This window comes from Comamonas nitrativorans (assembly GCF_042654765.1).
Lineage (GTDB): Bacteria > Pseudomonadota > Gammaproteobacteria > Burkholderiales > Burkholderiaceae_C > Comamonas > Comamonas nitrativorans.
Genome location: NZ_JBHSEW010000004.1, coordinates 170,543 through 227,118, shown reverse-complemented (window position 1 = coordinate 227,118; position 56,576 = coordinate 170,543). Strand labels below are relative to the sequence as shown.

Here is a 56,576-nt window from a genome sequence, read left to right as displayed (position 1 = left end):
CGTCACGCTGGATGGTCAAGGGGCCGACGAAATGCTCGCGGGTTACAACGGTTATCCGGGGCAACGGCTGCGTAGTTTGCTCGAGACGGGGCAATGGAGGAAAGCGTGGCAATTCTTAAATCAATGGGCCCAGTGGCCGGGCCGCAGTCTTGCCTACGGTGCGAAAGCAGGAATTGCAGCCTTCACGTCTGGCAAGCTGTACCAAGTACTCCGAAAAATCAATGGCAACAAAAATATCCCTGACTGGATGCGGGAACAGCCGCTGCGCGAAGCGGGTGTCAATTTACAAGTGCCACTGCAACGTCCCGTCAGCCAGAGCCGTGGGCGCAGAGTGACAGCAGAACTGGCGTTGTCGTTATCCCGCAGAGGGCTGCCAAGTTTGCTGCGCCATGGCGATCGCAATTCCATGCGTTTTTCAGTGGAAAGCCGTGTGCCTTTTTTAACACTGGACATGGTGGAATTACTACTCTCCATGCCAGAGGAGTTTTTGATTTCATCCCAGGGTGAGACAAAAAGTATTTTCCGTGCTGCCATGCGCGGCATCGTGCCTGATGATGTATTGGACAGACGCGACAAAATTGGATTCGCCACTCCCGAGCAAGACTGGCTATTGGGTATGGCACCAACCATTCGGGAATGGCTACAGGAAGATTTTCAACTCCCATTTTTTGATCAATCTAAAGTACTACAAGAGTTTGATCTTATTATCTCAGATAAAAAACCATTTTCATGGCAAGTATGGCGCTGGGTGAATTTTTGTCGATGGTACAGTTTATTTATGCTACCCCCTAAAAATTAAGATAAATTACTTATTATGAAGCGCATTCTTATTATTTCTTTCTCAAACATCTCACGAGACCCGCGTGTTATGCGCCAAATTTGGGTGCTAACAAAAGAATATAAAATTACCGTAGCCGGTTTTGGAAGCAAACCGGATGCAAATGTAGACTTCTTCGAACTCCACCCTCCAAAACTTGGCCTTTGGAAAAAAATACTTTGGGCAGGACAACTGATAACTAGACAGTTTGAATGGCATTATTGGAGCAAACCACATATTCAGGAAAGTTTACAATTATTTTCTAATCAGCAATTTGACGTTGTTTTGGCCAATGATGTCTCTGCGCTGCCTGTGGCTCTAAAAATTGCAAAAGGCTATCCCGTACTAGTCGATGCTCACGAATACACCCCCAAAGAATTCGAAGATAGTTGGCGTTGGCGTTTATTTTTTGAACGATATAGTCATTATTTATGTCAGCGTTACTTACCCCTGGCAACCAGCATGACAACGGTATGCCAAGGTATTGCAGACGAATACCATCAAGAGTATGGGGTACAACCCAGTGTTATACATAACGCACCTTTATATCAGAACCTAAGTCCAAGCACACTCAGAAAAAATCATATTCGTCTAATTCATCATGGTGCGGCAATTCGCTCACGCCATATCGAAGTCATCATTGAGATGATGCATTATTTGGATGAGCGTTTTACGCTCGATTTTATGCTAGTAGCAACAGATCCTATTTATCTCAGCAAACTTCAAGATAAGTCAAAAGGCGATCCAAGAATTCGATTTATTGATCCTGTTCCTATGCCTGATATTTGTACGCGAATCAATGAATTTGATATTGGAGTCTATATACTCCCTCCAATAAATTTTAACCACGAACATGCGTTACCCAATAAATTTTTTGAATTTATCCAGGCCAGATTAGCCATCGCGATTGGCCCGTCACCAGAGATGGCTGCTTTGGTGAAAAAATACGATTGTGGTCTGATTGCACCTTCTTTTGACCCGGCTGCATTGGCAAAGATGCTAAGTGGACTAAATATTGAAAAAATTAATAATTATAAAAATGCATCCAACCATGCAGCGCAATGCTTAAACTTCGATGCAGAAGCAAATATATTAAATAGAGAAATATCTAAATTGCTATGAAAATAATAACCATATTGGGCGCTCGTCCCCAATTCATTAAAGCCAGCGTAGTCTCACACGCTATAACGCAAACCACTAGCTTGCAAGAAATCGTGGTGCATACTGGTCAGCACTTTGACGATAACATGTCCGACGTGTTTTTTACCGAATTGGGAATGACCAAGCCAGATTACTTCTTGGGCATCCACGGCGGCAACCACGGTGCCATGACCGGGCGGATGCTCGAAGCCGTAGAGCAAGTGCTGCTATATGAAAAACCTGATGTCGTACTGGTCTATGGTGACACCAATTCCACTCTAGCAGGTGCTCTGGCCGCCGCCAAGCTGCACATCCCTGTGGCACACGTTGAGGCGGGGTTGCGCAGCTTCAACATGGCTATGCCCGAGGAGATCAACCGCATCTTGACCGACCGCATCTCACGCTGGTTATTCACCCCCACGCAGTCTGCCGCAGACCACCTCAAACGCGAAGGCTTTGCACCAGCATCCATCATCCCCGTTGGCGACGTAATGTACGACGTGGCTCTGCACCACGGTGCCCGCGTGCAATCAAACGTCCGGCTATTGGAGCAGCTAGGCTTAGACGCTGGTAACTATGTGCTGACCACCATCCACCGTGCCGAGAACACCGACGATTCCGAGCGCCTGGATGCAATAGTCTTGGCGCTGATCGCCACCGCCAAGACGCTGCCTGTAGTCTGGCCCTTGCATCCACGTACCCGCGCTGTATTGAAGCAATCTGGACGGCTGGACGCGCTGTCGCGGGTCGTGCATCTGATCGAACCTGTAGGCTATTTGGACATGGTACAGCTGGAAAAATTTGCCGCGCTGATTGCCACCGATTCGGGCGGTGTACAGAAAGAGGCATTTTTCCACCAAGTACCCTGCGTCACACTGCGTGACGAGACGGAATGGACGGAGCTGATTGAGGCTGGCTGGAATCGACTCGCACCACCGGTGGATGCAGCCAGCCTGCAATCTGCCATTACCGCAGCATTGGGGAGCAGAGGCAATGATGTCAAGCCTTATGGAACAGGGGATGCGGCTGGGCAAATTGTGACGTGGCTACGGAAAGGAATGGGGGTCTAATGGAAAGAAATAAGAGCAAACTGCGCGTACTGCATAGTGCAGCACTGTTGCGCCCCCCCTCTGGCATTTGCACGCAAATGGATTGGGAACAAGAGGCAGCTCATGCCTTGGGACTTGAATGGCAAGTCAAAATGTTCTGCCCTATGCACTCCAAGGGGGCATTCAAAGTCATGCACTTTGATTCAAGCATTAATGCTGAAAATTTAAATACTAGGCTAAAGAAGCTACTAGCTTGGGGGCAATTGCGTAAAAATTATCATAACTGGTTATTAAATCAGCAAGACAAGGTAGATATTTTTTTATTGCGATATTACGTGCATGACCCTTTTCAACTTGCATTCGTAAAACGCTGCAAAAAACCAGTTTACTTTGTACATCACACCTTAGAAGTACCTGAATTGGCATTGCCTGAAGGCATCGCAGGCTGGATACGCTCAAGCCTAGAAACTTTCATAGGGAATCCTACTATTGCCAAAGCTTCTGGAATTATTGGGATGACGCAAGAAATCGTAGATTATGAATTGACGCGTGCAGGAGTGCCTGGCAAACCATCATATGTTTATCCCAACGGCATTATTTTCAATGAACAGAAACTGATAGATAGGCGCAGCGAAGATATTCCAGAATTCTTGTTTGTCGCCAATTTCGCTCCTTGGCATGGTTTAGATAGACTACTGACCACTATCGCAAAAAGCAAAGAAAAGTTCTTATTACACCTAGTAGGGGAAATTCCTAAAGAGTCCCTCCTACTAGTCCAAGACTCTCGCATTCGGATATATGGGGCGTTAACCCATGAAGAAATTGTAATACTCAGCCAGCAATGCTGGATTGGCTTGGCCTCATTCGCACTTGATAGAAAAAAAATGAAACAGGCCTGTCCATTAAAAACCCGTGAATACCTCATGCTTGGTTTACCAGTTTATGGAGATTATCAAGATGTTTTCCAAAAAAATACACCATACTTTCGAACTGGAAGTGAGAATATAGAAGGAATATTGAAATTTGCAAAAGAAACAAGAGTAATTGAAAAAGAAAATATCTCCAAATTAGCCCAGCTATCTATCGATAAGAAATATCTGCTTGCAGAATTATTTAATTCCATTCAATGAGACAATCGATTGCTCTTATCACATCTCACGCCCCGTCACTGGTAAATTTCCGTTCCCTATTAATCCGTTCCTTGCATGTCCAAGGTATCCGGGTATTCGCCTTGGCCCCCAATTTTGACGAACTCACACGTACTGCCATACAGAAACTAGGGGCAACACCGGTAGATTGCCCTATGGAACGCACTGGAATGAATCCATTGCGTGACGCCATCAACACTTGGCGCATGGCACGCTTACTACGACGTTTACAACCTGATGTGACATTGGGTTATTTCATCAAGCCAGTCATTTTTGGCACGTTGGCCGCTTGGTTGGCAGGAGTACCCCATCGTTTTGCCATGGTGGAAGGTTTGGGTTTTGTCTTTACGCCTACAGGGAACGTACTGCCATTGAAACGCCGTTTACTCAAGTGGCTGGTGCTATGGCTATACAAGCTGGGCATATCACGCGCCAAACGGGTCATTTTCTTAAACCCGGATGACCTGTCCGAACTGGAGGCTGCTGGCGCACTGCCCCCAGGCAAAGGTTTTTTACTAGGTGGCATTGGCGTTGATCTGACGCACTGGGTACCCACACCGCCGGTTCTACACCCCCCAACCTTCATCTTGGTAGCAAGGCTGCTGCGTGAAAAAGGGGTGGAACAATACGCCGCTGCGGCACGTATCGTCAAACAAGAATATCCACAGGCACGCTTTATTTTGCTGGGGGGACTCGACGACAATCCCGGCGCCATCACTGAAGCAGATGTCCAAGCATGGGTCACCGAGGGCATTGTGGAATGGCATGGTCACACCCCGGTACAGCCATGGATGACTCAGTCCAGCGTATTTGTATTGCCCTCATTCCGTGAAGGCGTTCCCGTGAGTACCCAGGAAGCCATGGCCATGGGCCGAGCGGTAATTACCACCGACGTGCCAGGCTGCCGCCAGACGGTGGTTCAGGGCATAAACGGCTTTCTGGTACCGCCCCGCGATGTCCAGGCACTAGCAGAAAAAATGCGGTTATTCATCGAACAGCCTGATTCGATTGCCAAAATGGGACAAGCCAGCCGCCGTCTGGCGGAAGAGCGGTTTGACGTGCATGAGGTAAATAACCGCCTGATTCGCCTGCTGCTGGACAAGTAAAAATGAAACGCATCTTCGACTTCACCGCCGCCCTGCTCGGTCTTATTGCACTTGCACTACCGCTGCTGATTCTTTGCCTGCTTATCCGCCGCAAGCTGGGCAGTCCGGTGTTGTTCCGCCAGATACGGCCAGGGCTGCACGGCCAGCCGTTTGAAATGGTCAAGTTCCGCACGATGACGAATGCACGCGGGCCGAATGGCGCCTTGCTGCCGGATGCCGAGCGCCTGACGCCATTTGGCCGTTTTCTGCGTTCCACCAGCCTGGACGAACTGCCGGAGCTGTGGAACGTACTCAAGGGCGATATGAGTCTGGTCGGGCCGCGTCCGCTGCTGATGGAGTATCTGCCGCTGTATTCTCCCGAGCAGGCACGCCGCCATGCGGTGCGCCCGGGCGTGACGGGCTGGGCGCAGGTCAATGGCCGCAATGCGATCAGTTGGGACGAGAAGTTCGCGCTGGACACCTGGTACGTCGATCACCAATCGCTGACACTGGACATGAAAATTCTGTGGCTGACAGTGAAGAAGGTATTGGTGCGCGAGGGCATCAGTGCTGCCGGCGAAGCGACCATGGACAAGTTCACTGGTAGTAAATAAAGATAGCTTCTTCCGCTTTTCACACAAAGATTTCAAGAACGAATATCTATTGAACCCTTTGTACAAAAACGGAAACAGCTATTCTTTTTCAATCAAGAGGTTTTATGGCGGCATTGCAAGATTTATTCGCCGTGTATGGCATGAGTGGCTTTGGCCGCGAAGTGATACCTTTGGCCCGCCAGCAGCTGGCCCAAATCGGGGAAGGGGCCGATCGGCTGGTATTTGTAGACGATGCGCCGGGGCCTGCCACGATCAATGGCCATCGTCTGCTCACTTACGCACAGTTCTTGGCCGAACCAGCCCGCCAGCGCCATGCGGTGCTGGCCATTGCCAATAGCGCCGTGCGCGAAAAACTGGCGCTGCGCTGCACGCAAGACGGTGTGTTGCCCTGGGCCGTTTCGGCCTCCAACGCAGTGCGCATGGACGAGGTAGAACTGGGCGAGGGAGCCATCCTGTGCCCCTTCGTCACCCTGACCAGCAATGTCCGCATTGGGCGGTGTTTCCACGCCAATATTTACAGTTATGTGGCCCACGACTGCGTGGTGGGCGATTTCGTCACTTTTGCCCCAGGCGTCAAATGCAACGGCAATGTGGTGATCGAAGACCATGCCTATATTGGCACCGGGGCCATCCTCAAGCAGGGCCTGCCCGGCAAGCCGCTGGTGATCGGGCGCGGCGCAGTGGTCGGCATGGGGGCAGTGGTGACCAAAAGCGTGCCGCCGGGGGTGACGGTGGTGGGCAATCCGGCCCGTCCATTACAGCGTTAGTCGCCTGTTTTTCTTGAATTTTTAAAAATATGCTGAACACCCCCTTTTCCCCCTGGCCCAGCTTTACCGCACAAGAGGCCGATGCGGTGCGCAATGTGCTGCTGTCCAACAAAGTCAATTACTGGACAGGCACAGAGTGCCGCGAATTTGAAAAGGAATTTGCAGCCTGGGCCGGTACGCGCTACGCGGTGGCCCTGGCCAACGGCACGCTGGCGCTGGATGTGGCGCTGAAAGCGCTGGGCATTGGCCCCGGCGATGAAGTGGTGGTCACGCCGCGCACCTTTATTGCCAGCATTTCCTGCGTGGTCAATGCCGGGGCCACGCCGGTGTTTGCCGATGTGGAAGCGGACAGCGGCAACCTCAGCGCCGCCACCATTGCCCAGGTACTCACGCCCAGGACCCGCGCCGTCATTTGCGTGCATCTGGCCGGCTGGCCCTGCGATATGGATGCCATCATGGCACTGGCTGAAACCCATGGCCTGAAAGTGATCGAGGACTGCGCCCAGGCGCACGGCGCCCAATACAAGGGCCGCAGCGTAGGCAGCATCGGCCACGTGGGCGCGTGGAGCTTTTGCCAGGACAAGATCATGACCACGGGCGGCGAGGGCGGCATGGTGACGACGAATGACGAAGCGCTGTGGCGAACCATGTGGAGCTTCAAAGACCACGGAAAAAACTATGCCGCCGTCTACGAACGCGAACACGCCCCGGGTTTTCGCTGGCTGCATGAAAGCTTTGGCACCAACTGGCGCATGTTGGAAATGCAGGCGGCAGTGGGGCGCATCCAACTGCAACGCATGGCCGATTGGACGGCCGCACGCACACGCCATGCAGAGCAGATCTGGGCGACCTGCGGCGCCTGCCCGGCGCTGCACGTTCCCGCGGTGCCCGCCGGGATGCGGCACGCACACTACAAGTGCTACGCCTATGTGCGCCCGGAAAAACTGGCGCAAGGCTGGAGCCGCGACCGCATCGTGGCAGAAATCAATGCCCTGGGCGTGCCGTGCTACCAGGGCAGTTGCTCCGAGGTCTACCTGGAAAAAGCCTTTGACGGCACCGGCTGGCGGCCTGCGGCCCCTTTGCCCGCCGCACACGCACTGGGCGCAACAAGCATGATGTTTCTCGTTCACCCTACGCTGACCCAGGCCGAAGTGGACAAAACCTGTACGGTAATTGCACAGGTCATGCAACAGGCTACTGCCGCGTAATGCCGCTGCGGCGCTTTGATCCAGAGTCGCTCATGCCCTTGAACACCATCCTCACCCCGCTGCTGTCCTGGTCCCGCCGCGCCAAGCAGGCTTTGGCGCTGCTGGCGGATGTGCTGGCAGCACTGGTAGCCGTATGGCTGGCGTTTTACCTGCGTATCGAGCAGGTGGGCACCCCGGTCCAGCAGCAGCTCAATACGTATGCAGCAGCCCTGCTGTTTGTGCCCATATTCATTCGGCTGGGGTTGTACCGGGCGGTTTTTCGATACGCCGGTATGCGGGCGCTGGCAGCCACGGCGATGGCCGTCGGCATCTACGGCAGTGTATTTTTTGCTGTATTGCTCATCGCCCGCTGGCAAGGGGTACCACGCAGCCTGGGCCTGATCCAGCCGCTGGTGTTTTTGCTGCTGGCCGGTGGCTGGCGCGTGCTGGCCCGCTATGGATTGCTTCAGGTAGCCGGGGCGGGACAGGAAAAGGCCAAGGGGCAATTATTGATCTATGGCGCGGGCGAGGCGGGCGTACAAACCGCTTTCGCCATGAGCGTGATACGCGAATTTGTCGTGCGCGGCTTTGTGGATGACGATGCGCAAAAAATCGGCCGCTCCATCAACGGCCTGCCCATCATCGCAGCACGCCATTTGGAAAAGTTCGTGCAGCGGCACGGCATCACCGATATTTTGCTGGCCATTCCGTCCCTGTCGCGCCAGCAGCGCCACGCCATCATTGGCCGGTTGCAGCCTTTGCCGGTGCATGTGCGCACCTTGCCGGGGATGGTCGATCTGGCTTCCGGCAAAGTGTCGGTGGCCGACTTTCAGGAACTGGACATTGAAGACCTGCTTGGCCGTGCGCCGGTGCAGCCCGACGCGACCTTACTCGCCAGGAACCTGCGCGGCAAGGTGGTGCTGGTCACGGGCGCAGGCGGCAGCATTGGCAGCGAGCTGTGCCGCCAGATCGTGCAGGAGCAGCCACTCCAGCTGGTCCTGGTGGAACACAACGAGTTCGGCCTGTACGCCATTCACCAGGAGTTAAGCGTCCTGTGCGCCCGGCAAGAATTGGCCGTGGAACTGTTGCCCAAGCTGGCAAGTATTCGCAACCTGCGCCGTTTACGTGCGGTGTTTGCGCAATACCAGCCGCACTCGGTCTTCCACGCCGCAGCGTACAAGCACGTCCCTTTGGTGCAGAGCAACCCTTCAGAAGGCGTGCTGAACAACCTGTTCGGCACCCTGAACACCGCACGGGCAGCAATGGAAGTCGGGGTGGAGAACTTTGTTCTCATCTCCACCGACAAGGCGGTACGGCCCACCAACGTCATGGGCGCCACCAAACGGATGGCAGAGCTGGTGCTGCAATCCCTGGCCGATGCGCAAGCCGTGGATTTCAGCGCGATCGATGAAGCCGAGGGGCTGCCGCCCATCCCCAATCGCACACGGTTCTGCATGGTGCGCTTTGGCAATGTGCTGGGCAGCAGTGGCAGCGTGGTGCCGCTGTTTAGAAAACAACTGCGCCAGGGCGGGCCGCTGACGGTCACCCACCCGGACGTCACCCGCTACTTCATGACGATTCCGGAAGCTGCCCAACTGGTGCTGCAGGCCGGCGCCATGGGGCAAGACGGCGAGGTGTTCGTGCTGGATATGGGCCAGCCGGTGAAGATCATTGATCTGGCACGGCGAATGGTGGAACTGTCCGGCTTGCGCGTGCGTGATGCAGCACATCCCGGCGGCGACATTGCCATTGACGTGGTCGGGCTGCGCCCAGGAGAAAAGCTCTATGAAGAGCTGCTGATCGGCGACAACCCCGAAAGCACCCAGCACCCGCGCATCATGAAGGCCCACGAAGGTTTTTTGCCCTGGACTCTATTGCTGCCCGACTTGCTGGCAATCCGCACCGCCGCCAAGCTAGGCGATGTAGCGCAAATCGACCAGGTGCTGACCAAGTTAGTGAGCGGATACCAGCGCACGGTATACGATGAGAACCCCGCCGCCGCGCACGCTTGAATGGCGTATTCTTGGGCCACAATCGCACCTGCTGTTTTGCCGTTAGTCACCCGAACACCATGACGCTCCCCTCCATTCCCCCCCATGCCAAAGCCGACATCCTGGCCCAGGCCCTGCCCTACATCCGCAAGTTCCATGGCAAAACCATGGTCATCAAGTACGGCGGCAACGCCATGACCGATCCGGCGCTGCAACGCGCTTTTGCCGAGGATGTGGTGCTGCTCAAGCTGGTGGGCATCAACCCTGTGGTCGTCCACGGCGGCGGGCCGCAGATCGAGACGGCGCTCAAGCGCCTGGGCAAGCAAGGCCACTTCATCCAGGGCATGCGCGTGACCGATGCCGAAACGATGGAAGTGGTGGAATGGGTGCTGGCCGGCGAGGTGCAGCAGGACATCGTCGGCCTCATCAACCAGGCGGGCGGCAAGGCCGTGGGCCTGACCGGGCGCGACGGCGCCATGATCCGCGCCAAGAAGCTCAAGATGCTCGACCACCAGAACCCGCAGGTCGAACACGACGTGGGGCAGGTGGGCGACATCGTGGCCATCGACCCCAGCGTGGTCAAGGCCTTGCAGGACGATGCCTTCATCCCGGTGGTCAGCCCCATCGGCTTCGGCGAAGAAAACGAAAGTTACAACATCAACGCCGACGTGGTGGCCAGCCGTCTGGCCACCACCTTGCAGGCGGAAAAACTGCTGCTGCTGACCAACATCCCCGGTGTGCTCAACAAGGCCGGGCAGTTGCTGCCGACCTTGACGGCCAGGCAGATTGACGAGCTGGTGGCCGATGGCACGATTTCCGGCGGGATGCTGCCCAAGATCGCCGGAGCCATCGACGCGGCCAAGGCAGGCGTTCATGCCGTACACATCGTCGATGGCCGAGTGCCGCACGCCATGTTGTTGGAAATTTTGACGGATCAGGCCTATGGCACGATGATCTGCAATCAGTAACAAAATATTCCAATATGACGACCGCGCCTTCCCAAGATACCACTTCCGCCCCACGCAAGCGCCTCAAGCCCGGTGAACGCAGAGCGCAGATTCTGCAAACCCTGGCCGCCATGCTGCAAGAGCCGGGTAACGAGCGCATCACCACGGCGGCCCTGTCCAAGCGGCTGCAGGTGAGCGAGGCCGCGCTGTACCGCCACTTTGCCAGCAAGGCGCAGATGCTGGAAGGTCTGCTGGATTTCATCGAGCAGACCTTGCTGGCACTGGTGCAGCAGATTGCCGGGGAAGACGCCGTACTCGGCACCTTGAGCGCAGAGGAAGGCCGCGCCCGCGCCAGCAAGATTGCCGCAGTGCTGCTGCAATTTGCCGAGAAGAACCCGGGCATGGTGCGCATGATGGTGGGCGATGCCCTGCAAGGCGAAAACGAGCGCCTGCAAGCCCGCATGAACCAGTTGTTCGACAAGGTGGAATCGGCACTGCGCCAGTGCCTGCGCCCGGCTGCAGGGGCGCTCGGCTCCCACTCCCCGACCCAGGATGCGCAGGTGGCCGCCAATGTGCTGATGGCGTTTGTGCAGGGGCGCTGGCTGCGCTTTGTGCGCACCGGTTTCAAGCGTTTGCCGACAGAGCATCTGGACGCCAGCCTGGCCATGCTGGTGTAGTTCGGCAGGAAACACTGCAATTTCGGGTTTTCCCTAGTTTTTCTCCTCGTACTGTGGCTTAAGATAAATAGAACGAACGTTCGTTTTATTTATTTTTTATGCCACGTACCCCTTCCCTTCCCTCCCTGAAACGCACGGCCACGGCTGGCGCAACACGCCCCATGGCCAAGGGGCAGCAGACCAAGGCGCATATCGTCGATGTCGCGCTGAACATTGCCACCCACCATGGACTGGAAAGCCTGTCCATCGGCGGGCTGGCCGAAGCCACCAGCATGAGCAAATCGGGCGTGTTCGCCCACTTCGGCTCTCGCGAAGAGCTGCAGATTTCCGTGGTGCGCGAGTACCACCACCGCTTCGAGCAAGACGTGTTCTACCCCGCCCTGCAGGCCGAAAAGGGCCTGCCCCGTCTGCGGGCCATGTTCGGCAACTGGATGCAGCGCACCACCATCGAGCTGGATTCGGGCTGCATCTACATCAGCGGTGCCGTGGAATTCAGCGAGCGCGAAGGCGCGGTGCGCGATGCCCTGGTCGCCTCCTTCAACACCTGGCACGCCGCGCTGCGCCGCGCCATCGAGCAGGCGCAGGCGGCGGGCCATCTGAACGCCGATGCCGACCCCTGCCAGTTGCTGTTTGAAATCCACGGCCTGATTCTGGTGCTGCACTACGACGTGCGCTTTCTGGGGCGCAAGGATTCCGTGCCCCGCGCCCTGGCCGGGTTTGAAAACATCCTGCGCCGCAACGGCGCCAGGGTGGACTGACCCGACCGCCCTCCCTTTTTCCTTCCCCTTCCCGGTTTTATCCCCTCACCCCACCCTTTTTCGCCAAGGAGTCCTTATGCCTACTTACAACCCGCCCCTGCGCGACATGCAATTCGTGCTGCACGAAGTGTTCAACGTCGAAGCCGAATTCAAGGCCATGCCCGCCCATGCCGACACCGACGCCGACACCATCAACGCCGTGCTGGAAGAAGCGGGCAAGTTCGCCGCCGAAGTGGCTTTCCCGCTGAACATCAGCGGCGACGCCGAGGGCTGCACGCACAACAAGCAGGACAACAGCGTGACCACGCCCAAGGGCTTCAAGGAAGCCTACGCCACCTACGTGGAAGGCGGCTGGCCTGCCCTGTCGTGCGACCCCGAGTTCGGCGGCCAGGGCCTGCCCCACACCGTGAACCAGTGCCTGTACGAAATGCTCAACAGCGCCAACCAGGCCTGGACGATGTACCCCGGCCTGTCGCACGGCGCCTACGAAGCCCTGCTGGCCCACGGCACCGACGAGCAAAAGAAAACCTATTTGCCCAAGCTGGTCAGCGGCGAGTGGACCGGCACCATGTGCCTGACCGAACCCCACTGCGGCACCGACCTGGGCCTGCTGCGCACCAAGGCCGAGCCGCAGGGCGACGGCACCTACAAGATCACCGGCAACAAGATCTTCATCAGCGCCGGTGAACACGACGTGGCCGAAAACATCATCCACCTGGTGCTGGCCCGCCTGCCCGATGCGCCCAAGGGCAGCAAGGGCATCAGCCTGTTCGTGGTGCCCAAGTTCAACATCAAGGCCGACGGTTCGCTGGGCGAACGCAACCCCATCTTCTGCACCGGTATCGAGCACAAGATGGGCATCCACGGCAACTCCACTGCGCAAATCGCCATCGACGGCGCCGTCGGCACCCTGGTGGGCCAGCCGCACAAGGGCCTGGCCGCCATGTTCGTCATGATGAACGCCGCCCGCCTGGGCGTGGGCAACCAGTCGCTGGGCCTGACCGAAGTGGCTTTCCAGAACGCCCTGGCCTACGCCAAGGACCGCATCCAGATGCGCAGCCTGTCCGGCACCAAGGCCAAGGACAAGGATGCCGACCCGATCATCGTCCACCCCGACGTGCGCAAGATGCTGCTGACCGCCAAGGCCTACGCCGAAGGCGCCCGCGCCCTGCAGGTCTATTGCACCCTGCTGCTGGACAAGGCGCACAGCCACCCCGATGAAAAAGTGCGTGCCGACAGCGAAGAGCTGGTCGCCCTGCTGACCCCCATCGTCAAGGCCTTCGTGACCGACAACGGCCACATCGCCACCAATGCGTGCATGCAGGTGTTCGGCGGCCACGGCTTTATCAAAGAGTGGGGCATGGAGCAGTTCGTGCGCGACAACCGCATCAACATGATCTACGAAGGCACGAACACCGTGCAGTCGCTGGACTTGCTGGGCCGCAAGGTGCTGGGCAACCAGGGCGCCACGCTGAAGAAATTCGGCAAGCTGGTGGGCCAACTGGTGCAGGAAGAAGGCGTGAACGAGAAGATGGCCGAGTTCATCAACCCCATCGCCATCCTGGGCGAGCAGATGACCAAGTTCACCACCGAAATCGGCTTCAAGGGGATGCAGAACCCCGACGAAGTGGGCGCTGCCGCCGTCGATTACCTGCGCGTGGCCGGCCACCTGGTGTTCGGCTACCTGTTCGCCCGCATGGCGCAAGTGTCGCTGCGTGCCATTGCCAACGGCAGCACCGACCCGTTCTACACCGCCAAGCTGCAAACCGCCCGTTTCTACTTCGCCAAGCTGTTCCCCGAAACCGTGCTGCTGATGCGCACGGCCCGCGCCGGCAGCAAGGTGCTGATGGATACGGACGCCGCCCTGGCCTGATCGTTAGAACCTGTTCACGAACAGGTTCTTAGAAAATAATAGCGCGTAGCGCTTGCTACGCCTTATTTTTGAATAGAAAGATATTTGAAATGAAGAAACTGCAAGCGCTGGCAGCTATTGCTTTATCCGCCCTGGCCCTGCCCTCCCTGGCCCAGATGACGCCCGTCGGTACGTGGAAGAGCATGGACGACAAGACCGGCCAGCCCAAGTCGCAAATCGTCATTGCCGACCAGGGCGGCGTGCTGGAAGGCCGCATCGACCAGCTCCTGCGCCCCGGCGCCGATCCCAAGGCCCTGTGCGTGGAATGCAAGGACGCACTGAAGAACCAGCCGATGGTGGGCCTGCCCATCATCCAGGGCGCGAAGAAAGCCGCCGACAAGGATGTGTGGGAGGACGGCAAGATTCTCGACCCCGAAAACGGCAAGTTCTACACCCTGCGCCTGACCCCCATCGAAGGCGGTCAGAAGCTGGAAGTGCGCGGCTCCATCGGCCCCTTTGGCCGTACCCAGACCTGGGTGCGCGTGCAATAACAAGGAAACCTAAGTTATGACCCGATTCAACGTGAAAAAAGTCGCCGTTCTCGGCGCGGGCGTGATGGGGGCGCAGATCGCCGCCCATCTGGTGAACGTGAAAGTGCCCGTCATCCTGTTCGACCTGCCCGCCAAGGAAGGCCCGAAAAACGGCATCGTCACCAAGGCCATCGCCAACCTGAAAAAGCTCAAGCCCTCGCCCATCGGCGTGGCCGAAGATGCCGATCTGATCCAGGCGGCCAACTACGAAGAACACCTCAAGCTCCTGAAAGAGTGCGATCTGGTGATCGAAGCCATTGCCGAGCGCATGGACTGGAAGCTGGACCTGTACACCAAGATCGCCCCCTTCGTGGCCAAGCACGCCATCGTGGCATCCAACACCTCGGGCCTGTCGATCACCAAGCTCTCCGAAGTGCTGCCCGAGGCGATCAAGCCCCGTTTCTGCGGTATCCACTTTTTCAACCCCCCGCGCTACATGCCGCTGGTGGAACTGATCGCCACGCCCACCACCCAGCCCGTGGTGCTGGACCAGCTCGAAGCCTTCGTCACCAGCGGCCTGGGCAAAGGCGTGGTGCGGGCCAAGGACACGCCCAACTTCATCGCCAACCGCATCGGCATTGCCGGGATGCTCTCCACCATGAAAGAGGTGGAAAACTTCGGCCTTTCGTATGACGTGGTGGACGACCTGACCGGCAAAAAGCTGGGCCGCGCCTCGTCGGGCACCTTCCGCACCGCCGACGTGGTGGGCCTGGACACCATGGCCCACGTCATCAAGACGCTGCAGGACAACCTGAGCCTGGAGACCGACCCCTTCTACGGCAGCTTTGAAACCCCCGCCGTGCTGGCCAAGCTGATTGAGCTGGGCCACCTGGGCCAAAAGACCAAAAAAGGCTTCTACAAAAAAGTGGGCCGCGACATCCTGCGCTTTGAGCTGGAGAGCGAAGACTACGTACCCGGCGGCCAAAAAGCCGACGACGTGTACGCCCGCATGTTGAAAAAACCGGCGGCCGAGCGCCTGCAACTGCTGCGCAACGCCGAAGGCGCACCCGGCCAGTTCCTGTGGGCCATTCTGCGCAACAGCTTCCACTACGCCGCCATCCACCTGGGCACGATTGCCGAATCCGCCCGCGACGTGGACCAGGCCATGCGCTGGGGCTTCGGCATGAAGCAAGGCCCGTTTGAGCTGTGGCAGGAAGCCGGTTGGCTGCAAGTGGCCAAGATGGTGCAAGAAGACATCGACGCCGGCAAAGCCCTGTGCAACACGCCGCTGCCCAAGTGGGTGTTTGAAGGCCCCGTGGCCGAAGCCGGTGGCGTGCACACCGCACAAGGTTCGTGGAATGCTGCCGAACAGAAGTTCGTCGCCCGCCGCGTGCTGCCCGTGTACGAGCGCCAGCTGTTCCCTGAAAAACTGCTGGGCGAAGACAGCCTGCCCGACTGGAAAACCGCCGGTACCACGCTGTTTGAAAACAAGGCCCTGCGTGCCTGGACGCTGGACGGCCAGGTGCTGATCGCCAGCATCAAGAACAAGATGCACGCCATCAGCCCCGAAGTGATGGAAAGCCTGATGGAAGCCGTCGAGCTGGCCGAAAACGAATACCAGGGCATGGTCATCTGGTCGGGCGATGCGCCGTTCTCCGTCGGTGCTGACCTGGAAGCCACCATGCCGGCCTTCGTCGTCGGCGGCGCGGATGCCATCGACAGCATCGAAGGCGAACTGCAAGCCCTGATGATGCGCCTGCGCTACGCCCAGGTGCCGGTCGTCTCGGCCATCCACGGCATGGCCCTGGGCGGCGGCTGCGAGCTGGCTGTGTACAGCGCCCGCCGTGTCGCGCACATGGAAAGCTACATCGGCCTGGTGGAAGTGGGCGTGGGCCTGATTCCCGGTGCCGGCGGCCTGACCTACATCGCCCGCCGCGCTGCCGAGAAGATGCAGCAAAGCACCAGCAAGGACATCCTGCCCTTCCTGACCGAAGGCTTTACCGCCGCCGCCATGGCCAAGGTGGGCACCAGCGCCATCGAATCACGCAAGCTGGGCTACCTGCTGGACAGCGACGTGATCGTGCCGCACAAGGACGAAGTGCTGTTCACCGCCATCAACGAGGCCAAGGCCCTGGCCGCCAGCGGCTGGCGTGCCCCCGTCAAGCGCCTGTTCCCCGTGGCCGGGCGCAACGGTATTGCCACCATCCAGGCCCAGCTGGTGAACATGCGCGACGGCGGCTTCATCAGCGCCTACGACTTCAAGATCGCCCGCATGATTGCCGAAGTGGTCTGCGGCGGCGAAGTGGACGGCGGCACCCTGGTGACCGAGGAATACCTGCTGGCGCTGGAGCGCAAGGCCTTCTGCCACCTGATCGCCCAGCCCAAGACGCACGAGCGCATCCTGGGGATGCTCAACACCGGCAAGCCTGTGCGCAACTAATGCGGCAAGGAGAAATATCACTATGAAACAAGTTCAAGAAGCCTACATCGTTGCCGCTACGCGCACCCCTATCGGGCGCTCGGGCCGTGGCTATTTCAAAAACACCCGTCCGGACGATCTGCTGCTGGCCGCCGTGCGCGGCGCGATGGCACAGGTGCCCACGCTCGACCCCAAGGCGATCGAGGACAGCATCATCGGCTGCTCCTTCCCCGAAGGCGAACAGGGGATGAACATGGCGCGTATCGTCATGGGCCTGGCCTTCCCCCACCCCGTGGGCGGCGTGACGGTGAACCGTTTCTGCGCCTCGGGCATCACCGCCATCCAGATGGCCGCCGACCGCATCCGCGTGGGCGAGGCCGACGTGCTGATCGCCGGTGGCGCCGAATCCATGAGCATGGTGCCCATGGGCGGCAACAAGCCATCGTTCAACCCCGCCGTGTTCGCCCGCGATGAAGACGTGGGCATTGCCTACGGCATGGGCCTGACCGCTGAAAAAGTCGCCCAGCAGTGGAAAGTCAGCCGCGAAGCGCAAGACGCCTTTGCGCTGGAATCGCACCTGCGGGCCATCAAAGCCCAACAGGCAGGCGAGTTTGCCGACGAGATCACGCCGTTTGAAATCATCGACCGCAGCCCGAATCTGGCGACCGGCGAAGTGATCGAAACACGCCGCACCGTGAACCTGGACGAAGGCCCGCGCCCCGACACCTCGCTGGAAGGGCTGGCAAAACTGCGCCCGGTGTTTGCCGCACGCGGCAGCGTCACCGCCGGCAACAGCTCGCAGACCAGCGACGGCGCAGGCGCGTTGATCCTGGCCAGCGAAAAGGCCGTGAAGCAATTCGGCCTCACGCCCCTGGCCCGCTTCGTCAGCTACGCCGCCCGTGGCGTGCCGCCGGAAATCATGGGCATCGGCCCCATCGAGGCCATTCCCGCCGCACTGCGCTACGCCGGTCTGCAATCGGACGACATCGGCTGGTACGAGCTGAACGAAGCCTTTGCCGCCCAGTCGCTGGCCGTCGTCAACACCCTGGGCCTGAACCCGGCCAACGTGAACCCGATGGGCGGCGCCATCGCCCTGGGCCACCCGCTGGGCGCCACCGGCGCCATCCGCGCTGCCACCACCATCCACGCCCTGCGCCGCCACAAGCGCAAGTACGGCATGGTGACGATGTGCATCGGCACCGGCCAGGGCGCAGCCGGGATTTTCGAGGCGCTGTAAACCGCCTTGCCAAATAAGTAGTTCATTGCGTTTACCCGCCTGCGGCCTGGCCCTGGCGGGTTTTTTTACGAAGACGATTTACTTCTTTAAAAGGAGCTTTTACCGCTTGCATTCATTGGATTTCAGGTATTTTTATATCTGAAATCCTTTAAATTCATGCGATGGAAGCTACTACTCTTAAAGACATTTTTCACCCCAAGGAATCGCGATGACCCAGCAACACCCCCTGGACGCCATGCTGCACCTTCAGCCCCAGGCCGATGGCAGCTTTGTCGCCCACACCCATGCGGGCTACGCCAACATGGTCGGCCCTTACGGCGGTGCCACCGCCGCCCTGCTGCTGCACAGCGTGCTGCAACACCCGGACTGCCTGGGCCAGCCGCTGTCGCTCACGGTGAACTTTGCCGGGCCGGTGAAGGATGGCGCCATGCACCTCGTGCCCCGCGCCGTGCGCACCAACCGCACCACCCAGCACTGGCTGGTGGAACTGCGCCAGACGGATGCCGAAACCGGCGCGGAAGTCGTCTCCAGCACCGCCACGGTGGTGACGGCCATACGCCGCGCAACCGTCAGCGCCGACGTGATCGCCGCCCCCGCCGTGCCTCCGGCACTGGACTGCCCCGCATTCGACGCCCGCCGCGCCATGCCCTGGCTGCAACGCTACGACTGGCGCATGGTCAGCGGCAACCTGCCCGCCACCTGGGACGACGGCCAGCACCCCACGCAAAGCCGCCTGTGGGTGCGCGACGTGCCGCCGCGCCCGCTGGACTTCGCCAGCCTGACGGCGCTGTGCGATGTTTTCATCCCGCGTGTCTGGCTGCACCGCGCACGGCCCGTGCCTGTGGGCACCGTGTCGCTGACCGTTTACTTTCACGCCGACAGCGCCCAGCTGGCCGCCCAGGGCGACGCCCATGTGCTGGGCCAGGCCGACGCGCAGGCGCTGCGCAACGGCTTTTTTGACCAGACCGCGCAAATCTGGGACGCTGGCGGCCTACTGCTGGCCACCAGCCACCAAATCGTTTACTACAAGGAATGACCCCCATGCACCAAGACCTCCTCATCCACACCGAAGCCGGTGTCACCACCATCACCTTCAACCGCGTGGAGAAGAAAAACTCCTTCACCGAAGCCATGTACGCCCAGCTCACCGATGCGCTGGCCCAGGCCGATGCCGACCCGGCCACGCGCGTGCTGGTGTTCCAGGGCGACGTGGCCGTGTTCAGCGCCGGCAACGACATTGGCGACTTCCTGCACAACCCGCCCACCAATGAAGATGCGCCCGTGTTCCGCTTCCTGCGTGCCCTGGTCGGTTTCAGCAAGCCCATGCTGGCCTCGGTCTGCGGCCCGGCGGTCGGCATCGGCACCACGCTGCTGCTGCATTGCGACCTGGTCTACGCGGGCGACAACGCCGCCTTCTCCCTGCCCTTCGTGAACCTGGGCCTGTGCCCCGAGGCGGCCTCCAGCCTGCTGCTGCCGCAAATGCTGGGCTACCACCGCGCCGCTGAAGCCCTGCTGCTGGGCGAGCCTTTCATGGCCGAAGCCGCGCTGGAAGTCGGCCTGGTCAATCGCGTGCTGCCGCCCACCGAATGCAACGCCTACGCTCAGGCGCAGGCACGCAAGCTGGCCGCCAAGCCCCTGGCATCCCTGGTCGCCACCAAGCGCCTGATGAAGCAGGGCCAGCAGCCCGCCCTGCTGGAACGCATCAGCCAGGAAGGCCAGACCTTCGGCCAGCTCCTGCGCGGCCCGGCGGCCAAAGAAGCGTTTTCCGCGTTTATGGAAAAACGCCGTCCTAACTTCAGCGAATGCTGAAGTTCTGCCCCGGCAGCGACAAATAGATACGACAGCGGCGCAGCAGCAGCCGTTAGCATCCCCACCATGCTGCCGCTGTCCGCCCTCCGGCTGACTTCATGCCGACGTCCGGCAGCCAACCTCGCACATAAAGGGCTGCTCGCCATGCCATCGTCCCCTTTTCTTCATTCCGCTCTGGCGCTGGCCGCTCTGGCGGTCATCGCGCCCGCTACCGGGGCGCAAAGCACCGCCAGCGCCACCTCCACCATCGCCGCCGTCACGCTGTACCCCGGCAGCGCCACGGTGGAGCGGGTGCTGCAAGTGCCCGCAGGCAGCACCCAGGCCGTGTTTGCCTGCCTGCCCGCGCAACTGGATGCCCGCAGCCTGCAAGTGCGCAGCGCCAGCAACGTGCGCATTGGCGAAGTGAACGTGCAGACGGTGGAACGCCGCATCGCCACCGGCTGCGCCGACGCGCTGGACAGCCGCATCCGCAGCGCCGAGGACGATCTGGCCCGTGCCCAGGCCGAAGTGCAGGCGCTGGAGCTGGCACAGACCTGGCTGAACACCCAGGCCGGTGCCCCCGCTGCCAAGGACGGCACGGCCAACGCCCAGATCGGCGCGAAGGCCGATGCGCTGCGCCGCTCGGCCCTGAACACCCTCACGCAACTGCACCAGGCCCAGCGCACGCTGGAAGAACGCCAACGCGCCCTGGAGCGCGTGCAGGCCGAGCAAGGCAGCGTGCAGGCCGCCGAAGTGGCCGTGGTGCGCGTCACCCTGGCCACGCCAAGCGATGCCGACGTGCGCCTGACCTACCAGGTGCGCGGCCCGAGCTGGTCGCCCAGCTACCGCGCCCGCCTGGACAGCAGCAGCGCCAAGGTGACGCTGGAGCGCCTGGCCCTGGTGGCCCAGACCACGGGCGAGGACTGGCGCGGCGTGGCGCTGACCCTGTCCACCGGCCAGCCCCTGACGACCACCCAGGGGCCGCTGCCGCGCCCCTGGACGCTGGACGTGCCGCCCCCCGAACCCCCACGGCCCCAGGCCGAAGCCGCCATGGCTGCCATGAGCGCCGATGCCATGCCGGCCCCGGCAGCCCCCATGCTCAAAACCATGCGCAGCGCCGCCGCACCGCTGCCCAGCTTCGAGCCGGTGACGACGCAGGGCGCCTACGCCACGCAGTTCGCCCTGCCGCAACGGGTGACGGTGCCTTCGGGCGGAGAGCGCGTCACCCTGGCCCTGGGAGCGCAAAGCCTGCCCGTCACCCTGCTGGCCCGCACCGCCCCGGCGCTGGAGCCGCACGCCTGGCTGGTCGCGCAACTGCCCACATTGACGGGCGACTGGCCCGCAGGCCCGATTGCGCTGGAACGCGACAATGCCACCGTCGGCCAGGGCCGGTTCGACCCGCAGGCCAGCGATTTCGAACGCCTGGGCCTGTCCTTTGGCCGCGATGACCGCATCGCCGTGCGCAGCGAACCGGTGCAGGAACTGACCAGCGCCACCGGCTTCATGAGCGGACGCAGCGAGCGCAGCATTGAACGCCGCTTTACCGTGGAAAACCGCCACCCCCGGGCCATCACCGTGCAGGTGCTGGATGCCGCGCCGGTGACGCAAAACGCCGCCATCCGCGTGCAGTCCGCCTACACCCCGCAGCCCGCCGACACGGCCTGGGGCGGACAGCCCGGCCTGGTGCTATGGCAACAGGAGCTGGCGGCGCAAGCCAGCAGCGCGTTCACGGCCAAACACACCATCAGTCACGACAAGGACGTAACGGTGCGCGAGCGGCATTGACCCGCGCTGCTGCACGCAAAATCGAACCCAATCAGGCCGCCACCGGGCGCGGGCGGCCTTCTTCGTCGATGGCGACATAGGTCAGCACCGCGTGCGCCACCTGCACATAGGCATTTTGCGTGGCCAGCCGCTGGGCCAGCACCTGCACTTCCACCGTGACCGAAGTGGTGCCCACGCGGCCGATCTTCGCGTAGAACGACAGCAGATCGCCCACGCGCACGGGCTGGGTAAACAAGAACTCCTTCACCGCCACCGTGGCCATGCGCCCCTGGCTCAGGCGCATGGGCAGGATGCAGCCCGCCAGATCGACCTGCGACATCAGCCAGCCGCCAAAAATATCGCCATTGGCGTTGCAGTCGGCCGGCATGGGAATCACTTTGAGTACCAGCTCCTGATCGGCAGGCGGCGCTTGCAAGGTGAATTTGTCAGTATTCATGGGAGACAATTCCTTCAATGTTGAAGCTGCAAATTCTCCCCCATGCGCCCCACTGCTGAACCGAGCCAGGACTCTGCCCGCCCCGGCGACTGGGGCACCCTTGCCCGGCTGCTGCCCTATCTGTGGCAATACAAGTGGCGCGTGCTGATCGCCATTGCCTGCATGGTCGCCGCCAAAAGCGCCAACGTCGGCGTGCCCCTGGTTTTGAAGCGGCTGGTGGACGCCATGGACGTGCCCGCCGCCAGCGCCCAGGCCCTGCTGGTCGTGCCCGTGGGGCTGCTGCTGGCCTACGGGGCGCTGCGCTTTGCCAACTCGCTGTTCAACGAGCTGCGCGAATTTGTCTTTGCCAAGGCCACGCACGGCGCGGCGCGGTCGATTGCGCTGTCCACCTTCCGGCATCTGCACGCCCTGAGCCTGCGCTTTCACCTGGAGCGCCAGACCGGCGGCATGACCCGCGACATCGAGCGCGGCGTGCGCGGCATCGAATCGCTGGTGTCGTTCGCCTTCTTCAACATCGTCGCCACGCTGATCGAGGTGCTGCTGGTGCTGTCCGTGCTGGGGCACAAGCTGGACATCGGCTTTGCCCTCATCACCCTGGCAGCTCTGGTGGCCTACGTGGCCTTCACCGTCATGGTGACGGAATGGCGCATCCAGTTTCGCCGCCAGGCCAACCAGTTCGACTCTGCCGCGCACACCAAGGCGGTCGATTCCCTGCTGAACTACGAAACCGTCAAATACTTCAACAACGAAGCCTTCGAGGCGCAGCGCTACGACACCAGCCTGGAGCAGCTGCGCCGCGCCCAGCTCAAGAGCCGCAGCAGCCTGTCGCTGCTCAACGGCGGGCAGCAGCTCATCATCGCCGTGGCCCTGGTCGCCATGTTGTGGCGGGCCACGCAGGGGGTGGTGGACGGGCAGCTCACCCTGGGCGATCTGGTCATGGTCAATGCCTTCATGCTGCAAATCTACATGCCGCTCAATTTCCTGGGCGTGATCTACCGCGAGATCAAGCAGAACCTGACCGACCTGGACAAGATGTTCACCCTCATGGACAAGCAGCAGGAAGTGCAGGACGCCCCCGGCGCCACCGCCCTGACCGGGCTGGACGCGCCCGCCGTGCGCTTCGAGAACGTCCACTTCGCCTACGAGGCCGAACGCCCCATCCTGCACGGCATCAGCCTGGAGATACCGGCGGGCAAGACCGTCGCCGTCGTCGGCCCCTCCGGCGCGGGCAAATCGACCCTGAGCCGCCTGCTCTACCGCTTCTACGACATCCAGCAGGGCCGCATCACCATCGCCGGGCAGGACATCCGCGCCGTCACCCAGCAATCGCTGCGCCGCGCCATCGGCATCGTCCCGCAGGACACGGTGCTGTTCAACGACAGCATCGCCTTCAACATCGCCTACGGCAAGCCGAACGCCAGCCAGGAAGACATCGAAGCCGCCGCCCGCGCCGCCCGCATCCACGACTTCATCGCCGCCCAGCCCAAGGGCTACGCCACCACCGTGGGCGAACGCGGGCTGAAACTTTCCGGCGGAGAAAAACAGCGCGTGGCCATTGCCCGCACGCTGCTGAAAAACCCGCCGATTCTGATCTTCGACGAAGCCACCAGCGCCCTGGATTCGGCCAACGAACGCGCCATCCAGGCCGAGCTGCACCAGGCCGCCGCAGGCAAGACCACCCTGGTCATCGCCCACCGCCTGTCGACCGTGGTCGATGCCCACGAAATCATCGTGCTGGACGGTGGCCGCATCGTCGAGCGCGGCAGCCACGCCCAGTTGCTGGCCCAGGGCGGGCGCTACGCCAGCATGTGGGCGCTGCAACAGCAAAGCGGCGCGGCCACCGCATCACCATGAAACCGTGAATTACCCGGCAGCGGCAGGCGTGGCCGCAACCGCTGCCGGGGTGCCGTTGCCGATGCTGGCCTTCAGCCGGGGCTTGCTGTCCGTGCCCACGGCAATCTCGCCGGAAAGCTGGCCGCCCTCCTCGATCACCAGCTTGCCGTAGCGAATCTTGCCGCTGACGCGGCCCGTGCCAAAAATCACCAGCTTGTCGCGCACCGTCAGGTCGCCGTCGAAGCTGCCGTAAATCTCGGCAATGTCGATCTCCACCGCGCCACGGAAAGCGCCCTGCTCGGCAATATGGATGACGCGCGAATCCATCGTGGCCTCGACCGTGCCCTCCACCACCAGAGTGTCGCAATCGGTGATCTCCACGCCCTTGAGCTTGATGTTCGGCCCGACGGTGAGCTTGCTGCCCCCTTCCGGGGCCGTGCCCTGCGCAGGAGCGCTGACCGGGCTGTACGCCACCCCGGCCGGGCGTTGCGGGGCGCTGGCCAGCGGGCTGCTGCCCACACCGGGGCTGCGCGGCTGCAGGGGTTCGGGTTCGCGCTTGCTGAAAAACGGGGGGGATACGGCCATGGGGAAACTCCTTTGCAAAAACCCACGGATGCTAGGAGCCCCCCGCGCTAACAACTGCTACAGCGGCGCAAGAGGGGTAACCAAAGCGCTCATTGCTTGCAGGCGCTTGCAGGCTTTGCGGTTGCATACAACCGCATGAAAGCAATGAAATGTTGCCGGGATACAACATCCATGGTTCTTTGCAAAGTTTCGTAAAGAATCATGAATAAAATAACGATAACAATTCTTATTTACTTTATTAACTATGACCCCTCAATTCCCTACTTCTTCCCTTTCCTCCGTGGCCGCTGCTGTGATGGCACTGAGTTTGTCCTCTACGGTGTTCGCGCAGCAGACAGCAGACAGCACGCAAGTGCTGGATGCAGTGGTCGTTACCGCTTCGGGCTTTGAGCAGGCAGTCGAGGACGCACCCGCGTCGATCACCGTCATCCCCCGCCAGGAACTGGAGAAAAAGGCCTACCGTGACGTGACCGACGCGTTGAAGGATGTTCCCGGTGTGGTGGTAACGGGCGGAGGCAGCAGCAGCGACATCAGCATCCGTGGCATGGCTGCCAGCTACACCATGATTTTGGTGGATGGCAAACGTCAGAACTCGCGCGAAACTCGCCCCAACAGTGACGGGCCGGGCATTGAGCAAGGATGGTTGCCACCGATCAGCGCCATCGAGCGCATCGAGGTGGTACGCGGGCCGATGTCTTCGCTGTACGGCTCGGACGCAATGGGTGGGGTCATCAACATCATTACTCGCAAAGTGCCGAAAGCCTGGTCCGGTGAACTGCGGGCCGAAACAACCCAGCAGGAAGCTTCGGATGCTGGCGATATGTACCAGGGCGGCTTTTATCTGGGCGGGCCGATCAAGGATGATGTGCTGGGCCTGCAAATCTACGGTCAGAAATCACGCCGCAATGAAGACCGCTTTCTCAATGGCTTCAACAAGCAGGACACCAGCTCGGGCACCATCAAACTGAGTGCCGCGCCGAATAAAGACCACGATTTTGTCTTTGAAGCCAGCCACACCAAGCAAGAGCGCACATCCACGCCTGGCCGCAGTGCGGCTCTACTCAACAGGGGCAAACCCAATACCGTCTCGCACAGCGACTATGACAAAACGCTATACGCCCTGACTCACACCGGGCGCTGGGCCGTGGGTACATCGACCACCTACCTGCAGTTGGAGGAAATCGACAACCCAGGTCGGGACATGAACATCAAAAACACCGAGTTCAACAGCCAACTGACCGCACCGCTGGGCGGCGGGCGACATTTGATGACCCTGGGTGTTTCGTACAAGCACGAGAAACTGGAAGACCAGGGCAACCAACTGGTCACGGCGAACCCGGTCAGTATGCTCAAACGCTACCAGTGGGCGTTGTTTGCCGAAAACGAATGGAGCATGACCGACACCTTTGCGCTGACGGCAGGTCTGCGCATGAACAAGGATGAAAACTACGGCACGCACTGGACACCGCGCCTGTACGGTGTGTGGAAAGCGACGGAGCATTTGAATGTCAAGGGCGGCATCTCCACCGGCTTCAAAGCACCGGCGCTACGCGCTGCCGTGGCTGACTGGGGACAAATCACTGGCGGCGGTGGCGACCCCGCCGTTATTGTCGGCAACCCCAACCTGAAACCAGAAAAAAGCACCAGCCAGGAAATTGGCCTGCTGTGGGACAACCGCCACAACTTCAGTACCAGCTTCACGCTGTTCAACACCGACTTCAAAGACAAAATTACTGAAATACGCGATTGCTCGGACACAGCTGGTAACGGCACAGCCATCGTTACAGGTAACTGTGTCATTGACGGTACAGCTTACAAATTCATCAGCAACCGGGTGAATGTCGACAAGGCCAATATGCGCGGCATTGAAGCCACGGCCACTTGGTCTATTCGTGACGACCTGCGCCTGGCAACCAACTACACCTATACCCGTTCGGAGCAAAAGAGCGGCGCCTTCAAAGGTCAGCCGCTCAACAAAATGCCCAAACACATGCTCAACGCCACTGTGGACTGGAAAGCTACCCAGGGTTTAGGTGTTTGGAGCCGGGTGAACTTCCGCAGCAAAACCTCCGAATCCCTGAGCCGCACCACCATGGTCCCAGGCACACCGTCGTTCACCTTTGTCGATCTGGGGCTGAATTACGCTGTGACGAAGAACGTGAAGCTGGGCGCTGGCATCTATAACCTGTTTGACAAGCAAGTAGACCAGGCCACTTACAACGCTCAATACGATGGCCGCCGCTACTGGTTCAACGTCACGGCAGGCTTTTAAACACCATTGATCGGCTTGCAACCAGCCCTTGCCATGCCAGGGCTGGTTTTTTTTATTTATCGAATATTGGAGACTCTACCCATGCCCACCGTGATGAACCGCCCCATTTTTGCGCTGGCCGCCGCTGCCCTATTGTCCGCAGGTGCGGCCCAAGCGCAAATGACCTCCGCCACTACGACGACCACTGCCCAGAACAGCACCCACGCACACAGCACGGCGCCCCAGCGCGTGGTGGCCTACGACCTGGGCGCTCTGGAAATCCTGCAGGCCCTGGGCATTCCCGCCGCAGGCGGCCCGCAGGCGCAGTTCCCCGCATACCTGGCGGACTACACCGCCCGGTATACCGTTGCCGGCTCGCTGTTCGAGCCGGATTACGATGCCCTGAGCAAAATCCGGCCCGATCTCATCATCGTCGGCGGGCGCTCTGCCGCCAAAGCGCAAACGCTGGGCAAACTGGCCCCGGTGCTGGATTTCAGCGTACGCGGCGATCATTTGCTGCACGACCTGGAGCGCAACATCACCGACATCGCCAGGCTGTACGGCAAGCAGGCCCAAGGCAAAGCCCTGGTAGACAAAATCAACCAGGAAGTGGCCGAGCTGCGCCGCCTGTCCAGCCAGGCCGCACCGGGGGTGCTGCTGATGGCGATCAACGAAAAAATCATGCCGCAGGCGCCCGGCTCGCGCTTTGGCCTGCTGTTCGACGTGCTGGGCGCGAAGTCGGCCCTCACCGCCCAGGATGTGCCCGCACGCGGCGGCCCGGCGTATACCTTCGACGATCTGGCCAAGCTGCAACCGCAGTGGATTTACGTGATCGACCGCAACACCGCCGTCGGTTCGGCAGCGGGCGGCGGGGAGATCATTCCGTCGCCAAAGGTGTTCGACAACGCCCAGGTCAGGGCCACGCCCGCCGGGCAAAAGGGGCAGGTGGTGTTTCTCGACCCCAAGGGCTGGTACCTGATGGGCAGCAGCGGCCCCACCGCGCTGCTGAACAATGTGGCCCAGCTCCAGCAGGCGTACCGGGCAGCGGGCATCAAATAAAGTAGCTTTTACCGATGATAGATAAAGGGATTCAGATATAGAACTATCTGAATCCCTTTGTTTTCATACGGAACAAGCTATTTTTAAAGTAGTTATTCCCGCGCAGTTCCCGCCTTCACAGGTGCGACGAGAAGGGAAAACAGGCGCATTCAGCGGCAATCGCCCGGATAGTCAGGAACAAAAAGCTCGATGCGGTCGGTAATGAGGCCATCGACGCCCAGCCCGATCAGGCGCCGGGCGTCGGCAGGGTCGTTCACCGTATAGCCCAGGCAGCGCAGGGCCGCGCCGTGCGCCTGGGCGACCAGGGCGGGGTGTTCCAGCCACAGCCGGTAGTTCAGGATCAGGGCGCGGCACTCCAGCGCGGCGGCCTGGGCCAGGGCGGCATCGCCGTCGGTGCTGCCAGTGGCAAAGTCGTCCACCAGCAGGCCGCGCGGCAGCGCCGGGGCGGTGCTGCGTGCGCCGTCGAGGGCCGACGGGTGGAAGGACGAGAGCAGCGGCGCAGGCCGGTCGTCCGGCCACAGGCGGGCAAGCAGCTCGCCCACGGCCTGCCCGGTCTGCCACGCCTGGCCGGGGTTGGGCTTGATCTCGACGTTGAGCAGCAGGCCGTTGGCCAGGCAGAACCGCACCAGGGCTTCCAGCGTGGGGATGGCGGCCCCGGCGTAGGCGCGGCTGTGCCAGCTGCCGGCATCCAGTTGCGCCAACGCCCCCATGCCGTGCCGGCCTGCCGGGCCGTGGCCGTTGGTGGTGCGCTCCAGCGTGCTGTCGTGCAGCAGAAACAGCACCCCGTCGGCGGACAGCTTGGCGTCGCATTCGAACATGCGCCAGCCGTGCCGGGCGCCCAGGCGGAAGGCTTCCAGCGTGTTCTCGGGGGCCAGGGCGCCCGCGCCCCGGTGGGCAATCCAGCGCGGGTAGGGCCATGCAGAGGTAGACGACATTTTTCGATGGTAGCCCTGCCCGCTTGCCGGGACAACCGGCCCAGCGGGAATTGCCCCCTGGCTTAAAATCGCCAGCTTTTGAAGTTCTGGCCGCCCGGTGCCCGCCGCCGTGCCCGGCCCCTACCCGGCTTTAGCCCGCCCCACCCCCATGAATGCACCGATTGCACAGTCCGCTGTGCTGGCCGCCGCAGCACAGCCTGCCCGCCTGCGCGAAATTCCGTACAACTACACCTCGTTTTCCGACAAAGAGATCGTCATTCGCCTGCTGGGGCACCGTGCCTGGGAGGTGCTGCAACGGCTGCGCTCGGAGCGGCGCACGGGCCGTTCGGCCCGCATGCTGTACGAGGTGCTGGGCGACATCTGGGTGGTGCAGCGCAACCCCTATCTGCAAGACGATCTGCTGCACAGCAGCGAGCGGCGCGGCCAGCTGGTGCAGGCCATGCGCCACCGGCTGGCCGAGGTGCAGAAGCGCCGCCAGCCGCAGGAAGATGCCGAGCGTGACGCCCTGGTGGGCGAGCTGGTGCAGGCGGCCGAGCGGGCGGTGCAGGAGTTCGAGCGCATGTTCGCCCAGGCCGGCCAGCTGCGCGAGCAGGTGCGCAAGACGCTGGGCAAGCTGACGCACAAGGACAACATCAAGTTCGACGGCATGTCGCGCGTCAGCCACGTGACCGACGCCACCGACTGGCGCGTGGAATACCCCTTCGTCGTCCTGACGCCCGATACCGAGGTGGAAATGGCCGCCCTGGTGCAGGGCTGCATCGAGCTGGAGCTGACTATCATCCCCCGTGGGGGCGGCACCGGTTACACCGGCGGGGCGATTCCGCTGTCCTGGCGCAGCGTGGTCATCAACACCGAGAAGCTGGACGCCATCACCCCCGTGGAGATGGTGCAGCTGCCCGGTTTGGACAAACCCGTGCCCACCGTGTGGACGGAAGCGGGCGTGGTCACCCAGCGCGTGGCCGAGGCAGCCGAGGCGGCGGGCTTTGTCTTTGCCGTCGATCCCACGTCGATCGAGGCCTCGTGCATCGGCGGCAACATCGCCATGAACGCCGGCGGCAAAAAGGCCGTGCTGTGGGGCACGGCACTGGACAACCTGGCTTCCTGGCGCATGGTCACGCCCGACGGGCTGTGGCTGGAAGTTACCCGCGTGAACCACAACCTGGGCAAGATTCACGATGCCGAGGTAGCCAGTTTCGAGCTGGCCTACTTCCAGGCCGACGGCAAGACGCCCCTGCGTACCGAGCGCCTGGACATCCCCGGCCACAAGTTCCGCAAGGAAGGGCTGGGCAAGGACGTGACGGACAAGTTCCTCAGCGGCCTGCCCGGCGTGCAGAAAGAGGGCACGGACGGGCTGATCACCAGCGCCCGCTGGGTCGTGCACCGCATGCCCGCGCATACGCGCACCGTGTGCCTGGAGTTTTTCGGCAGCGCCAAGCTGGCCGTGCCCAGCATCGTCGAGATCAAGGACTACATGTTCGAGGAGCAGAAGCGCAGCGGCGTGCTGCTGGCGGGCCTGGAACACCTGGACGACCGCTACCTGAAAGCCGTGGGCTACGCCACCAAGAGCAAGAAGGGCAACGGCCAGCTGCCCAAGATGGTGTTGGTGGGCGACATCGTGGGCGACGATGCCGACGAGGTGGCCCGCGTCACCAGCGAAGTGGTGCGCATCGCCAACACGCGCAGCGGCGAAGGCTTTGTCGCCGTCAGCAGCGAGGCGCGGAAAAAATTCTGGCTGGACCGCAAGCGCACCGCCGCCATTTCCAAGCACACCAACGCCTTCAAGATCAACGAGGACGTGGTGATTCCCCTGCCGCGCATGGCCGAATACACCGACGGCATCGAGCGCATCAACATCGAGCTGTCCCTGCGCAACAAGCTGGCGCTGTGCGATGCGCTGCTGGAGTTTCTCGCCCAGGGCGAGCTGCCGCTGGGCCAGAGCGAAGACCGCATCTCCGCCGCCGAACTGCTGGAAGACCGTGTCCATCAGGCCCAGGCGCTGGTGCAAACGGTGCGTGCCCAGTGGGCCGACTGGCTGGCCAACGTCGCCACGCTGTTCCCGGACTTGCAGGAGCATCGCCTGCGGGCCAGCTGGAAAACCCAGCTCAAGGCACCGATGGCGCAAATCTTCAGCGGCCAGGCCTTCCAGCCCGTGCTGGCCGAACTCAACAAAATCCACCAGCGCGTGCTGAAAGGCCGCGTGTGGGTGGCGCTGCACATGCACGCGGGCGACGGCAACGTCCACACCAACATCCCGGTGAACAGCGACGATTACGAAATGCTGCAAACCGCGCACGAGGCGGTGGGCCGCATCATGCAGCTCGCCCGCAGCCTGGACGGCGTGATCTCGGGCGAGCATGGCATCGGCATCACCAAGCTGGAGTTTCTCTCGGACGAAGAACTGGCCCCCTTTGCCGACTACAAGAAGCGCATCGACCCGCACGGGCGCTTCAACCGGGGCAAGCTGATTCGTGAAAAGAGCGGCCTGGTGCCCGCCGAATCGCCGCGCGAGGCGCTGATGTTTGCCGACCTGACCAACGCCTACACGCCCAGCTTCGGGCTGATGGGGTACGAGTCGATCATCATGCAGCAAAGCGACATCGGCGCGATTGCCGAATCGGTCAAGGACTGCCTGCGCTGCGGCAAGTGCAAGCCGGTGTGCAACACGCACATCCCGGGAGCCAACCTGCTGTATTCGCCGCGCAACAAGATTCTGGCCACCTCGCTGCTGGTCGAAGCCTTTCTGTACGAGGAGCAGACGCGCCGGGGCATCTCCAGCCACCACTGGCAGGAGTTTGAAGACGTGGCCGAACACTGCACCCTGTGCCACAAGTGCTTCACCCCCTGTCCGGTGAAGATCGACTTTGGCGACGTATCCATGAACATGCGCAACCTGCTGCGCAAGATGGACAAGAAAAGCTTCAACCCCGGCAGCAAGCTGGCGATGGCGCTGCTCAACACCACCGAGCCGCAAACCATCAAGCTGCTGCGCAGCGGCGTAGTCGGCGTCGGCTACAAGGCCCAGCGGCTGGCGGTGGACGTTCTCAAAACCGTCGCCAAGCCGCAAATGCAGCGCCCCCCGGCCACCGTGGGCAAGGCCAGCATCAAGGAGCAGGTGATCCACTTCGTGAACAAAAAGCTGCCCGGCGGCCTGCCCACGAAAACCGCCCGCGCCCTGCTGGACATCGAGGACAAGGACTACATCCCCATCATCCGCAACCCGCAGACCACCACGTCCGAGACGGAATCGGTGTTCTACTTCCCCGGTTGCGGCTCCGAGCGGCTGTTCAGCCAAGTGGGGCTGGCAACGCAAGCCATGCTCTGGCACACGGGCGTGCAGACGGTGATGCCGCCCGGCTACATGTGCTGCGGCTACCCGCAGCGCGGCGGCGGCCAGTTCGAGCAGGCGGACAAGATGATTACCGACAACCGGGTGCAGTTCCACCGCCTGTCCACCACGCTGAACTACCTGGACATCAAGACCGTGGTGGTCAGCTGCGGCACCTGCTACGACCAGTTGGCCGGCTACCAGTTCGACCAGATTTTCCCCGGCTGCCGCATCGTGGACATCCACGAATACCTGCTGGAAAAAGGCATCACCCTGCCCGCAGGCCAGGGCGGCTACCTGTACCACGAACCCTGCCACAACCCCATGAAGCAGGGCGACTCGATGCAGACCGTGCGGGCGCTGGTGGGCGACAAGGTCATCAAGAGCGAACGCTGTTGCGGCGAATCGGGCACGCTGGGCGTGTCGCGCCCGGACATCTCCACGCAAATCCGCTACCGCAAGGAGCAGGAAATCAAAAAGGGCGAAGCCCAGCTGCGCGACAGCGGCGCCGTCGGCGCCACCGACAACATCAAAATCCTGACCAGCTGCCCCAGCTGCCTGCAAGGCGTCTCGCGCTACGCCAACGACCTGCAGACCGGCCTGCTGGAAGCGGACTACATCGTCATCGAAATGTGCAACCAAATCCTCGGCAAGAACTGGATGCCCGAATTCGTGCAACGCGCCAACAACGGCGGCATCGAGAAGGTGCTGCTATGACCTGCGTGCTGTGCAACGAAGCGGGCGGCCAGCTCGTCTGGCAAGGCGCCAACCTGCGCCTCATCCGCGCCGACGAGGCGGGCTTTCCCGCCTTCTACCGCATCGTCTGGAACGCGCACGTGGCCGAGTTTTCCGACCTCGCCGCCGCCCAGCGCCAGCACTGCATGGACGCCGTGGCGCTGGCCGAACAGGTGCTGCGCCGGCAACTGCAACCCGGCAAGATCAACCTCGCCGCGCTGGGCAACGTCGTGCCGCACCTGCACTGGCACATCATTGCCCGCTACGACTGGGACAGCCACTTTCCTGCCCCCGTCTGGGCCGCCGCCCAGCGCCCGCGCAACGCCGAACGCGAGGCCGCCGTGGCCGCGCAACTGCCCGCGGTGGATGCCGCGCTGCAACAGGCTTTTGCCGGATTTGATGAAAAACAAGAGCTGCTTGCGCCGATAAATAAATAATTTCAGATACTTTCATTCTTGAAAACAAGACTGAATCAGCGGAAACAGCTCCTTTTTTAGTGAAGATATGACCACCCCCATTCCCCAATCGATCGATGTCCTGCTCGAATCCCGCGTGCTGGAACTGGGCTACGCCGACGGCACCGTGCTGGCGCTGCCGTTCGAGCTGCTGCGCGTCTATTCCCCCTCCGCCGAAGTCATGGGCCACGGCCCCGGCCAGGAAACCCTGCAAACCGGCAAGCGCTGCGTGGAGATCGTGGACTTGCAAACCGTCGGCCACTACGCCATCCAGCCCAGCTTCAGCGACGGGCACCAGAGCGGCATCTTCACCTGGGAATACCTGTACCGCCTGGGCACGCAAAAAGACGCGCTGTGGCAGGAATACCTGGATCGTCTGGCCGCTGCCGGCAAGGATCGCGACCAGCCCATGCCGGGGCAAAAAGGCAGCCACAGTTGTGGCAGCGGCGGCTGCGGCGGCCATTAAGATCAAGCGATTGAAAGCGAGTACCCCATGAGCAGCACCCATTTCGGTTTTGAAACCGTCGATGAAAACGACAAGGCCCGGCGCGTACGCGGCGTGTTCGACTCCGTCGCCAGCAAGTACGACATCATGAACGACCTGATGTCCGGCGGCCTGCACCGCGCCTGGAAGGCGTACACCGTCATGGTCGCCAACCTCAAGGAAGGCGACCGGGTGCTGGACATCGCCGGCGGCACGGGCGACCTGTCGCTGGCCTTTGCCAAAAAGGTCGGCACTACCGGCCAGGTGGTGCATACCGACATCAACGAAGCCATGCTGCGCGTGGGCCGCGACCGCCTGATCGACAAAGGCATCCTCCTGCCCACCGTGGTCTGCGATGCAGAAAAGCTGCCCTTCCCCGACCAGCACTTCAACCTTGTCAGCGTCGCCTTCGGCCTGCGCAACATGACGCACAAGGACGCGGCGCTGAAAGAAATGTGCCGGGTGCTGAAGCCGGGCGGGAAACTTCTGGTGCTGGAGTTCTCTAAAGTCGCCAAGCCGCTGGAAAAAGCCTACGACTGGTACTCCTTCAACATCCTGCCGCGCCTGGGTTCGATGGTGGCGGGCGACGCCGACAGCTACCGCTATCTGGCCGAATCCATCCGCATGCACCCCGGCCAGCAGGAATTGAAGGCGCTGATGCAGCAAGCCGGTTTCGGCCATGTCGATTACCACAACATGACCGCCGGGGTCGTGGCCCTGCATGTCGGCATCAAGTGCTGAACCTTCCAGAACGTCGTTAAAAAACGACAGATCGGGAAAGAACGCATTGCCCAGTCAGCGGGCTTGACTGGATAACCTTAAGACTTGAATTTCTTTTATTTTTTGGAGCAAACGATGAAAAAACTATGGGTGGTGACTTTGACCACAGCGCTGCTGCTTGCGCAACCGCTGGCCGAAGCCAAACGCCTGGGTGGTAGCGGCTCGATCGGCCGTCAGTCCAGTAACGTAACCCAGCGTCAGGCCACCCCGCCTGCGGCCCCCGCACGCCAGCAGAATGCCCAACAGCAACCGGCGCAAAACCCCGGGCAGGCCAACGCCGCCCAGACCCCGGCCAAAAAGCCCTGGGGCGCCATGCTCGGCGGTCTGGCCGCCGGCCTGGGCCTGGCCTGGCTGGCCAACAGCCTGGGCCTGGGCGAAGCCTTCGGCAACATCCTGCTGATCGGCCTGCTGGTCATGGCCGGTCTGGCCATCTTCGGCATGATCCGGCGCCGCAACCAGAACGCAGCCGCCGCCGCGCCTGCGCCCTTCGCCTTCCAGGGCGGCCCCACTCCGGCAGCGGCAGGCGGCAACGTCTTCAACCCGCCGCAATACAAGCCCGAGAAAGTCGGCAACGACGCCTCGGCCCGCCCCTGGGAGCAATTCGGTCAGGCCGCACCGGCCTCATCGGCCGCAGGCGGCAGCATGATCGGCGCTGCCCTGGCCGGTTCGCAGACCTGGGGCATCCCGGCGGACTTCGACACGGCCGGCTTCATCACCGCCGCCAAGCGCAACTACCTGAACCTGCAATCCGCCTGGGATGCGGGCGACCTGGACACCCTGCGCTCCATGATGACCGACGACATGCTGGAGGAAGTGCGCCAGCAGCTGGCCGAACGCGAGGCCGAGGCCAACGGCACCGCCAACGTCACCGAAATCGAAGGGCTGGAAGCGCAGCTGCTGGGCATCGAAGACCAGGGCGACGTGTATCTGGCCAGCGTGGAGTTCTCCGGCATGAGCCGCGAAGACCTGGGCGCGGGCCTGAGCCCCTTCCGCGAAGTGTGGAACATGGCCAAGCCCAAATCGGGCAGCGGCGGCTGGCTGGTGGCCGGCTTGCAGTCGCTGGGCTGATCGGCATCCGTCCACGGCGGCGACACCTGGGCCAGCAAGGCTGGTAGGGCCGCTGTGGAATGCGCGGATAATCGGGGGACTATGGCAACACAGTCCCCCTTTTCTTTGCTCGGCAATCTGGCCGAGCGTGCCGCCCAGGCCGTGCAGCCGCCGGCCTGGTTCGTCTCCGAAACCCAGCAGCGCGTGGTGCTGTTCCTCAACCACGTCGTGATGCAGGAACCCCAGGCCATGGAGCGCCTGGTGCGCCAGACCGGGCGCATCGCCCTGGTGCAGTGGCGGCAGTTCTCCATGGCCCTGGTCGTCACTCCGGCCGGCCTGTTCAATCTGGCGGACGAAGGCGCCCGGCCCGACCTGCGCCTGGAAGTGCTGGACACCAATCCCCTAGCCCTGGCGCAAACCGCCCTGCGCGGCGACAAACCGGCGATTCGCATCGAAGGCGACGTGCAACTGGCCGCCGAGATCAACTGGCTGGCGGAAAACCTGCGCTGGGATGTGGAGGAAGACCTGGCCCGCGTCATCGGCGACGTGCCGGCGCACACCCTGGCCAATCTGGCCCTGGCCGCTGCCAACGCCGTGCGCCAGTTCGTCGGCAAGGCCAGGGGCGGGGCCACCGGCGCCCGGCCCCTGGCGTAAGGCGCATTACCGTTATGGGCCGTTTCTTTCGTGCGTGGGCCATCGTCTGGGTGGTGCTGCGTTATGGTCTGGATGAGCTGGTGCTCTCCAGCTTCCAACACCCCTGGCTGAACCTGCTGCGGCGCATCGTCACCGTGGGGCGCAAGCTGGACGCCCCGCGCGGCCAGCGGCTGCGCCAGGCGCTGGAGGAGCTGGGGCCGATCTTCGTCAAGTTCGGCCAGGTGCTGTCCACGCGCAGCGACCTGCTGCCGCCCGACGTGGCCGAGGAACTGGCCAAGCTGCAAGACCGGGTGCCGCCGTTCGATCCGCAGATTGCGGTGGAGACGATCGAAAAATCCTTCCGCAAGCCGCTGGACGCAATTTTCCTGAGTTTCGAGCGCCAGCCGGTGGCCAGCGCCTCGATCGCGCAGGTGCATTTCGCCACCATCCGCGCCCGCGACGGGCACGAGCGCGAAGTGGCCGTGAAGGTGCTGCGCCCCGGCATGAAGCGCGTGATCGACAAAGACCTGGCGCTGATGCACATGATGGCCGGCTGGGTGGAAAAGCTCTCGGCCGACGGCAAGCGCCTGAAGCCCCGCGAGGTGGTGGCCGAGTTCGACACCTACCTCAACGACGAGCTGGACCTGGTGCGCGAGGCCGCCAACGCCGCGCAGTTGCGCCGCAACATGGCGGGGCTGGATTTGCTGCTGGTGCCGGAAATCTTCTGGGATTTCTGCCACACCGACGTGATGGTGATGGAGCGGATGCACGGCGTGCCGATCAGCCAGGTCGAAAAGCTGCGCGAGGCCGGGGTGGACATCCCCAAGCTGGCCCGCGACGGGGTGACGATTTTCTTCACCCAGGTGTTCCGCGACGGCTTTTTCCACGCCGACATGCACCCGGGCAACATCATGGTGAGCCTGGCGCCGGAAACCTTCGGGCGCTATATCTCGCTGGATTTCGGCATCGTCGGGGCGCTGACCGAGTTCGACAAGGAATACCTGGCGCAGAACTTCACCGCGTTCTTCCGCCGCGACTACAAGCGCGTGGCCGAGCTGCACATCGAAAGCGGCTGGGTGCCCGCCACGACGCGGGTGGAGGCGCTGGAGGCGGCCATCCGCAGCGTGTGCGAACCCTACTTCGACCGCCCGCTGGCCGAGATTTCGCTGGGCATGGTGCTGATGCGGCTGTTCCAGACCTCGCGGCGCTTTCAGGTGGAGATTCAGCCACAACTGGTGCTGCTGCAAAAGACGCTGCTCAACATCGAGGGGCTGGGCCGCCAGCTCGACCCCAACCTGGACTTGTGGAGTACCGCCAAGCCCTTCCTGGAAAAGTGGATGCTCGACCAGATGGGGCCGCAGCGCCTGTGGAGCGAGATCAAGGCGCAGGCGCCGCGCTACGCCAAAATCCTGCCCGACCTGCCGCGCCTGCTGCACGACTACCTGCAGCGCAAAGACGACGGCCAGCAGCAGCTCGCCCGCGCCCTGTTGCAGGAACAGCGGCGCACCAACCGCCTGCTGCAAGGGCTGATGTACGGCGGCCTGGGCTTCGTGCTGGGGCTGATCGTCACGCAGGTGCTGGTGCGCATCCGGCTGTTCTGAACAAAATTTTTAAAAATAAGAGCTTCTTCCGCTGATATACATTGGATTTCAGGCATAAAACACCTTGAAATCCTTGTATATACAGCGGAAGAAGCTCCTTTTTTATTGCATTGCACATTAACTGTCGCAATAAGCCGACAAAAGCGGTTTTTCATCCCGCAATCGCCGCGATGTGTTGATAATCGCCCGTCCCGTAATCTGGCGTAACCCTTTTGACTTGTGGAGTTGCCCTTCCATGTTGATCGCTTTCATCGCGGCCTACCTGCTGGTATCGATTGCCATCGGCCTCATTGCCGCCCGCCGTGTCCACAGCACCGCCGACTACGCGGTCGCCGGGCGTTCCCTGCCGCTGTACATGGTCGTGGCAACCACGTTTGCCACCTGGTTCGGCTCGGAGCTGGTGCTGGGCGTCTCGGCCCAGTTCGTGCAGGAAGGGCTGGGCGGCGTGGTGGAAGACCCCTTCGGCGCGGGCATGTGCCTGGTGCTGGTCGGGCTGTTCTTCGCCTACAAGCTCTACAAGAAAAACCTCATCACCATCGGCGACTACTACCGCCTGCGCTTTGGCCGCACGGTGGAGATTCTGTGTTCCATCATCATCATCTTCAGCTACCTGGGCTGGGTGGCCGCGCAGGTGGCGGCGCTGGGGCTGGTGTTCAACCTGCTGACGCAAGGGGCCATGTCGATCACCGCCGGCATGGTGCTGGGCACGCTGATCGTGCTGATCTACACGCTGTACGGCGGCATGTGGTCGGTGGCGATTACCGATCTGGTGCAGATGGTGGTGATCTGCGCGGGCCTGCTGGCGATTGCCTGGTTTGCCGCCGATCTGGCCGGGGGCACAGGCCACGTCGTCGATTACGCGGTGAGCGAGGGCAAGCTGCGCTTCCTGCCCGAAAACGCCGACGGCAAGACCTGGCTGTTCTTCATCGCCGCCGGCATCACCATGATGCTGGGCTCCATCCCGCAGCAGGATGTGTTCCAGCGCGTCATGTCGTCCAAGGACGCGACCGTGGCGCAGCTGGGGCCGGTCATCGGCGGTGCACTGTACATCCTGTTTGCCTTCGTGCCGATGTTCATCGTCACCGCCGCCGTGCTGGTCATGCCCGAAGGCGTGCAGGCGCTGATGGCGGAAGACCCGCAGAAAATCCTGCCCGCCCTGGTCATGAACCACATGCCGCTGGCGCTGCAGATCGCCTTCTTCGGGGCGCTGCTGTCGGCCATCATGTCCACCGCCTCGGCCACCATGCTGGCGCCGTCCACCGCCTTCGTGGAAAACGTGCTGCGCAATATCCGCCCGGGCCTGAGCGATGCGCAGACCCTCAAGGCCATGCGCATCTCGGTGCTGGTGTTCACCCTGTGCGTGCTGGTGTACGCCATCACCATGCAGGACAGCTCGATCTACGAAATGGTCTCCGGCGCCTACCAGGTGCCGCTGGTCGGCGCCTTCACCCCGCTGGTGTTCGGCCTGTACTGGAAGCGGGCCACCACCCAGGGTGCCATCGCCGCCATCGTGCTGGGTATCGGCGTATGGCTGCTGTTCATTGCCGTGCCGGGCTGGTCGGACGCCTTCCCGCAGCAGCTGGCCGGCCTGCTGGCGGCCGTTGGCGGCATGGTGGCCGGCTCCCTGGCGCCGCAGTGGCTGGACAACCGGCAGGAATCGGTCGTGCATTACGAATCGGACCCCATGGCCCAGCCGGCCTAGGGATGCTCTCAAAACGTAAACAAACGCCAACAGCCACCAGGAGAAACCCTGAGCCAACCGCCTTGCCTATAATCGAGGGTTTTGGAAAATTTCCCGATTTTCTTTTTCCCCTATGCCTATCTATGCCTACCGGTGCGGCGCCTGCGGCCACACCAAAGACGTTTTGCAGAAACTCTCGGACCCGGCGCTCACGCAGTGCCCGGCCTGCCACGCCCCGGCATTCGGCAAGCAACTGACGGCACCGGGCTTTCAGCTCAAGGGCACGGGCTGGTACGCGACCGATTTCAAGGGCGGCAGCAGCACGGCCAGCACCACCAACACCCCCCAGCCCGCCGCTGCGGCCAGCGATGCGACGCCTGCTGCCGGCACCGCCGCCCCGGCGACTGCTGCGGAGGCTTGAGCGCATGAACGCCGTGCGCAAATGGCTGCTTACCGGCCTGCTGGTCATCGTGCCTGGGGTGATTACGGTGTGGGTGCTGCACTGGATCGTCAGCACGCTCGACCAGACCCTGGCCATCCTGCCCGAAGCCTGGCACCCCGACCGCCTGCTGGGCGTCCACATCCCCGGTTTCGGCGTGCTGCTGACGCTGGCCATCCTGCTGTCGGTGGGGGCCGTAGCCAGCAATTTCGTCGGGCGCAAGCTGGTATCCTGGGGCGATGCCGTCATCAGCCGGATTCCGGTGGTGCGCTCGATCTATTCCAGCGTCAAGCAGGTTTCCGACACCGTTTTCTCCGACAGCGGCAATGCCTTTCGCACCGCCGTGCTGGTGCAGTGGCCGCGCGAAGGGGTGTGGACGGTGGCCTTCATCACCGGCAACCCGGCCATGGAAGTGGCCCGCTATCTGCGGGACGATTACGTCAGCGTCTTCGTGCCCACCACGCCCAACCCCACCGGGGGCTATTTCGTGCTGATGCGCAAGTCCGATTGCGTGGAGCTGGAGATGAGCGTGGATGCCGCGCTCAAATACATCGTGTCCATGGGGGTGGTGGCGCCGCCCGCACCCGCCCTGGACGATCAGGAACGTTAATTTTTTGCAACCGCATCCATCGATGCAGGAAGACACGACCATGGCCATGCGCTCTGAATACTGCGGTCTTGTGACCGAGGCCCTGATGGGCCAAACCATTACCCTGTGCGGCTGGGTGAACCGCCGCCGCGACCATGGTGGCGTGATCTTCATCGACCTGCGCGACCGCGAAGGCTATGTGCAGGTGGTCTGCGACCCCGACCGCCCCGAGATGTTCAAGGTGGCCGAAGACATCCGCAACGAGTTCTGCATCCAGATCACCGGCCTGGTGCGTGCCCGCCCGGCCGGCACGACCAACGACAAGCTCAAAAGCGGCCAGATCGAAGTGCTGTGCCACGAACTGACGGTGCTGAACGCCTCGGTCACGCCGCCCTTCCAGCTCGACGACGAGAACCTGTCGGAAAACGTGCGCCTGACCCACCGCGTGATGGACCTGCGCCGCCCGGCCATGCAGCGCAACCTGATGCTGCGCTACAAAACCGCCATCCAGGTGCGCAACTTCCTCGACAAAGAGGGCTTCATCGACATCGAGACGCCCATGCTGGGCAAGTCCACCCCCGAAGGCGCCCGCGACTACCTGGTGCCCAGCCGCGTGCATGACGGCCAGTTCTTCGCCCTGCCGCAGTCGCCCCAGCTCTACAAGCAGATGCTGATGGTGGCCGGCTACGACCGCTACTACCAGATCACCAAGTGCTTCCGCGACGAAGACCTGCGGGCCGACCGCCAGCCCGAGTTCACGCAGATCGACTGCGAAACCTCGTTCCTGGGCGAGGAAGAAATCCGCAGCCTCTTCCAGCGCATGATCAAGGACGTGTTCCAGCAGCAGCTGGACGTCGATCTGGGCGACTTCCCCGTCATGCCTTATGCCGAGGCCATGCACCGCTTCGGCTCGGACAAGCCCGACCTGCGCGTCAAGCTCGAATTCACCGAGCTGACCGACGTGATGGCCGACGTGGACTTCAAGGTGTTCTCCACCCCCGCCACGACCAAGGGCGGCCGCGTGGTGGCCCTGCGCGTACCCGGCGGCAGCCAGATTTCGCGCGGCGAGATCGACCAGTACACCGACTTCGTCAAGATCTACGGCGCCAAGGGCCTGGCCTGGATCAAGGTCAATGAAGTGGCCCAGGGCCGCGACGGCCTGCAATCGCCCATCGTGAAAAACCTGCACGATGCGGCCATTGCCGAAATCCTGCAACGCACCGGCGCACAGGACGGCGACATCCTGTTCTTCGGCGCCGACAAGGCCAAGGTGGTGAACGACGCCATCGGCGCCCTGCGCCTGAAGATCGGCCACAGCGACTTTGCCAAGCAAACCGGCCTGTTCGAAGACCGCTGGGCGCCGCTGTGGGTGGTGGACTTCCCCATGTTCGAGCATGACGAGGAAGACAACCGCTGGGTGGCCGTGCATCACCCCTTCACCAGCCCCAAGGACGGCCACGAGGATTTGATGGACACCGACCCCGGCGCCTGCATCGCCAAGGCCTACGACATGGTGCTGAACGGCTGGGAGCTGGGCGGCGGTTCGGTGCGTATCCACCGCGCCGACGTGCAGGCCAAGGTGTTCGCCGCACTGAACATCGGCCCCGAGGATCAGCGGGCCAAATTCGGCTACCTGCTGGACGCGCTGCAATACGGTGCGCCCCCGCACGGCGGCCTGGCCTTCGGCCTGGACCGTCTCATCACGCTGATGACCGGCGCCGAATCCATCCGCGACGTGATCGCCTTCCCGAAAACCCAGCGGGCGCAAGACCTGCTGACCCAGGCGCCCTCGCCCGTCGATGAAAAACAATTGCGCGAGCTGCACATCCGGCTGCGCAACCCTGCCGCCGCAGCGCAGTAAGCCGATGGCTCCATAAAAAGGAGCTGTTTCCGCTGAATGTAAAAGGATTTCAGAATAAAAATAGTCTGAAATCCTTGTATATCAAGTGGAAGCAGCTCTTTTTTTATTGATGCTCCGACCAGGCTGGCGTGCCTCCTTCGGCCAGCCGCTGCCGGAAGGCCGCCGGGCTGTCCCAATACTGCAACTGCCCGCCGGACAGGCTGCCGATGCGGTCGGCAATCGCCAGGGCCTCGGCCTGGTTGTGCGTGACCAGAATCGCCGTGTGGCCGGTGGCCTGGAGGATGCCGCGCACCTCCTGCGCCAGATGTTCGCGGGTGTCGGTGTCCAGGTTCGAGAACGGCTCGTCGAGCAGCAGCAGCTCGGGCGCCGGCGCCAGGGCGCGGGCCAGCGCCACGCGCTGCTGCTGGCCGCCGGAGAGTTCGTGCGGATAGCTGTCCCTGGCGTGGGCCAGGCCGACCAGCGCCAGCAGCTCGGCCACGCGGGCCTCGCGCTCCTGCGGGCTGGCGCGGCGCAGGCCGAAGCCGACGTTGCGGGCCACGCTCATGTGCGGAAACAGGGCGTAGTCCTGAAACATCATGCCCACGCGGCGCAGCTCGGGGGCCACCTGCTGCTGCGAGGAGGACAGCTCGCGCCCCTCCAGCAGAATGCGTCCGCCGCGCACCGGCTCGAACCCGGCAATGGCCCGCAGCACGGTGGATTTGCCGCAGCCCGAAGCGCCCAGCAGGCAGCCGATCTGCCCGCGTTCGAGCTGCAGGTTCAAATCCGGAATGACGGTGCGCAGGCCCCGTGCGGTGTCGTAGGCCAGGTGCAGGTGTTCAAGCGCAAGCAAAGTGGGCATGGCAAATACCGTAAAAAACTAATGGTGCCCCTGGGACGCCTGGGGCATCTGGGTTCGGGCCAGCAGCACCACGGGCAGCAGCCCGGCCAGCACGATGGCCAGCGCCGCCACGGCGCCTTCTTCGTAGGTGCCACGGGCCGCTTCGGCATACAGCCAGGTGGCCAGGGTGTCAAAGTTCAGCGGGCGCAGCAGCAGGGTGGCGGGCAGCTCTTTCATGGTGTCCACGAACACCAGCAGGGCGCTGGCAGCCAGGGCCGGTTTGAGCAGCGGCAGATGCACGCGCCACAGTGTGCGCCCGGCGCTTTCGCCCAGCAGGCGCGACGCCTGCTCCAGCGAGGGCGGAATGCGCGTCAGCCCGGCCTCGATGCCCCCGGCGGGAATGGCCAGAAAACGGATGGCATACGCCAGCACCAGCGCCGCACTGCTGCCCATCAGCAGCAGGCCGGAATGCTGGAGTATCTGGCCTAACACCCGATCGACCCACAGCAACGGGGTGAGCAGGCCGATGGCCAGCACCGTGCCCGGCACGGCATAGCCCAGGCTGGCAATGCGCACGCAGGCGCGGGGCAGCAGCCGGCGCGTACTTTCGCGCAGCGAGCGCCCGGCCCAGGCCAGCATCAGGCCGCAGGCCACCGTCAGCACCGTGGCGCTGGCCGCCACCAGCAAGGTGTTGCCCAGCGCCTGGAACAGGGCCGACGAGATGCCGCCCACCAGATTCAGGCGCTTGACGGTTTCGCTGACCAGATAGGCCGTCGGCAAGACAAAGCCCAGCAATACCGGCAACCCGCCCAGCACCAGCGCCCCGGCAGCAGGCAGGCCGTGCAGGCGGCGGGGCTGCATGGGGCGCATCCGCTGGGTGCTGGCAAAACGCTGGCGGCGGCGGCCATGGCGCTCCAGCAGGATCAGCCCCAGCACCAGGGCCAGCATGGCCAGCGCAATCTGCGCCGCCGCGCCCAGGTCGGAGCGCGTGGCCCAGGTGGTGTAGATGGACACCGTGAGCGTCTGCACGCCCAGAAATTCGGACGCGCCGATGTCGTTCAGCGTCTCCAGCAACGCCAGGCTCATGCCCACAGCAATGGCCGGGCGGGCCAGGGGCAGCGCCACCTCGCGGAACACCTGGCTGCGGCTGGCGCCCAGGGTGCGTGCCGCTTCCAGCAGGCTGGCCGCCTGGGTCATGAACATCGCCCGGGTCGTCAGGTAGACATAGGGGTACAGCACGAAGCCCAGCACGAAGATGGCCCCTTGCAGCGAGCGCAGGTCGGGCAGGCGGAACTGGCGCGGGCTGTCGTAACCCAGCAGCGTGCGCAGGGCCGTTTGAATCGGGCCGATGGGGTGCAGCAGGTCGAGGTAGGCAAAGGCCACGATGTACGTGGGCACGGCCAGCGGCAGCAGCAGCGCCCACGCCAGAACGCCCCGCCCGGGAAAATCGTAGGCTGTGACCAGCCAGGCACTGCCCGTGCCCAGCACGGCGCACACCAACCCGACGCCAAGCAGCAGCAGCACGGTGTTCCACAGCGCCTGCGGCAGCACGAACCGGGCCAGATGCCCCCAGTGCGCCACATCGGCCATCCAGGCATGTCCGGCCAACACCGCCACCGGCAGTACCACCAGTGCGGCCACGACCACGGCGCCGCCCAGCGCCAGATGGCCCCGCCCGGCGTCCATCATGCGCAACATGGGGGCTGGTGCGGTCTAAGGTCAGTGGTCAAAGCCGACCTTGTCCACCAGCTGGCTGGCTTGTTTGCGGTGTTTGGCGATCTCGGCTACGGGCAGAGCGTCGATCTGCAAAGTGCCCATGGCAGCCATCACCGGGTCTTGCGCGACATTGGCACGCACCGGGTACTCGTAATTGGCGCGGGCGTACAGCGCCTGGGCCGGTTCGGACACCAGGTACTCCAGCAGCTTCACGGCATTGCCCTTGTTGGGCGCGTGCCTGGCCACAGCCGCCCCGGAGACGTTCACGTGCGTGCCCCCGGTCTGGGCAAAGGTGGGGCGAATGGCCTTGATGCCGTCGCCCCATTTGCGGGCATCGGTTCCGGCAGCGGCATTTTTCATGTGGCCGACGTAGTAGGCGTTGGCAATGCCGATGTCGCAGATGCCGCCCAGGATGTCCCGCGCCACGTCGCGGTCGCCGCCGGCCGCCTTGCGGGCCAGATTGGCCTTGACGCCGCGCAGCCATTGCTCGGTCTGCGCCTCGCCACGGTGGGCAATCATGGCGGCGACCAGCGCCGTGTTGTACGGGTGCTGGCCGGCGCGGATGCAGACCTTGCCCTTCCACCGGGGATCGGCCAGGTCTTCATAGGTGAAGCTGGTCAGCGGCAGGTCTTTTTCTGCATACAGCACCCGGTCACGCAGCGACAGGGCAAACCACTGCCCCTGGGCATCGCGCAGATGCGCCGGCACCACCGCTTCCAGGGCTGCCGACTGCACCGGCTGGGTGACGCCGCCATCGACCAGATCGATCAGATTGCCGATGTCCACCGTCATCAGCACATCGGCGGGAGAACGGGCGCCCTCGGCCCTGACCCGCTCCAGCAGACCGTCCTTGACGAACACGGTATTGACCTGGATGCTGCCCTGGTGCGCCTGCGTGAAGGCATCGAGCAGCGGCTGGATCAGCGCCGGTTCGCGCGTGGTGTACAGATTGACTTCCTCGGCGGCGCTGGCAGCCGTAGCAGCCAAGGCGGCAACTGCCGTGCAAACCGCCAGGCGGGCCAATGAAAGAAGGGATACGGGTTTCATAAACAGGGCATCCTGCAAGCAAGGGGGGAGGCGAAAAGGACGGCACGATAGCCGGAGCGCCGGAACTGGCGCAAGCGGTTGATTATGAAGCAAGATGTATTCGCATTCTTCGTCTTGCTTCCCTTTTGTCGGGCAACGGCCATGCCGGGGCCGAGGAAATCCCCTGCCGCACCGACCTGCTCTTGAATCTGCGTACCGATGCGGCATATGCTCTGCCAGAAGGCCGTGCAGGCCGTGAACTGCGCCGCCGCCTCTTTGCCGGCTGCGGCCCATGCAGACCACCAGGATTTTTTCCGCAATGACCGTCCCCTCCCTTCCCCACCAAGCGCCGCCCGCACCGCAACTGCTGCGCGTGGCTACCTACAACATCCACAAGGGCGTACAGGGCCTGGGGCCGACGCGCCGGCTGGAAATCCACAACCTGGGGCTGGCCGTGGAGCAGATGGATGCCGACATCGTCTGCCTGCAGGAAGTGCGCAAGATGAACCGGCGCGAAGCCGAATACTTTCGCCGCTGGCCCGACGTGCCGCAGGCCGATTTCCTGGCCCCCGAGGGCTACCGCGCCGTTTACCAGACCAACGCCTACACCCGCCACGGCGAGCATGGCAATGCGCTGCTGACACGCTGGCCCGTCATCACCCACCAGCACGAGGACATTTCCGACCACCGCTTCGAGCAGCGCGGCCTGCTGCATGTGGAGGTCATGTTCCAGGGCCATCCGGTGCATGCCATCGTCGTCCACCTGGGGCTGATTCCTGGCAGCCGGGTGCGCCAGATCCAGCAGCTGCAACGCTTCATCGAGCGGGAAATTCCCCCCGGCGCCCCCCTGGTCGTCGCCGGCGACTTCAACGACTGGGGCAGCCAGCTCAAGCGGATGCTGGCCGGTTACGGCCTGTACGAGTTCGAGGCCCAGGACATGAACTCCCTGACCTATCCGGCCCGCCTGCCCCTGGCGCAGCTCGACCACGTATACGTGCGCGGCCTGACCCCCCTGGGGCTGCATGTACCGCAAGGCCGCATCTGGTGGCGCATGTCCGATCACCTGCCCCTGATTGCGGAATTTCGGTTCTGAAAACAGGTTCCGAGAACGCATTTGAATCACAAATACTATTCTTTATATAGCTTCTACCGCTTGCCGCATAAGCGATAGAAGGCAATTTCCTTTAAAGAGGCAAAGGCCTTAATCGCTGCTACCATCGCGGCTATGTTTACCGACCTGGCCTCCACGTCCGCCACCGCTCCGGCAGCCACGCCCGAAGGTGCCCCGATCTCCACCGTCATCCGCCGACGCCTGCAAGGCGCTGGCCAGCGCTTTCACGCCAACGACAACATTGCCGATTTCATCGAGCCGGGCGAGCTGGCCCAGCTCCTGGACGAGGTGACGGAGAAAATGCAGGGCGTCCTCGACAGCCTGATCATCGACACCGAGAACGACCACAACACCCGCGACACCGCGCGGCGCGTGGCCAAGATGTACGTCAAGGAAGTCTTCAAGGGCCGCTACGTCCAGCCCCCGGTGCTGACCGAATTTCCCAACGCCGAGCATCTGAACGAGCTGATGATCGTCGGCCCCATCACCGTGCGCAGCGCGTGCAGCCACCACCTCTGCCCGGTGATCGGCAAGCTGTGGGTCGGCATCCTGCCCAACAAGCATTCCAACGTCATCGGCCTGTCGAAATACGCCCGGCTGGTCGATTGGGTCATGGGCCGACCGCAAATCCAGGAAGAAGCTATCGTCCAGCTGGCCGACATCATCATGGAAAAAACCCGCCCCGACGGTCTGGCCGTGGTCATGGAATGCTCGCATTTCTGCATGTCCTGGCGCGGCGTGCGCGAGATGGACAGCAAGATGCTCAACTCCGTCATGCGCGGCGCCTTCCTGAAAGACCCCAACCTGCGGCGCGAATTTCTGTCGCTCATCCCTGGCCGCCAGGGCGGATAAAACGGGAACCACCATGCCCGCCCGCCGACTGCGCCGCATCCCCCTGCTCCTGCTGTGCAGCGCCCCGCTGTGGGGCAGCGCCGCCCCGGCAAGCTGGTACTGGTGGCACAGCCGCCTGGACAGCGACGTGCGTGTCTGCGCCCAGTTCATGCCCGACCAGGGCTGGACGCGCGGCAGCGGGCCGTTCAACAACCCACGCTGCAGCGCCGACCCGGCAGTAACGCCCCGGCGCTGACCATCTGCCCCCGTTCCACCCATGCCCACCCTGCAAACGCTGACGGCGTTCTTCAGTCTCTGCGTGCTGCTGGCCCTGAGTCCGGGGCCGGACAACCTGTTCGTCCTCATGCAATCGGCCCAGCGCGGCTGGCGCGTGGGGCTGGCCGTGGTCGTCGGCCTGTGCCTGGGCATCCTGGGGCACACCGCCGCCGTGGCCTTCGGGCTGGCCGCGCTGGTGGCCGCATCGCCTGCGGCCTTCACGGTGCTGAAGCTGGCCGGGGCAGCCTACCTGCTGTATCTGGCCTGGGGAGCGCTGCGTGCGCCCGTTCAGGTCAGCGCTACGGCAACAGCGACGCACGCTGCACCGCTGTCCTGGCGCCAAACCCTGCGCATGGTCGGGCGGGGTGTGGTGATGAATATCACCAACCCCAAAGTGTTGATCTTCTTCCTGGCCCTGCTGCCGCAGTTCGCCGACGCCGGACGCGGGGCCATCGCCCTGCAAATCGTGGTGCTGGGCAGCGTGTTCATGCTGGCCACGCTGCTGGTGTTCAGCGCCATCGCCCTGTTCAGCGGCTGGTTCGGCAGCCTGCTGCAAGGCTCGGCGCGGGCGCAACGGCTGCTCAACCGTCTGGCCGGGCTGGTCTTTGTCGGCCTGGCGCTGCGCCTGGCAACGCTGCAACGCGCAATGTAAAAACCCATAAAAAAACCCAAGGGCGCAAGCCCTTGGGTTTTGGTGTCCTGGTCGGGCTCCGGCCTCTAGTCGGCTTTGGGTCGGGGTTGTGTGGATCGCTGATCCATTCATTCAGAAAGACAAATCAGCTCTTCACAGGTTTATCGGGATCAAGAATGTTGTCCCGATAGTCTTTGAGGATTGCGGAAAGTTGCTGGTCGTTTCGAGTGAAATTCCGGCAACGGTGGCAGATGAGTCGGTGCTGAGCGGCCCAAAAACGGTCGATAGCACCTGCTTCCTGCGATTGCCCCGATGTGATGTGAAAGATGTATTGCTTGCAGGTCATCATAGGCTGGCACCCCCGAACCACTTCTGGCTCAAGCACAGCTGTATCTGTTTGCGGGCACGGCTCATGCACTGCCAGTAATCGGTTTTACTCAAGCCCAGAGTGGTGCAGATTTCATCGGTATCGCATTCCAGAAACTCCTTCATGCTGAACACTTGGGCTGGCTTGGTCGGTAAGTTGTGCACGCACAGATCGACCACAGCAAAAAACTGATCTGTTTGCAGCCGCTCATCTGGTCTGTGCCAACCTGTTGGAGCGACGCCCTCTATCCAATGGCTGCGCTCATTGAACAAATAAACGTCAAGGTCGTCCGAAAACGCTTCGCAGTAGCTGACCTCGCCGCTATACCGCTTGCGTAGCCGATCCGTGATCTTGTTCTTGAGAATTCCGAACAAGTAGCGCTTGGGGTCAGCCGCTTGCAGCTTGTCGAAATCGATCTCCAACAATGCAATCAACGCATCTTGCACAGCGTCCTCGGCTTCCTCGCGTGGGCTTAAATGCAGGCAAGCAAACCGCAGCATGGGCCCGCGCCATTGGCATATCCACTGCGCCCTGTCGTCGATCACCAGACTCATACGGCGTATTGCTAGGAAGAAAAAGCTTGCTTTGATGAAGCCTGATTGGACTTTGATGACATTCTTGCGTGCGCTGCGTCCAGTGAAAATCTCCCAGCCCCCTGGGTCAGCACGGCGAACAGCATCAGTCCCAACATGAGAGGAACCTTAAACCCCTGACCTTCATCGGTTTCAATGGCCCGCCAACCTGCCCAGCCCAGATCGAAGTGCACGGTATAGACAGCGACGTAGGTGATATAGATCAGGCCAAACGCCGCGAATCGGCTCTTGTACCCCAGTAGGAGCAATAAGCCTAGCGCTACCTCACCGATTCCTGCTGCCAGCCAGTTCAGTTGTGCTCCCAGCAACTGATGCGGGAAAGGAAAATCCAGTCCTGCAAACCATGCTGGAGCAGATCCGCCAGCCCTCAATTTGGTCCAACCAGCGAACAAAAACTCCTGCGCTGCCCACAGCCTGAGTCCAAGCAGTCCCAGGTCACGCATGTATTTCTGCGCTTTCTCGCAAAAGATAAGCCATGAAGTCATGAGGCAGATCTCCGTAATATGGTGATGTCCAAACAGATTGGCGCACGAACCCTTCAATCAGCAAACGCCACTCCTGCTCCCCCAGCTGCGTGCGCAACATCGGGAAATTGGCCTCCACCATCTGGCTAGCTCCCAGATAGACCAAATAGCGGTAGGCACGCATTCCTGACAGGGTGTACCCAGCAGGCACTGCCTCGCTGCGCCCTCTCACGTAGTCATAAAAGGAGTTAGACATGTGAGTTCCTGGTTGAGTGTGTCCATAGAGGGCACATCGTTATCCCACTCCAACAGCACCCGCAAACCATGTGTGCGCTGAAGTTGTAGAGCCATCGACATGGTTTGCTCTTCCACGGTCTCGCTGTGGGTGTCAATGAAAAGGCCAAAGCGTGCATCGAACTCATGCCCAGCCACATGGACGTAACTGACGCGTGCCAGATCCACACGTGTCACAAACTCCTGCAAAGTGTGTTGCCCATGGTTCTTGTAATTGACCACGATGTTGTTGAGATCCAGCAGCACACCACAATCGGCCCACTCGGCGACAGCGTTCAAGAAGTCGGGCTCAGGGATGTCACCGATGTTGGTGTACCAAGTGCTGTTCTCTATCGCAATCTGCTGCCCCAGGATGTCCTGCACCAGCCGGATGCGGTCTCCCACCCGTCGCACCTCTTGCTTGGTGAAAGGGATGGGGAACAGGTCATACAGCTGATGGGCATCTCCACTGGCCGCCAGGTGGTCTGAATACCTGGTGGTGCCCAGCTCATCCATCAAGGCACGGACATCCCGTAAAAAACTGTGATCAATGGCACTGTCTCCGCCCAAGTTCAGAGATACACCGTGCAGATGCACAGGCCGGCCGGATGCTCGCAGCCTATGCAAAGGGCTGCGATCACGTCGTATCCAGTTCTCGGGAGCAACTTCGAAGAAGTCAGCCAGAACCAGCGACATGTCCCAGTCGGCCATTTCGCGACGGTAACCCAATCCAGCCATGGCCATGCTCCTTCACTTCTTGGAACAAGCCGCGTCTTTTTTGGAGCAGGAAGCATCCTTCTTGCTGCAAGCACTGTCTTTCTTGCTACACGACGCATCACACTGGGCGCCAGATTTGCAGGTCATCTCTTTTTTGCCGCAGGTTCCCGCGCCGCACTTTTGTTCAGCTGCGCCTGCAGCCCAGGCCGAAGAAGCAATAAGAGCAGCAGCAATCGTTGCAACAGATTTGATGTTCAGGGCGGTCATTTTTCACTCCTAGAAAATGGCATGCACAAGACGTACACGGTGATCTAGTCGTGCCAAGACGCGGAATCCTGACAGCATTTGGAAAAATATTTTTGCTAGTTACCCCCTTCAGGGTGTGGCGATAGCGACTCAGAACCTGTTCACGATCTCGGCGTGAAGGTGTGCAGGATGCGGATCGGGATGATCTGCTAGGCGCAAACCGCAGTCATAGCGGTGCTATGGCGAGGATTTGCAACGCCGCAGACCGCCCGAGGCCGCAGAGGCCCACGGCACGATGATTCGTGCAGAGCATCCCTAACGCAGCCGCTGGCGCTGCACGCGCACAGGCCGCGCTGCGTTGGCGCGGCGCTGGCCGGTGGGGGCCAGGGAGACGCCGTCGAGCGGCTGGAACAGCTCCGCCAGCGTCACGCCCAGCACATGGCAGATGTTGGCTAGTGCCTCTACCGATGGATTGGCCGCGCCGCGCTCTACGGCGGAGATATAGGTGCGGTCGATACCCGCCTCGAATGCCACCTCTTCCTGCGACTTGCCGGCCTGATGGCGGCATTCCTTCACGCGCCGCCCCAGTGCCACTGCCAGTGTGACGGGCTTGGGCACGGGAAAGGGCGAAGGGCACGAGGCAGTCATGGGCGCGAATGGTGCCCAATACGGGTTTTGTATTAAAAACACTACATGTGTTGATGTATATACTCATCAATTTCCATGTAACCAAGTAATACTCATTCGGGAGATTTATGCCTTCGCACCAACATCCGGCTTTTATCCGCCACCCGCTTTCCACGGCCATTCAAGCTGCCATCACCGCCACGGCTCTGAGCCTGCCCCTGTGGGTGCAGGCCGCTGATGCCAATGGCAATGTGGTCAACGCCGTGGGCGGCTCCAACATTCCCACCAGCGCCATCGTGGCCAATCCTTTTGAGCCGGGGGAACAAGCCATCGTCGGCGGCCATAGCCAGGATGGCAGTGCCAACAGCAATAGCCTGACGCTGGCTGGCACTGCCGTAGAGATGGCCGTGCCTGTGGACTTTGCAGGCACCATCGTCGGTGGCCTGAGCGAAACCGGCAGCGCCAATAGCAACAGCGTGACGCTGAACACAGGCGGCTATGGCGGCGTGTACGAAGTCATGGGCGGCCAGGTGATTGAGGGCGCAGGTTCGGCATCGGGCAATAGCGTCACGATCAACAGCGCGGCACTTTCAGGTGTGGATGTAGCGGGCGGCAGCGTGGAGTCTGGCAGCGGCAACGCCAATGACAACACGGTCACGTTTACCGGCAGCGAAGTCGGTACCTTGCTCGGCGGATTTGTCAGCCCAGATGGCAGCGGCAGCGCCACGGGCAACAAAGTGGTGGTCAACGGCGGCAGGGTGCAGGGCGATGTCACCGAAAGCAATCAAAACAGCGGCGGCACCAGCGTCGGCGTGGCAGGCGCGTATGTGAAGGGCAGCGGCAACGCCAACAACAATGCGGTGGTGATTGACGGCGATACCGTGGTGGACGGCTATGTGACCGGCGGCTTGAGTGAAAACGGCAATGCCGATAGCAACACCGTGACCATCAGCGGCGGCACGTTCAACGCACCTGCGTACACCGCCGCTAACGGCGAAACTGCCACCGAAATCCACGGTGGCCGCACTTTTGGCGCGGGCGCTACGGCGTCGAACAACACCGTCACCATCAGTAATATCCAGAGCAATGCCTGGGTGGTGGGCGGCGTGGTGGACAGTGAAGAAGGCGGCGCAGCCAGCGGCAACACCGTCACCATGCACGGCGGTCAGGTGCGGGGCATCAGCGGCGGCGCGGCCAATGGCAAAGGCGATGCGACGGACAACACGGTCACCATTCACGGCGGGGAAATTCTCGGCTTTTATGAGGCTGCGATTGCTGGCGGTGAAGCCATGGAAGGCAGCGGCAATGCCAATAACAATTCTGTGCTGATTGACGGCGATGCCACCATCGCTGGCAATGTCTCCGGTGGCCTCGCCCTCAACGGCAACGCCAATGGCAATACCGTGACGCTGACTGGCGGTACTGGTTATGGAGAAATCCACGGCGGGCGGACGTTCAGCAGGGGCGACACTGCCGGAACAGCCTCGAACAACACGGTGGAAATCAGCAATATCCAAAGCAGCGCCTGGGTGGTGGGCGGTGTGGTGGATTCCAAACAGGGCGGTAATGCCGATGGCAACAAAGTCATTCTGCACAGCGGCACGGTGGGCGGAATCCACGGAGGTTTCAGTGGCGAAGGCGATGCACGCAACAACACGGTGGAAATCCGCGGTGGCACGGTAATCGATGTTGTCGGTGCGGAGGTGTTCAGTGGCACGGCCTCGGGCAACACCGTTCTTATCAAGGGCGGCACCATTGATTACCTGATTGCGGGCGGTAGTGTGTGGGGGGGATCCAAGAATGGCAGCGTCACACACAACACCGTGACCATTGAAGGCAATAAGGCCAATCTGAGCCAGGCCCGCCTGTTTGGCGGCTACATCGAAGACGACGATCACGATGAAGGTGTTGTCGTACCCGCCGCAATAAACGTACCTGCCGCAAAAAACGACCTGTTCACCGGCAACACGCTGAACCTAGTGGATGTCAACGGCCTGACGGTGCAGGAAGTGGGCAACTTCGAGTTCCTGAACTTCGCCCTGCCGGAAAACACGCAAAGCGGCGACACCATTCTGACGGTGACGGGCACTGCCAATATTCAAGGCAGCTCGATTGGCGTGCGTGTGCAGGGTAGCGACCCGGTGCTGGCCGTAGGGGAGACGGTGAACCTGATCGAAGCGGGCGAATTGAAAGCCGACAGCACGATCAAAACCCATGGCCTGCAAGGTTCGACCATCGAATACACCTTCGATACCCAGCAAAACGGCAACACGCTGACCTCCACCGTCACCCAGCGCGGGGCGACCGAATCGGCCAAGAGCCTGTCCGAAGGCTTTGTGGCCGGGGCGGCGGCACTGACGGCGGCGGCCGACTTTGCTTCCTCGCAAGGCACGGCAGCGGCCGTGGGCGCGGTGGCGGGCGCAGGCGGCAGTGCTGCTGGGCAAAGCTTTGGCACGACGGGCGGCGGATCGATTCGCAACAACACCGGTTCGCACGTGAATGTGCGCAGCTTCAATCTGGTGGCCGGTCTTGCCAAGGGTTTGCAGCAGGACAACGGCGAGCTGACGGTGGGCGGCTTCTTCGAGTACGGCCACGGCAACTATTCGTCGTTCAATAACTTCGCCACCGGCACGGTGCGCGGCGATGGCAAGACCCGCTCCTACGGCCTGGGCGTGCTGGGCCATTACGCGCTGGACAGCGGGGTGTATGTGGAAGGATCGCTGCGTGCTGGCCGTGCGGAGCAGGATTACCGCTCCAACGCCCTGGGCAGCTACGACAGCAAGACCCACTACGTCGGCTCGCACATCGGCGCGGGCAAGGTCTGGGCCTTGAGCGACAGCCTGGGGCTGGACACCTATGCCCACTACGTCTGGCAGCGCCAGAGCGGCGACACGGTAAAACTGTCCACCGGCGAAACGGTGGCCTTCGACGCCGTGACCTCGCAGCGCGTGCGCCTGGGTGCCCGTCTGACGAAGGGGCTGAACGCAACGGTCAGCGCCTATGTGGGTGCAGGCTACGAAAACGAACTGGATGGCAAGGCCCGCGCCACGACCAACGGCGTGCCAATCGACGCGCCTAGCATGAAGGGCGACAGCGGTCTGGTGGAACTGGGGCTGAACGTGCGCCCGCTGAAAAACAAGGCGCTGACGCTGGGCGTGGGCGTGCAGGGCTACTTTGGGCAGAAGGAAGGGGTGACGGGGACTTTGCAGGCGGGGTACAAGTTCTAAAACGCTAGAATCTGTTTTAGCTACTTATAAAGGAGCTTCTACCGCTGGTATTCAAATGATTTCATATACAAAAATATCTGAATCCTTTGAATAGCAATCGGTAGAAGCTTCTTTTTTTGATGCTGTTACTCCACCACGGCAATGCGCAGCATGTTGGTCGTCCCGCTTTGCCCGAAGGGCATCCCGGCCAGGATGACGATGGAGCCGCCCGGGGCGGCAAAGCCCTGTTCCCGGGCCACCTGGCAGGCTTCGGGGGCCAGGGATTCGGCATGGACGATATTGGGCGCATGGACGCTGTGTACGCCCCAGGCCAGGGCCAGCTTGCGGGCCACTTGCAGTTCGGGCGACAGGCTGAGGATGGGGGCGCTGGGGCGTTCCCGCGCAGCACGCAGGCTGGTGTGGCCCGAGGTGGTGAAGCAGCAGATGGCCTGCGCCTTGAGCAAGGTGGCGGCGCGGCGCATGGCGCAGCAGATGGCGGCGGTGGCGTCGGCCGTGGCGGCGCTGTCGGCGGCGGTGTGCGAGGCGTCCAGCAACTGGCGGTACTGCGCGTCGGCCTCGGTGCCTTCGATGATGCGGTTCATCATCGTCACCGCTTCCACCGGGTATTTGCCGGCGGCCGATTCCGCCGAGAGCATGACAGCATCCGCGCCGTCGTAGATGGCGGTGGCCACGTCGGAGGCTTCGGCGCGGGTGGGCACGGGGCTTTCGATCATGGATTCCAGCATCTGCGTGGCGACGATCACCGGCTTGCCCAGCTTGCGGCAGAGCTTGACGATGCGCTTCTGGATGGCGGGCACCTGCTCCGCAGGCAGTTCCACGCCCAGATCGCCCCGGGCGACCATGATGGCGTCCGCTGCGGCGATGATTTCTTCCAGCCGGTCGATGGCGGCGGGCTTTTCCAGCTTGGCCAGGATGCCGGCGCGGCCCTGGATGAGCTGGCGGGCTTCGTGGATGTCTTCGGGGCGCTGCACGAAGGACAGGGCAATCCAGTCCGCGCCCAGCTTCAGGGCGGTGTCCAGGTCGGCACGGTCTTTGGCCGTCAGCGCCGAAATCGGCAGCACCACGCCGGGCACGTTCACGCCCTTGCGCTCGGACAGCTTGCCGCCGACCAGCACGGTCACGTCGGCCGATTGG

General features: G+C 62.1%; 51 protein-coding genes (2 of these 51 running past the window's edge). 38 read left to right on the top strand and 13 right to left on the bottom strand.

Annotated features, from left to right (window positions below; all coding sequences use genetic code 11):
- The 19 genes from asnB to ACFO3A_RS06390 form a co-directional block, all read left to right on the top strand.
- Positions 1 to 799 carry the 3' portion of an asparagine synthase (glutamine-hydrolyzing) gene (gene asnB, locus ACFO3A_RS06480; protein WP_377724976.1) on the top strand. It extends 1,109 nt beyond the left edge of the window, so the window shows 799 of its 1,908 coding nt (coding positions 1,110-1,908); its start codon lies beyond the left edge, outside the window; its stop codon occupies positions 797 to 799.
- 15 nt (positions 800 to 814) lie between these two features.
- On the top strand, positions 815 to 1,939 hold the full coding sequence (locus ACFO3A_RS06475; protein WP_377724975.1) for a glycosyltransferase: 1,125 nt from the start codon (positions 815 to 817) through the stop codon (positions 1,937 to 1,939).
- Complete coding sequence (wecB, locus tag ACFO3A_RS06470; RefSeq protein ID WP_377724974.1) at positions 1,936 to 3,027, top strand: non-hydrolyzing UDP-N-acetylglucosamine 2-epimerase; 1,092 nt, start codon at positions 1,936 to 1,938, stop codon at positions 3,025 to 3,027. Before ACFO3A_RS06475 ends, wecB begins: the two co-directional genes overlap by 4 nt.
- Positions 3,027 to 4,136 (top strand): glycosyltransferase family protein, encoded by a 1,110-nt coding sequence (locus tag ACFO3A_RS06465; RefSeq protein ID WP_377724973.1) that lies wholly within the window; start codon positions 3,027 to 3,029, stop codon positions 4,134 to 4,136. The genes wecB and ACFO3A_RS06465 overlap by 1 nt, the downstream gene beginning before the upstream one ends.
- Positions 4,133 to 5,260 carry a glycosyltransferase family 4 protein gene (locus tag ACFO3A_RS06460; RefSeq protein WP_377724972.1) on the top strand — a complete coding sequence of 376 codons (1,128 nt, stop codon included), beginning with the start codon at positions 4,133 to 4,135 and terminating at the stop codon, positions 5,258 to 5,260. The genes ACFO3A_RS06465 and ACFO3A_RS06460 overlap by 4 nt, the downstream gene beginning before the upstream one ends.
- 2 nt (positions 5,261 to 5,262) lie before the next feature.
- Positions 5,263 to 5,853: a sugar transferase gene (locus ACFO3A_RS06455; protein WP_377724971.1), complete on the top strand. Its 591-nt coding sequence runs from the start codon at positions 5,263 to 5,265 to the stop codon at positions 5,851 to 5,853.
- A 104-nt stretch (positions 5,854 to 5,957) separates the two neighbouring features.
- Positions 5,958 to 6,620 carry an acetyltransferase gene (locus ACFO3A_RS06450; protein ID WP_377724969.1) on the top strand — a complete coding sequence of 221 codons (663 nt, stop codon included), beginning with the start codon at positions 5,958 to 5,960 and terminating at the stop codon, positions 6,618 to 6,620.
- Between the two features lie 29 nt (positions 6,621 to 6,649).
- Positions 6,650 to 7,828, top strand: a complete 1,179-nt coding sequence (locus ACFO3A_RS06445) for a DegT/DnrJ/EryC1/StrS family aminotransferase (RefSeq protein ID WP_377724968.1) — start codon at positions 6,650 to 6,652, stop codon at positions 7,826 to 7,828.
- Between the two features lie 32 nt (positions 7,829 to 7,860).
- Positions 7,861 to 9,819, top strand: coding sequence for a polysaccharide biosynthesis protein (locus tag ACFO3A_RS06440; protein WP_377724966.1), 1,959 nt, complete (start codon positions 7,861 to 7,863; stop codon positions 9,817 to 9,819).
- Positions 9,820 to 9,878: 59 nt separating this feature from the next.
- Complete coding sequence (gene argB / locus ACFO3A_RS06435) at positions 9,879 to 10,766, top strand: acetylglutamate kinase (protein WP_377724964.1); 888 nt, start codon at positions 9,879 to 9,881, stop codon at positions 10,764 to 10,766.
- Positions 10,767 to 10,780: 14 nt separating this feature from the next.
- Positions 10,781 to 11,422 carry a nucleoid occlusion factor SlmA gene (gene slmA / locus ACFO3A_RS06430; protein ID WP_377724963.1) on the top strand — a complete coding sequence of 214 codons (642 nt, stop codon included), beginning with the start codon at positions 10,781 to 10,783 and terminating at the stop codon, positions 11,420 to 11,422.
- Between the two features lie 161 nt (positions 11,423 to 11,583).
- Complete coding sequence (locus tag ACFO3A_RS06425; RefSeq protein WP_377725008.1) at positions 11,584 to 12,180, top strand: TetR/AcrR family transcriptional regulator; 597 nt, start codon at positions 11,584 to 11,586, stop codon at positions 12,178 to 12,180.
- Between the two features lie 76 nt (positions 12,181 to 12,256).
- Entirely contained in the window at positions 12,257 to 14,053 is a 1,797-nt protein-coding gene (locus tag ACFO3A_RS06420) for an acyl-CoA dehydrogenase C-terminal domain-containing protein (RefSeq protein ID WP_377724962.1), read from the top strand.
- An 89-nt stretch (positions 14,054 to 14,142) separates the two neighbouring features.
- Positions 14,143 to 14,583: a DUF2147 domain-containing protein gene (locus ACFO3A_RS06415; protein WP_377724961.1), complete on the top strand. Its 441-nt coding sequence runs from the start codon at positions 14,143 to 14,145 to the stop codon at positions 14,581 to 14,583.
- Between the two features lie 16 nt (positions 14,584 to 14,599).
- Positions 14,600 to 17,002, top strand: a complete 2,403-nt coding sequence (locus tag ACFO3A_RS06410; protein WP_377724960.1) for a 3-hydroxyacyl-CoA dehydrogenase/enoyl-CoA hydratase family protein — start codon at positions 14,600 to 14,602, stop codon at positions 17,000 to 17,002.
- A gap of 22 nt (positions 17,003 to 17,024) precedes the next feature.
- Complete coding sequence (locus ACFO3A_RS06405) at positions 17,025 to 18,218, top strand: acetyl-CoA C-acyltransferase (RefSeq protein ID WP_377724959.1); 1,194 nt, start codon at positions 17,025 to 17,027, stop codon at positions 18,216 to 18,218.
- 208 nt (positions 18,219 to 18,426) lie between these two features.
- The gene (locus ACFO3A_RS06400; protein WP_377724957.1) at positions 18,427 to 19,254 is read left to right on the top strand and encodes an acyl-CoA thioesterase; all 828 of its coding nucleotides are present in this window, start codon (positions 18,427 to 18,429) and stop codon (positions 19,252 to 19,254) included.
- Positions 19,251 to 20,027, top strand: a complete 777-nt coding sequence (locus ACFO3A_RS06395; RefSeq protein WP_377724955.1) for an enoyl-CoA hydratase — start codon at positions 19,251 to 19,253, stop codon at positions 20,025 to 20,027. The genes ACFO3A_RS06400 and ACFO3A_RS06395 overlap by 4 nt, the downstream gene beginning before the upstream one ends.
- 144 nt (positions 20,028 to 20,171) lie before the next feature.
- Entirely contained in the window at positions 20,172 to 21,791 is a 1,620-nt protein-coding gene (locus tag ACFO3A_RS06390; protein ID WP_377724954.1) for a DUF4139 domain-containing protein, read from the top strand.
- 31 nt (positions 21,792 to 21,822) lie between these two features.
- On the opposite strand, the gene ACFO3A_RS06385 is transcribed toward ACFO3A_RS06390, so the two are convergent.
- On the bottom strand, positions 21,823 to 22,227 hold the full coding sequence (locus ACFO3A_RS06385; RefSeq protein ID WP_377724952.1) for an acyl-CoA thioesterase: 405 nt from the start codon (positions 22,225 to 22,227) through the stop codon (positions 21,823 to 21,825).
- 42 nt (positions 22,228 to 22,269) lie between these two features.
- Here ACFO3A_RS06385 and ACFO3A_RS06380 point away from each other — a divergent pair, with 42 nt between their 5' ends.
- Positions 22,270 to 24,081: an ABCB family ABC transporter ATP-binding protein/permease gene (locus ACFO3A_RS06380; protein WP_377724951.1), complete on the top strand. Its 1,812-nt coding sequence runs from the start codon at positions 22,270 to 22,272 to the stop codon at positions 24,079 to 24,081.
- A 9-nt stretch (positions 24,082 to 24,090) separates the two neighbouring features.
- Here ACFO3A_RS06380 and ACFO3A_RS06375 read toward each other — a convergent pair whose 3' ends face one another.
- On the bottom strand, positions 24,091 to 24,645 hold the full coding sequence (locus ACFO3A_RS06375) for a bactofilin family protein (RefSeq protein ID WP_377724949.1): 555 nt from the start codon (positions 24,643 to 24,645) through the stop codon (positions 24,091 to 24,093).
- A gap of 244 nt (positions 24,646 to 24,889) precedes the next feature.
- Here ACFO3A_RS06375 and ACFO3A_RS06370 point away from each other — a divergent pair, with 244 nt between their 5' ends.
- Both ACFO3A_RS06370 and ACFO3A_RS06365 read left to right on the top strand, forming a co-directional pair.
- Entirely contained in the window at positions 24,890 to 26,917 is a 2,028-nt protein-coding gene (locus ACFO3A_RS06370; protein WP_377724948.1) for a ligand-gated channel protein, read from the top strand.
- An 81-nt stretch (positions 26,918 to 26,998) separates the two neighbouring features.
- Positions 26,999 to 27,955, top strand: a complete 957-nt coding sequence (locus tag ACFO3A_RS06365; RefSeq protein ID WP_377724947.1) for a siderophore ABC transporter substrate-binding protein — start codon at positions 26,999 to 27,001, stop codon at positions 27,953 to 27,955.
- Between the two features lie 149 nt (positions 27,956 to 28,104).
- On the opposite strand, the gene ugpQ is transcribed toward ACFO3A_RS06365, so the two are convergent.
- Positions 28,105 to 28,890: a glycerophosphodiester phosphodiesterase gene (ugpQ, locus tag ACFO3A_RS06360; protein ID WP_377724945.1), complete on the bottom strand. Its 786-nt coding sequence runs from the start codon at positions 28,888 to 28,890 to the stop codon at positions 28,105 to 28,107.
- A gap of 148 nt (positions 28,891 to 29,038) precedes the next feature.
- On the opposite strand from ugpQ, the gene ACFO3A_RS06355 reads away from it, so the two are divergent.
- The 11 genes from ACFO3A_RS06355 to aspS all read left to right on the top strand — a co-directional run bounded on the left by ACFO3A_RS06355 (position 29,039) and on the right by aspS (position 42,520).
- The gene (locus ACFO3A_RS06355) at positions 29,039 to 32,932 is read left to right on the top strand and encodes a DUF3683 domain-containing protein (protein WP_377724943.1); all 3,894 of its coding nucleotides are present in this window, start codon (positions 29,039 to 29,041) and stop codon (positions 32,930 to 32,932) included.
- Positions 32,929 to 33,387, top strand: a complete 459-nt coding sequence (locus tag ACFO3A_RS06350) for an HIT family protein (protein ID WP_377724942.1) — start codon at positions 32,929 to 32,931, stop codon at positions 33,385 to 33,387. The genes ACFO3A_RS06355 and ACFO3A_RS06350 overlap by 4 nt, the downstream gene beginning before the upstream one ends.
- 67 nt (positions 33,388 to 33,454) lie before the next feature.
- Positions 33,455 to 33,871 (top strand): gamma-butyrobetaine hydroxylase family protein, encoded by a 417-nt coding sequence (locus ACFO3A_RS06345; protein WP_377724941.1) that lies wholly within the window; start codon positions 33,455 to 33,457, stop codon positions 33,869 to 33,871.
- A gap of 27 nt (positions 33,872 to 33,898) precedes the next feature.
- A complete protein-coding gene (gene ubiE / locus ACFO3A_RS06340; RefSeq protein ID WP_377724940.1) occupies positions 33,899 to 34,630 on the top strand; it encodes a bifunctional demethylmenaquinone methyltransferase/2-methoxy-6-polyprenyl-1,4-benzoquinol methylase UbiE in 732 nt (243 codons plus the stop codon).
- 114 nt (positions 34,631 to 34,744) lie between these two features.
- Positions 34,745 to 35,737, top strand: coding sequence for a Tim44 domain-containing protein (locus ACFO3A_RS06335; RefSeq protein ID WP_377724939.1), 993 nt, complete (start codon positions 34,745 to 34,747; stop codon positions 35,735 to 35,737).
- An 81-nt stretch (positions 35,738 to 35,818) separates the two neighbouring features.
- On the top strand, positions 35,819 to 36,370 hold the full coding sequence (locus tag ACFO3A_RS06330) for a hypothetical protein (protein ID WP_377724938.1): 552 nt from the start codon (positions 35,819 to 35,821) through the stop codon (positions 36,368 to 36,370).
- Between the two features lie 14 nt (positions 36,371 to 36,384).
- Positions 36,385 to 37,950 carry a ubiquinone biosynthesis regulatory protein kinase UbiB gene (gene ubiB / locus ACFO3A_RS06325; protein ID WP_377724937.1) on the top strand — a complete coding sequence of 522 codons (1,566 nt, stop codon included), beginning with the start codon at positions 36,385 to 36,387 and terminating at the stop codon, positions 37,948 to 37,950.
- A gap of 235 nt (positions 37,951 to 38,185) precedes the next feature.
- Positions 38,186 to 39,652 (top strand): high affinity choline transporter 1, encoded by a 1,467-nt coding sequence (locus ACFO3A_RS06320; protein WP_377724935.1) that lies wholly within the window; start codon positions 38,186 to 38,188, stop codon positions 39,650 to 39,652.
- A gap of 112 nt (positions 39,653 to 39,764) precedes the next feature.
- Positions 39,765 to 40,052 (top strand): FmdB family zinc ribbon protein, encoded by a 288-nt coding sequence (locus tag ACFO3A_RS06315; RefSeq protein ID WP_377724934.1) that lies wholly within the window; start codon positions 39,765 to 39,767, stop codon positions 40,050 to 40,052.
- 4 nt (positions 40,053 to 40,056) lie between these two features.
- Positions 40,057 to 40,680, top strand: coding sequence for a DUF502 domain-containing protein (locus ACFO3A_RS06310; RefSeq protein ID WP_377724933.1), 624 nt, complete (start codon positions 40,057 to 40,059; stop codon positions 40,678 to 40,680).
- A 40-nt stretch (positions 40,681 to 40,720) separates the two neighbouring features.
- On the top strand, positions 40,721 to 42,520 hold the full coding sequence (aspS, locus tag ACFO3A_RS06305; RefSeq protein ID WP_377724932.1) for an aspartate--tRNA ligase: 1,800 nt from the start codon (positions 40,721 to 40,723) through the stop codon (positions 42,518 to 42,520).
- 103 nt (positions 42,521 to 42,623) lie between these two features.
- Here the strand turns inward: aspS and ACFO3A_RS06300 are convergent, their stop codons facing one another.
- Genes ACFO3A_RS06300 through ACFO3A_RS06290 form a run of 3 tightly spaced genes read right to left on the bottom strand, consistent with a single transcriptional unit; the run spans position 42,624 to position 46,100 of the window.
- Positions 42,624 to 43,358, bottom strand: coding sequence for an ABC transporter ATP-binding protein (locus ACFO3A_RS06300; RefSeq protein WP_377724931.1), 735 nt, complete (start codon positions 43,356 to 43,358; stop codon positions 42,624 to 42,626).
- Between the two features lie 18 nt (positions 43,359 to 43,376).
- Positions 43,377 to 45,035: an ABC transporter permease gene (locus ACFO3A_RS06295; RefSeq protein WP_377724930.1), complete on the bottom strand. Its 1,659-nt coding sequence runs from the start codon at positions 45,033 to 45,035 to the stop codon at positions 43,377 to 43,379.
- Positions 45,036 to 45,056: 21 nt separating this feature from the next.
- Positions 45,057 to 46,100, bottom strand: a complete 1,044-nt coding sequence (locus tag ACFO3A_RS06290) for a Fe(3+) ABC transporter substrate-binding protein (protein ID WP_377724928.1) — start codon at positions 46,098 to 46,100, stop codon at positions 45,057 to 45,059.
- Positions 46,101 to 46,398: 298 nt separating this feature from the next.
- Here ACFO3A_RS06290 and ACFO3A_RS06285 point away from each other — a divergent pair, with 298 nt between their 5' ends.
- From ACFO3A_RS06285 to ACFO3A_RS06270, 4 genes are all read left to right on the top strand, one after another.
- Positions 46,399 to 47,172 (top strand): endonuclease/exonuclease/phosphatase family protein, encoded by a 774-nt coding sequence (locus ACFO3A_RS06285; RefSeq protein WP_377724926.1) that lies wholly within the window; start codon positions 46,399 to 46,401, stop codon positions 47,170 to 47,172.
- A gap of 132 nt (positions 47,173 to 47,304) precedes the next feature.
- Positions 47,305 to 48,042 (top strand): GTP cyclohydrolase I, encoded by a 738-nt coding sequence (gene folE, locus ACFO3A_RS06280; protein WP_377724925.1) that lies wholly within the window; start codon positions 47,305 to 47,307, stop codon positions 48,040 to 48,042.
- A 13-nt stretch (positions 48,043 to 48,055) separates the two neighbouring features.
- Complete coding sequence (locus tag ACFO3A_RS06275; RefSeq protein WP_377724923.1) at positions 48,056 to 48,277, top strand: hypothetical protein; 222 nt, start codon at positions 48,056 to 48,058, stop codon at positions 48,275 to 48,277.
- Positions 48,278 to 48,298: 21 nt separating this feature from the next.
- Positions 48,299 to 48,949 carry a LysE family translocator gene (locus ACFO3A_RS06270; protein ID WP_377724920.1) on the top strand — a complete coding sequence of 217 codons (651 nt, stop codon included), beginning with the start codon at positions 48,299 to 48,301 and terminating at the stop codon, positions 48,947 to 48,949.
- 324 nt (positions 48,950 to 49,273) lie between these two features.
- Here ACFO3A_RS06270 and ACFO3A_RS06265 read toward each other — a convergent pair whose 3' ends face one another.
- The 6 genes from ACFO3A_RS06265 to ACFO3A_RS06240 form a co-directional block, all read right to left on the bottom strand.
- A complete protein-coding gene (locus ACFO3A_RS06265; protein WP_377724918.1) occupies positions 49,274 to 49,849 on the bottom strand; it encodes a sigma-70 family RNA polymerase sigma factor in 576 nt (191 codons plus the stop codon).
- A gap of 11 nt (positions 49,850 to 49,860) precedes the next feature.
- Complete coding sequence (locus ACFO3A_RS06260) at positions 49,861 to 50,373, bottom strand: DoxX family protein (RefSeq protein WP_377724917.1); 513 nt, start codon at positions 50,371 to 50,373, stop codon at positions 49,861 to 49,863.
- On the bottom strand, positions 50,324 to 50,608 hold the full coding sequence (locus tag ACFO3A_RS06255; protein WP_377724916.1) for an HvfC/BufC family peptide modification chaperone: 285 nt from the start codon (positions 50,606 to 50,608) through the stop codon (positions 50,324 to 50,326). Before ACFO3A_RS06255 ends, ACFO3A_RS06260 begins: the two co-directional genes overlap by 50 nt.
- Positions 50,581 to 51,363 carry an MbnB/TglH/ChrH family RiPP precursor modification enzyme gene (locus ACFO3A_RS06250; protein ID WP_377724915.1) on the bottom strand — a complete coding sequence of 261 codons (783 nt, stop codon included), beginning with the start codon at positions 51,361 to 51,363 and terminating at the stop codon, positions 50,581 to 50,583. Before ACFO3A_RS06250 ends, ACFO3A_RS06255 begins: the two co-directional genes overlap by 28 nt.
- A gap of 12 nt (positions 51,364 to 51,375) precedes the next feature.
- On the bottom strand, positions 51,376 to 51,609 hold the full coding sequence (locus tag ACFO3A_RS06245; RefSeq protein ID WP_377724913.1) for a hypothetical protein: 234 nt from the start codon (positions 51,607 to 51,609) through the stop codon (positions 51,376 to 51,378).
- Between the two features lie 294 nt (positions 51,610 to 51,903).
- Positions 51,904 to 52,236, bottom strand: coding sequence for a helix-turn-helix domain-containing protein (locus ACFO3A_RS06240; RefSeq protein WP_377724911.1), 333 nt, complete (start codon positions 52,234 to 52,236; stop codon positions 51,904 to 51,906).
- Between the two features lie 107 nt (positions 52,237 to 52,343).
- Here ACFO3A_RS06240 and ACFO3A_RS06235 point away from each other — a divergent pair, with 107 nt between their 5' ends.
- On the top strand, positions 52,344 to 55,442 hold the full coding sequence (locus ACFO3A_RS06235; protein WP_377724910.1) for an autotransporter outer membrane beta-barrel domain-containing protein: 3,099 nt from the start codon (positions 52,344 to 52,346) through the stop codon (positions 55,440 to 55,442).
- A 125-nt stretch (positions 55,443 to 55,567) separates the two neighbouring features.
- Here the strand turns inward: ACFO3A_RS06235 and pyk are convergent, their stop codons facing one another.
- Positions 55,568 to 56,576, bottom strand: partial view of a pyruvate kinase gene (gene pyk / locus ACFO3A_RS06230; protein ID WP_377724909.1) — the 3' portion only. Its footprint extends 419 nt past the window's final position; only the last 1,009 of its 1,428 coding nucleotides appear in the window; its start codon lies beyond the right edge, outside the window; its stop codon occupies positions 55,568 to 55,570.

What these genes read in the sequence shown, in the direction of transcription:
- ACFO3A_RS06475 (WP_377724975.1), top strand. Translation starts at nt 815, where the DNA reads ATGAAGCGCATTCTTATTATTTCTTTCTCAAACATCTCACGAGACCCG.
- wecB (WP_377724974.1), top strand. Translation starts at nt 1,936, where the DNA reads ATGAAAATAATAACCATATTGGGCGCTCGTCCCCAATTCATTAAAGCC.
- ACFO3A_RS06465 (WP_377724973.1), top strand. Translation starts at nt 3,027, where the DNA reads ATGGAAAGAAATAAGAGCAAACTGCGCGTACTGCATAGTGCAGCACTG.
- ACFO3A_RS06460 (WP_377724972.1), top strand. Translation starts at nt 4,133, where the DNA reads ATGAGACAATCGATTGCTCTTATCACATCTCACGCCCCGTCACTGGTA.
- ACFO3A_RS06455 (WP_377724971.1), top strand. Translation starts at nt 5,263, where the DNA reads ATGAAACGCATCTTCGACTTCACCGCCGCCCTGCTCGGTCTTATTGCA.
- ACFO3A_RS06450 (WP_377724969.1), top strand. Translation starts at nt 5,958, where the DNA reads ATGGCGGCATTGCAAGATTTATTCGCCGTGTATGGCATGAGTGGCTTT.
- ACFO3A_RS06445 (WP_377724968.1), top strand. Translation starts at nt 6,650, where the DNA reads ATGCTGAACACCCCCTTTTCCCCCTGGCCCAGCTTTACCGCACAAGAG.
- ACFO3A_RS06440 (WP_377724966.1), top strand. Translation starts at nt 7,861, where the DNA reads ATGCCCTTGAACACCATCCTCACCCCGCTGCTGTCCTGGTCCCGCCGC.
- argB (WP_377724964.1), top strand. Translation starts at nt 9,879, where the DNA reads ATGACGCTCCCCTCCATTCCCCCCCATGCCAAAGCCGACATCCTGGCC.
- slmA (WP_377724963.1), top strand. Translation starts at nt 10,781, where the DNA reads ATGACGACCGCGCCTTCCCAAGATACCACTTCCGCCCCACGCAAGCGC.
- ACFO3A_RS06425 (WP_377725008.1), top strand. Translation starts at nt 11,584, where the DNA reads ATGGCCAAGGGGCAGCAGACCAAGGCGCATATCGTCGATGTCGCGCTG.
- ACFO3A_RS06420 (WP_377724962.1), top strand. Translation starts at nt 12,257, where the DNA reads ATGCCTACTTACAACCCGCCCCTGCGCGACATGCAATTCGTGCTGCAC.
- ACFO3A_RS06415 (WP_377724961.1), top strand. Translation starts at nt 14,143, where the DNA reads ATGAAGAAACTGCAAGCGCTGGCAGCTATTGCTTTATCCGCCCTGGCC.
- ACFO3A_RS06410 (WP_377724960.1), top strand. Translation starts at nt 14,600, where the DNA reads ATGACCCGATTCAACGTGAAAAAAGTCGCCGTTCTCGGCGCGGGCGTG.
- ACFO3A_RS06405 (WP_377724959.1), top strand. Translation starts at nt 17,025, where the DNA reads ATGAAACAAGTTCAAGAAGCCTACATCGTTGCCGCTACGCGCACCCCT.
- ACFO3A_RS06400 (WP_377724957.1), top strand. Translation starts at nt 18,427, where the DNA reads ATGACCCAGCAACACCCCCTGGACGCCATGCTGCACCTTCAGCCCCAG.
- ACFO3A_RS06395 (WP_377724955.1), top strand. Translation starts at nt 19,251, where the DNA reads ATGACCCCCATGCACCAAGACCTCCTCATCCACACCGAAGCCGGTGTC.
- ACFO3A_RS06390 (WP_377724954.1), top strand. Translation starts at nt 20,172, where the DNA reads ATGCCATCGTCCCCTTTTCTTCATTCCGCTCTGGCGCTGGCCGCTCTG.
- ACFO3A_RS06385 (WP_377724952.1), bottom strand. Translation starts at nt 22,227, where the DNA reads ATGAATACTGACAAATTCACCTTGCAAGCGCCGCCTGCCGATCAGGAG.
- ACFO3A_RS06380 (WP_377724951.1), top strand. Translation starts at nt 22,270, where the DNA reads ATGCGCCCCACTGCTGAACCGAGCCAGGACTCTGCCCGCCCCGGCGAC.
- ACFO3A_RS06375 (WP_377724949.1), bottom strand. Translation starts at nt 24,645, where the DNA reads ATGGCCGTATCCCCCCCGTTTTTCAGCAAGCGCGAACCCGAACCCCTG.
- ACFO3A_RS06370 (WP_377724948.1), top strand. Translation starts at nt 24,890, where the DNA reads ATGACCCCTCAATTCCCTACTTCTTCCCTTTCCTCCGTGGCCGCTGCT.
- ACFO3A_RS06365 (WP_377724947.1), top strand. Translation starts at nt 26,999, where the DNA reads ATGCCCACCGTGATGAACCGCCCCATTTTTGCGCTGGCCGCCGCTGCC.
- ugpQ (WP_377724945.1), bottom strand. Translation starts at nt 28,890, where the DNA reads ATGTCGTCTACCTCTGCATGGCCCTACCCGCGCTGGATTGCCCACCGG.
- ACFO3A_RS06355 (WP_377724943.1), top strand. Translation starts at nt 29,039, where the DNA reads ATGAATGCACCGATTGCACAGTCCGCTGTGCTGGCCGCCGCAGCACAG.
- ACFO3A_RS06350 (WP_377724942.1), top strand. Translation starts at nt 32,929, where the DNA reads ATGACCTGCGTGCTGTGCAACGAAGCGGGCGGCCAGCTCGTCTGGCAA.
- ACFO3A_RS06345 (WP_377724941.1), top strand. Translation starts at nt 33,455, where the DNA reads ATGACCACCCCCATTCCCCAATCGATCGATGTCCTGCTCGAATCCCGC.
- ubiE (WP_377724940.1), top strand. Translation starts at nt 33,899, where the DNA reads ATGAGCAGCACCCATTTCGGTTTTGAAACCGTCGATGAAAACGACAAG.
- ACFO3A_RS06335 (WP_377724939.1), top strand. Translation starts at nt 34,745, where the DNA reads ATGAAAAAACTATGGGTGGTGACTTTGACCACAGCGCTGCTGCTTGCG.
- ACFO3A_RS06330 (WP_377724938.1), top strand. Translation starts at nt 35,819, where the DNA reads ATGGCAACACAGTCCCCCTTTTCTTTGCTCGGCAATCTGGCCGAGCGT.
- ubiB (WP_377724937.1), top strand. Translation starts at nt 36,385, where the DNA reads ATGGGCCGTTTCTTTCGTGCGTGGGCCATCGTCTGGGTGGTGCTGCGT.
- ACFO3A_RS06320 (WP_377724935.1), top strand. Translation starts at nt 38,186, where the DNA reads ATGTTGATCGCTTTCATCGCGGCCTACCTGCTGGTATCGATTGCCATC.
- ACFO3A_RS06315 (WP_377724934.1), top strand. Translation starts at nt 39,765, where the DNA reads ATGCCTATCTATGCCTACCGGTGCGGCGCCTGCGGCCACACCAAAGAC.
- ACFO3A_RS06310 (WP_377724933.1), top strand. Translation starts at nt 40,057, where the DNA reads ATGAACGCCGTGCGCAAATGGCTGCTTACCGGCCTGCTGGTCATCGTG.
- aspS (WP_377724932.1), top strand. Translation starts at nt 40,721, where the DNA reads ATGGCCATGCGCTCTGAATACTGCGGTCTTGTGACCGAGGCCCTGATG.
- ACFO3A_RS06300 (WP_377724931.1), bottom strand. Translation starts at nt 43,358, where the DNA reads ATGCCCACTTTGCTTGCGCTTGAACACCTGCACCTGGCCTACGACACC.
- ACFO3A_RS06295 (WP_377724930.1), bottom strand. Translation starts at nt 45,035, where the DNA reads ATGTTGCGCATGATGGACGCCGGGCGGGGCCATCTGGCGCTGGGCGGC.
- ACFO3A_RS06290 (WP_377724928.1), bottom strand. Translation starts at nt 46,100, where the DNA reads ATGAAACCCGTATCCCTTCTTTCATTGGCCCGCCTGGCGGTTTGCACG.
- ACFO3A_RS06285 (WP_377724926.1), top strand. Translation starts at nt 46,399, where the DNA reads ATGACCGTCCCCTCCCTTCCCCACCAAGCGCCGCCCGCACCGCAACTG.
- folE (WP_377724925.1), top strand. Translation starts at nt 47,305, where the DNA reads ATGTTTACCGACCTGGCCTCCACGTCCGCCACCGCTCCGGCAGCCACG.
- ACFO3A_RS06275 (WP_377724923.1), top strand. Translation starts at nt 48,056, where the DNA reads ATGCCCGCCCGCCGACTGCGCCGCATCCCCCTGCTCCTGCTGTGCAGC.
- ACFO3A_RS06270 (WP_377724920.1), top strand. Translation starts at nt 48,299, where the DNA reads ATGCCCACCCTGCAAACGCTGACGGCGTTCTTCAGTCTCTGCGTGCTG.
- ACFO3A_RS06265 (WP_377724918.1), bottom strand. Translation starts at nt 49,849, where the DNA reads ATGAGTCTGGTGATCGACGACAGGGCGCAGTGGATATGCCAATGGCGC.
- ACFO3A_RS06260 (WP_377724917.1), bottom strand. Translation starts at nt 50,373, where the DNA reads ATGACTTCATGGCTTATCTTTTGCGAGAAAGCGCAGAAATACATGCGT.
- ACFO3A_RS06255 (WP_377724916.1), bottom strand. Translation starts at nt 50,608, where the DNA reads ATGTCTAACTCCTTTTATGACTACGTGAGAGGGCGCAGCGAGGCAGTG.
- ACFO3A_RS06250 (WP_377724915.1), bottom strand. Translation starts at nt 51,363, where the DNA reads ATGGCTGGATTGGGTTACCGTCGCGAAATGGCCGACTGGGACATGTCG.
- ACFO3A_RS06245 (WP_377724913.1), bottom strand. Translation starts at nt 51,609, where the DNA reads ATGACCGCCCTGAACATCAAATCTGTTGCAACGATTGCTGCTGCTCTT.
- ACFO3A_RS06240 (WP_377724911.1), bottom strand. Translation starts at nt 52,236, where the DNA reads ATGACTGCCTCGTGCCCTTCGCCCTTTCCCGTGCCCAAGCCCGTCACA.
- ACFO3A_RS06235 (WP_377724910.1), top strand. Translation starts at nt 52,344, where the DNA reads ATGCCTTCGCACCAACATCCGGCTTTTATCCGCCACCCGCTTTCCACG.